The 56,147-nt window shown below is 59.7% G+C and carries 54 protein-coding genes, 2 tRNA genes, 2 rRNA genes and 1 pseudogene (2 of these 59 cut by a window edge); 27 read left to right on the top strand and 32 right to left on the bottom strand.

The window, feature by feature from the left end; genetic code table 11:
• The 6 genes from KJF94_RS21920 to KJF94_RS21895 form a co-directional block, all read left to right on the top strand.
• A 23S ribosomal RNA gene (locus tag KJF94_RS21920) occupies positions 1-825 on the top strand (it extends 2,066 nt beyond the left edge of the window).
• A gap of 154 nt (positions 826-979) precedes the next feature.
• Positions 980-1,095 (top strand): 5S ribosomal RNA (gene rrf, locus KJF94_RS21915).
• A gap of 147 nt (positions 1,096-1,242) precedes the next feature.
• Positions 1,243-1,902: a paraquat-inducible protein A gene (locus KJF94_RS21910; RefSeq protein ID WP_214378727.1), complete on the top strand. Its 660-nt coding sequence runs from the start codon at positions 1,243-1,245 to the stop codon at positions 1,900-1,902.
• Positions 1,889-2,512: a paraquat-inducible protein A gene (locus KJF94_RS21905; RefSeq protein ID WP_214378725.1), complete on the top strand. Its 624-nt coding sequence runs from the start codon at positions 1,889-1,891 to the stop codon at positions 2,510-2,512. The genes KJF94_RS21910 and KJF94_RS21905 overlap by 14 nt, the downstream gene beginning before the upstream one ends.
• A complete protein-coding gene (locus tag KJF94_RS21900) occupies positions 2,505-4,808 on the top strand; it encodes a PqiB family protein (RefSeq protein ID WP_214378723.1) in 2,304 nt (767 codons plus the stop codon). The genes KJF94_RS21905 and KJF94_RS21900 overlap by 8 nt, the downstream gene beginning before the upstream one ends.
• Positions 4,809-5,068: 260 nt before the next feature.
• Positions 5,069-5,986 (top strand): IS110 family transposase, encoded by a 918-nt coding sequence (locus tag KJF94_RS21895; protein WP_214377344.1) that lies wholly within the window; start codon positions 5,069-5,071, stop codon positions 5,984-5,986.
• A gap of 148 nt (positions 5,987-6,134) precedes the next feature.
• On the opposite strand, the gene mksF is transcribed toward KJF94_RS21895, so the two are convergent.
• Genes mksF through mksB form a run of 3 tightly spaced genes read right to left on the bottom strand, consistent with a single transcriptional unit; the run spans position 6,135 to position 10,940 of the window.
• Positions 6,135-8,975 carry an Mks condensin complex protein MksF gene (gene mksF / locus KJF94_RS21890; protein ID WP_214378721.1) on the bottom strand — a complete coding sequence of 947 codons (2,841 nt, stop codon included), beginning with the start codon at positions 8,973-8,975 and terminating at the stop codon, positions 6,135-6,137.
• Positions 8,972-9,673: an Mks condensin complex protein MksE gene (gene mksE, locus KJF94_RS21885; RefSeq protein WP_214378719.1), complete on the bottom strand. Its 702-nt coding sequence runs from the start codon at positions 9,671-9,673 to the stop codon at positions 8,972-8,974. Before mksE ends, mksF begins: the two co-directional genes overlap by 4 nt.
• Positions 9,663-10,940 (bottom strand): Mks condensin complex protein MksB, encoded by a 1,278-nt coding sequence (gene mksB, locus KJF94_RS21880; RefSeq protein WP_214378716.1) that lies wholly within the window; start codon positions 10,938-10,940, stop codon positions 9,663-9,665. The genes mksE and mksB overlap by 11 nt, the downstream gene beginning before the upstream one ends.
• 206 nt (positions 10,941-11,146) lie before the next feature.
• Between mksB and KJF94_RS21875 the strand changes: the two genes are divergently transcribed.
• Together KJF94_RS21875 and rimI are read left to right on the top strand one after the other, a co-directional pair.
• Positions 11,147-11,887 carry an energy transducer TonB gene (locus KJF94_RS21875; RefSeq protein ID WP_214384930.1) on the top strand — a complete coding sequence of 247 codons (741 nt, stop codon included), beginning with the start codon at positions 11,147-11,149 and terminating at the stop codon, positions 11,885-11,887.
• Positions 11,880-12,332, top strand: a complete 453-nt coding sequence (gene rimI / locus KJF94_RS21870) for a ribosomal protein S18-alanine N-acetyltransferase (protein WP_214378714.1) — start codon at positions 11,880-11,882, stop codon at positions 12,330-12,332. The genes KJF94_RS21875 and rimI overlap by 8 nt, the downstream gene beginning before the upstream one ends.
• 124 nt (positions 12,333-12,456) lie before the next feature.
• On the opposite strand, the gene KJF94_RS21865 is transcribed toward rimI, so the two are convergent.
• A complete protein-coding gene (locus KJF94_RS21865) occupies positions 12,457-12,861 on the bottom strand; it encodes a serine kinase/phosphatase (protein ID WP_214378712.1) in 405 nt (134 codons plus the stop codon).
• Positions 12,862-13,030: 169 nt separating this feature from the next.
• Here KJF94_RS21865 and can point away from each other — a divergent pair, with 169 nt between their 5' ends.
• Entirely contained in the window at positions 13,031-13,675 is a 645-nt protein-coding gene (gene can / locus KJF94_RS21860; RefSeq protein ID WP_214378710.1) for a carbonate dehydratase, read from the top strand.
• A gap of 5 nt (positions 13,676-13,680) precedes the next feature.
• On the opposite strand, the gene KJF94_RS21855 is transcribed toward can, so the two are convergent.
• From KJF94_RS21855 to KJF94_RS21845, 3 genes are all read right to left on the bottom strand, one after another.
• Complete coding sequence (locus tag KJF94_RS21855; protein ID WP_214378708.1) at positions 13,681-14,202, bottom strand: SET domain-containing protein-lysine N-methyltransferase; 522 nt, start codon at positions 14,200-14,202, stop codon at positions 13,681-13,683.
• 182 nt (positions 14,203-14,384) lie between these two features.
• Entirely contained in the window at positions 14,385-15,557 is a 1,173-nt protein-coding gene (locus tag KJF94_RS21850) for a hypothetical protein (protein ID WP_214378706.1), read from the bottom strand.
• 109 nt (positions 15,558-15,666) lie between these two features.
• Entirely contained in the window at positions 15,667-17,085 is a 1,419-nt protein-coding gene (locus KJF94_RS21845; RefSeq protein WP_008037184.1) for a short-chain fatty acid transporter, read from the bottom strand.
• A 200-nt stretch (positions 17,086-17,285) separates the two neighbouring features.
• On the opposite strand from KJF94_RS21845, the gene KJF94_RS21840 reads away from it, so the two are divergent.
• The 4 genes and pseudogenes from KJF94_RS21840 (at position 17,286) to KJF94_RS21830 (ending at position 20,703) form a co-directional block, all read left to right on the top strand.
• A complete protein-coding gene (locus tag KJF94_RS21840; protein ID WP_084323502.1) occupies positions 17,286-18,599 on the top strand; it encodes an MFS transporter in 1,314 nt (437 codons plus the stop codon).
• 129 nt (positions 18,600-18,728) lie between these two features.
• A pseudogene (locus KJF94_RS30685) lies at positions 18,729-19,457 on the top strand (PAS domain-containing protein); the annotation flags it as partial.
• Positions 19,437-20,045, top strand: a complete 609-nt coding sequence (locus KJF94_RS30680; protein ID WP_431768164.1) for a methyl-accepting chemotaxis protein — start codon at positions 19,437-19,439, stop codon at positions 20,043-20,045. The pseudogene KJF94_RS30685 and the gene KJF94_RS30680, both read left to right, overlap by 21 nt.
• Before the next feature lie 58 nt (positions 20,046-20,103).
• Positions 20,104-20,703, top strand: coding sequence for a flavin reductase family protein (locus KJF94_RS21830; RefSeq protein ID WP_214378702.1), 600 nt, complete (start codon positions 20,104-20,106; stop codon positions 20,701-20,703).
• Positions 20,704-20,707: 4 nt separating this feature from the next.
• Here KJF94_RS21830 and KJF94_RS21825 read toward each other — a convergent pair whose 3' ends face one another.
• Complete coding sequence (locus KJF94_RS21825) at positions 20,708-21,076, bottom strand: cupin domain-containing protein (protein ID WP_214378700.1); 369 nt, start codon at positions 21,074-21,076, stop codon at positions 20,708-20,710.
• Between the two features lie 76 nt (positions 21,077-21,152).
• Positions 21,153-21,962 carry an AraC family transcriptional regulator gene (locus KJF94_RS21820; RefSeq protein ID WP_214378698.1) on the bottom strand — a complete coding sequence of 270 codons (810 nt, stop codon included), beginning with the start codon at positions 21,960-21,962 and terminating at the stop codon, positions 21,153-21,155.
• 189 nt (positions 21,963-22,151) lie between these two features.
• Between KJF94_RS21820 and KJF94_RS21815 the strand changes: the two genes are divergently transcribed.
• The 5 genes from KJF94_RS21815 to KJF94_RS21795 all read left to right on the top strand — a co-directional run bounded on the left by KJF94_RS21815 (position 22,152) and on the right by KJF94_RS21795 (position 25,088).
• On the top strand, positions 22,152-22,676 hold the full coding sequence (locus KJF94_RS21815) for a DUF2975 domain-containing protein (RefSeq protein ID WP_375379838.1): 525 nt from the start codon (positions 22,152-22,154) through the stop codon (positions 22,674-22,676).
• Positions 22,677-22,684: 8 nt separating this feature from the next.
• A complete protein-coding gene (locus tag KJF94_RS21810) occupies positions 22,685-22,897 on the top strand; it encodes a helix-turn-helix domain-containing protein (RefSeq protein ID WP_214378693.1) in 213 nt (70 codons plus the stop codon).
• A gap of 69 nt (positions 22,898-22,966) precedes the next feature.
• On the top strand, positions 22,967-23,605 hold the full coding sequence (locus tag KJF94_RS21805; RefSeq protein ID WP_214378691.1) for a LysE family translocator: 639 nt from the start codon (positions 22,967-22,969) through the stop codon (positions 23,603-23,605).
• A 10-nt stretch (positions 23,606-23,615) separates the two neighbouring features.
• The gene (ddlA, locus tag KJF94_RS21800) at positions 23,616-24,710 is read left to right on the top strand and encodes a D-alanine--D-alanine ligase (protein ID WP_214378689.1); all 1,095 of its coding nucleotides are present in this window, start codon (positions 23,616-23,618) and stop codon (positions 24,708-24,710) included.
• Between the two features lie 33 nt (positions 24,711-24,743).
• Entirely contained in the window at positions 24,744-25,088 is a 345-nt protein-coding gene (locus KJF94_RS21795) for a gamma-glutamylcyclotransferase family protein (protein ID WP_214378686.1), read from the top strand.
• Positions 25,089-25,294: 206 nt separating this feature from the next.
• Here the strand turns inward: KJF94_RS21795 and ggt are convergent, their stop codons facing one another.
• Positions 25,295-27,127 (bottom strand): gamma-glutamyltransferase, encoded by a 1,833-nt coding sequence (gene ggt / locus KJF94_RS21790; RefSeq protein WP_214378684.1) that lies wholly within the window; start codon positions 27,125-27,127, stop codon positions 25,295-25,297.
• 151 nt (positions 27,128-27,278) lie between these two features.
• Between ggt and KJF94_RS21785 the strand changes: the two genes are divergently transcribed.
• Complete coding sequence (locus KJF94_RS21785; protein WP_214378683.1) at positions 27,279-28,388, top strand: DUF2817 domain-containing protein; 1,110 nt, start codon at positions 27,279-27,281, stop codon at positions 28,386-28,388.
• A gap of 98 nt (positions 28,389-28,486) precedes the next feature.
• Here the strand turns inward: KJF94_RS21785 and KJF94_RS21780 are convergent.
• Both KJF94_RS21780 and KJF94_RS21775 read right to left on the bottom strand, forming a co-directional pair.
• Positions 28,487-28,563: transfer RNA gene (locus KJF94_RS21780), tRNA-Met, on the bottom strand.
• Between the two features lie 116 nt (positions 28,564-28,679).
• The gene (locus KJF94_RS21775) at positions 28,680-30,215 is read right to left on the bottom strand and encodes a methyl-accepting chemotaxis protein (protein ID WP_431768163.1); all 1,536 of its coding nucleotides are present in this window, start codon (positions 30,213-30,215) and stop codon (positions 28,680-28,682) included.
• A gap of 845 nt (positions 30,216-31,060) precedes the next feature.
• Between KJF94_RS21775 and KJF94_RS21770 the strand changes: the two genes are divergently transcribed.
• The gene (locus KJF94_RS21770; RefSeq protein WP_214378681.1) at positions 31,061-32,278 is read left to right on the top strand and encodes an MFS transporter; all 1,218 of its coding nucleotides are present in this window, start codon (positions 31,061-31,063) and stop codon (positions 32,276-32,278) included.
• A 165-nt stretch (positions 32,279-32,443) separates the two neighbouring features.
• On the opposite strand, the gene ychF is transcribed toward KJF94_RS21770, so the two are convergent.
• The 8 genes from ychF to KJF94_RS21730 all read right to left on the bottom strand — a co-directional run bounded on the left by ychF (position 32,444) and on the right by KJF94_RS21730 (position 39,364).
• Positions 32,444-33,544, bottom strand: coding sequence for a redox-regulated ATPase YchF (gene ychF / locus KJF94_RS21765; RefSeq protein ID WP_008011955.1), 1,101 nt, complete (start codon positions 33,542-33,544; stop codon positions 32,444-32,446).
• A 22-nt stretch (positions 33,545-33,566) separates the two neighbouring features.
• The gene (gene pth, locus KJF94_RS21760) at positions 33,567-34,151 is read right to left on the bottom strand and encodes an aminoacyl-tRNA hydrolase (protein ID WP_214378679.1); all 585 of its coding nucleotides are present in this window, start codon (positions 34,149-34,151) and stop codon (positions 33,567-33,569) included.
• A 170-nt stretch (positions 34,152-34,321) separates the two neighbouring features.
• The gene (locus KJF94_RS21755) at positions 34,322-34,924 is read right to left on the bottom strand and encodes a 50S ribosomal protein L25/general stress protein Ctc (protein WP_131059496.1); all 603 of its coding nucleotides are present in this window, start codon (positions 34,922-34,924) and stop codon (positions 34,322-34,324) included.
• Between the two features lie 141 nt (positions 34,925-35,065).
• Positions 35,066-36,007 carry a ribose-phosphate pyrophosphokinase gene (locus KJF94_RS21750; RefSeq protein ID WP_003208392.1) on the bottom strand — a complete coding sequence of 314 codons (942 nt, stop codon included), beginning with the start codon at positions 36,005-36,007 and terminating at the stop codon, positions 35,066-35,068.
• 45 nt (positions 36,008-36,052) lie between these two features.
• Positions 36,053-36,127: transfer RNA gene (locus KJF94_RS21745), tRNA-Gln, on the bottom strand.
• A 36-nt stretch (positions 36,128-36,163) separates the two neighbouring features.
• Positions 36,164-37,015 (bottom strand): 4-(cytidine 5'-diphospho)-2-C-methyl-D-erythritol kinase, encoded by an 852-nt coding sequence (ispE, locus tag KJF94_RS21740; protein WP_214384929.1) that lies wholly within the window; start codon positions 37,013-37,015, stop codon positions 36,164-36,166.
• 2 nt (positions 37,016-37,017) lie between these two features.
• Positions 37,018-37,635 (bottom strand): lipoprotein insertase outer membrane protein LolB, encoded by a 618-nt coding sequence (gene lolB / locus KJF94_RS21735; protein WP_214378677.1) that lies wholly within the window; start codon positions 37,633-37,635, stop codon positions 37,018-37,020.
• A 4-nt stretch (positions 37,636-37,639) separates the two neighbouring features.
• A complete protein-coding gene (locus KJF94_RS21730) occupies positions 37,640-39,364 on the bottom strand; it encodes a tetratricopeptide repeat protein (RefSeq protein WP_214378675.1) in 1,725 nt (574 codons plus the stop codon).
• Positions 39,365-39,637: 273 nt separating this feature from the next.
• On the opposite strand from KJF94_RS21730, the gene hemA reads away from it, so the two are divergent.
• From hemA to KJF94_RS21700, 6 genes are all read left to right on the top strand, one after another.
• Positions 39,638-40,927, top strand: a complete 1,290-nt coding sequence (gene hemA / locus KJF94_RS21725) for a glutamyl-tRNA reductase (RefSeq protein ID WP_084320413.1) — start codon at positions 39,638-39,640, stop codon at positions 40,925-40,927.
• Positions 40,924-42,003 (top strand): peptide chain release factor 1, encoded by a 1,080-nt coding sequence (prfA, locus tag KJF94_RS21720; RefSeq protein WP_214378672.1) that lies wholly within the window; start codon positions 40,924-40,926, stop codon positions 42,001-42,003. Before hemA ends, prfA begins: the two co-directional genes overlap by 4 nt.
• Positions 42,000-42,830: a peptide chain release factor N(5)-glutamine methyltransferase gene (prmC, locus tag KJF94_RS21715; RefSeq protein ID WP_214378670.1), complete on the top strand. Its 831-nt coding sequence runs from the start codon at positions 42,000-42,002 to the stop codon at positions 42,828-42,830. Before prfA ends, prmC begins: the two co-directional genes overlap by 4 nt.
• Positions 42,824-43,579: a molybdopterin-synthase adenylyltransferase MoeB gene (locus tag KJF94_RS21710; protein ID WP_214378668.1), complete on the top strand. Its 756-nt coding sequence runs from the start codon at positions 42,824-42,826 to the stop codon at positions 43,577-43,579. The genes prmC and KJF94_RS21710 overlap by 7 nt, the downstream gene beginning before the upstream one ends.
• Positions 43,572-44,363: a glutamate racemase gene (gene murI / locus KJF94_RS21705; protein WP_214378666.1), complete on the top strand. Its 792-nt coding sequence runs from the start codon at positions 43,572-43,574 to the stop codon at positions 44,361-44,363. Before KJF94_RS21710 ends, murI begins: the two co-directional genes overlap by 8 nt.
• Before the next feature lie 114 nt (positions 44,364-44,477).
• Complete coding sequence (locus tag KJF94_RS21700; protein WP_214378664.1) at positions 44,478-44,996, top strand: acyloxyacyl hydrolase; 519 nt, start codon at positions 44,478-44,480, stop codon at positions 44,994-44,996.
• 105 nt (positions 44,997-45,101) lie between these two features.
• Here the strand turns inward: KJF94_RS21700 and KJF94_RS21695 are convergent, their stop codons facing one another.
• The 12 genes from KJF94_RS21695 to KJF94_RS21640 all read right to left on the bottom strand — a co-directional run bounded on the left by KJF94_RS21695 (position 45,102) and on the right by KJF94_RS21640 (position 55,161).
• Positions 45,102-45,407, bottom strand: a complete 306-nt coding sequence (locus tag KJF94_RS21695) for a YkgJ family cysteine cluster protein (protein WP_150633078.1) — start codon at positions 45,405-45,407, stop codon at positions 45,102-45,104.
• A gap of 53 nt (positions 45,408-45,460) precedes the next feature.
• Complete coding sequence (locus KJF94_RS21690; RefSeq protein WP_214378661.1) at positions 45,461-45,967, bottom strand: DUF2878 domain-containing protein; 507 nt, start codon at positions 45,965-45,967, stop codon at positions 45,461-45,463.
• Positions 45,960-47,231, bottom strand: coding sequence for an SAM-dependent methyltransferase (locus KJF94_RS21685; RefSeq protein ID WP_214378659.1), 1,272 nt, complete (start codon positions 47,229-47,231; stop codon positions 45,960-45,962). The genes KJF94_RS21690 and KJF94_RS21685 overlap by 8 nt, the downstream gene beginning before the upstream one ends.
• A complete protein-coding gene (locus KJF94_RS21680; protein ID WP_214378657.1) occupies positions 47,218-48,033 on the bottom strand; it encodes a DUF1365 domain-containing protein in 816 nt (271 codons plus the stop codon). Before KJF94_RS21680 ends, KJF94_RS21685 begins: the two co-directional genes overlap by 14 nt.
• Positions 48,030-49,277, bottom strand: a complete 1,248-nt coding sequence (locus tag KJF94_RS21675) for an NAD(P)/FAD-dependent oxidoreductase (RefSeq protein WP_214378655.1) — start codon at positions 49,275-49,277, stop codon at positions 48,030-48,032. Before KJF94_RS21675 ends, KJF94_RS21680 begins: the two co-directional genes overlap by 4 nt.
• Positions 49,274-50,056, bottom strand: a complete 783-nt coding sequence (locus tag KJF94_RS21670; protein ID WP_214378653.1) for an SDR family NAD(P)-dependent oxidoreductase — start codon at positions 50,054-50,056, stop codon at positions 49,274-49,276. The genes KJF94_RS21675 and KJF94_RS21670 overlap by 4 nt, the downstream gene beginning before the upstream one ends.
• Positions 50,053-50,475 carry a nuclear transport factor 2 family protein gene (locus KJF94_RS21665; protein ID WP_214378651.1) on the bottom strand — a complete coding sequence of 141 codons (423 nt, stop codon included), beginning with the start codon at positions 50,473-50,475 and terminating at the stop codon, positions 50,053-50,055. The genes KJF94_RS21670 and KJF94_RS21665 overlap by 4 nt, the downstream gene beginning before the upstream one ends.
• Positions 50,468-51,913, bottom strand: a complete 1,446-nt coding sequence (phrB, locus tag KJF94_RS21660) for a deoxyribodipyrimidine photo-lyase (RefSeq protein ID WP_214378649.1) — start codon at positions 51,911-51,913, stop codon at positions 50,468-50,470. The genes KJF94_RS21665 and phrB overlap by 8 nt, the downstream gene beginning before the upstream one ends.
• A 21-nt stretch (positions 51,914-51,934) precedes the next feature.
• A complete protein-coding gene (locus KJF94_RS21655) occupies positions 51,935-52,876 on the bottom strand; it encodes a MerR family transcriptional regulator (RefSeq protein ID WP_214378647.1) in 942 nt (313 codons plus the stop codon).
• Complete coding sequence (locus tag KJF94_RS21650; RefSeq protein ID WP_214378645.1) at positions 52,876-53,835, bottom strand: YbgA family protein; 960 nt, start codon at positions 53,833-53,835, stop codon at positions 52,876-52,878. The genes KJF94_RS21655 and KJF94_RS21650 overlap by 1 nt, the downstream gene beginning before the upstream one ends.
• A gap of 127 nt (positions 53,836-53,962) precedes the next feature.
• Positions 53,963-54,178 (bottom strand): TIGR02450 family Trp-rich protein, encoded by a 216-nt coding sequence (locus KJF94_RS21645; RefSeq protein ID WP_214378644.1) that lies wholly within the window; start codon positions 54,176-54,178, stop codon positions 53,963-53,965.
• The gene (locus KJF94_RS21640; protein ID WP_214378642.1) at positions 54,175-55,161 is read right to left on the bottom strand and encodes an NAD(P)/FAD-dependent oxidoreductase; all 987 of its coding nucleotides are present in this window, start codon (positions 55,159-55,161) and stop codon (positions 54,175-54,177) included. Before KJF94_RS21640 ends, KJF94_RS21645 begins: the two co-directional genes overlap by 4 nt.
• Before the next feature lie 196 nt (positions 55,162-55,357).
• Between KJF94_RS21640 and KJF94_RS21635 the strand changes: the two genes are divergently transcribed.
• On the top strand, positions 55,358-56,147 hold the 5' portion of the coding sequence (locus tag KJF94_RS21635) for a TIGR01777 family oxidoreductase (protein WP_214378640.1). It continues 113 nt past the right edge of the window; 790 of the gene's 903 nt are visible here — the first part of the coding sequence; the start codon lies at positions 55,358-55,360; its stop codon lies off the right edge, out of view.

Below are 56,147 nucleotides of genomic sequence, written 5' to 3'. Positions count from 1 at the left end.
ATAGCTTTGCACTGGACTTTGAATTTGCTTGTGTAGGATAGGTGGGAGGCTTTGAAGCGTGGACGCCAGTTCGCGTGGAGCCAACCTTGAAATACCACCCTGGCAACTTTGAGGTTCTAACTCAGGTCCGTTATCCGGATCGAGGACAGTGTATGGTGGGTAGTTTGACTGGGGCGGTCTCCTCCTAAAGAGTAACGGAGGAGTACGAAGGTGCGCTCAGACCGGTCGGAAATCGGTCGTAGAGTATAAAGGCAAAAGCGCGCTTGACTGCGAGACAGACACGTCGAGCAGGTACGAAAGTAGGTCTTAGTGATCCGGTGGTTCTGTATGGAAGGGCCATCGCTCAACGGATAAAAGGTACTCCGGGGATAACAGGCTGATACCGCCCAAGAGTTCATATCGACGGCGGTGTTTGGCACCTCGATGTCGGCTCATCACATCCTGGGGCTGAAGCCGGTCCCAAGGGTATGGCTGTTCGCCATTTAAAGTGGTACGCGAGCTGGGTTTAGAACGTCGTGAGACAGTTCGGTCCCTATCTGCCGTGGACGTTTGAGATTTGAGAGGGGCTGCTCCTAGTACGAGAGGACCGGAGTGGACGAACCTCTGGTGTTCCGGTTGTCACGCCAGTGGCATTGCCGGGTAGCTATGTTCGGAATAGATAACCGCTGAAAGCATCTAAGCGGGAAACTAGCCTCAAGATGAGATCTCACTGGGACCTTGAGTCCCCTGAAGGGCCGTCGAAGACTACGACGTTGATAGGTTGGGTGTGTAAGCGCTGTGAGGCGTTGAGCTAACCAATACTAATTGCCCGTGAGGCTTGACCATATAACACCCAAGCAATTTGACTACTCGAAAGAGCATCAGATTGCGGTGTGTGAAGACGAAACGAACCGAAAGTTCGAGAAACAAACACACAAACTATCGCATACCCATTCGCTGGAGCGTGAACCGCAAGGTACACGAGCTGGCTACCGAATTTCTTGACGACCATAGAGCATTGGAACCACCTGATCCCATCCCGAACTCAGCAGTGAAACGATGCATCGCCGATGGTAGTGTGGGGTTTCCCCATGTGAGAGTAGGTCATCGTCAAGATTAAATTCCGAAACCCCTATCTGCGTATGCAGGTAGGGGTTTTGTTTTGCCCGGAATAAAGCCCGGATCGGCCCAGCACAAATTTGCACAGTTATTTTCGATTCATGACACTAGAATAGGTCCAACTTTTTCGGAGTCAGAGCCTTTATGCCAGATCCGGTTGACGCCTCCGGGCTGTCAGAATTACCGCTGGACGACTTGGTGGCGTGTCATGAGTGCGACTTGCTGATGCGCAAGCCCGAACTCGCCCATGGCGAGAAAGCCCTGTGTCCGCGCTGCGGCTACGAGCTCTACGCCCATCGGCACAATGTTGTGCAACGCAGTCTCGCCTTGGTCATCGCCGCATTGTTGTTGTACATCCCGGCGAACTTTTTACCCATCATGCAGCTCAATCTACTCGGGCAGTCGTCACAAGACACTGTCTGGACCGGTGTTGTGGGCCTGTTCGATACCGGGATGCAAGGTGTTTCGGTCATCGTGTTTCTGTGCAGCATGGGAATTCCGCTACTCAAGCTACTCTGCCAACTGGCCGTGCTGCTGAGTATTCGTTTTGATATCGGCCGTAGTTACGGTTTGCTGCTCTATCGGATTTATCACCATCTACGAGACTGGGGGATGCTCGAGGTTTACCTCATGGGCGTTCTGGTAGCGATCGTCAAACTGGCAGATATGGCAGCAATCACTGTTGGTCTCGGCCTGGCGTGCTTTATCGGTTTGTTGTTGGTCCAGGTTTGGCTGGAGGTTGTGATGTCGCCTCATCAGATCTGGCAGGCTTTATCAGGAGAGGATGCCCATGCGGGCGATTGATGCAGGCATTCTGATTTGTACCGAATGCCATGAGTTGAACAAGCAGGACGCTGACACCGACGAGCAGGTCTGCACTCGTTGTGGTGCGCTGGTTCACGCGCGCCGCCCGAACAGTGTGATGCGCACGTGGGCGCTGCTGGTTACGGCCGCGCTGCTCTACATCCCGGCCAACGTGCTGCCGATCATGACGGTCAGCTCTCTCGGTCAGGGCGATCCCAGCACCATCATGTCCGGTGTGATCCAGCTGGTTCAGCACGGCATGATTCCCATCGCCGCCGTGGTTTTTATCGCCAGTATTCTGGTACCGACGTTCAAGCTGGTGGGCATTGCCTTGCTGCTGTTTTCAGTACAGCGCCGCCAGCCACTTTCGGCACGTCAACGCATCTGGATGTACCGCTTTATCGAGTTCATCGGCCGCTGGTCGATGCTCGATATTTTTGTGATCGCCATCCTCGTGGCGGTCGTGAATTTTGGACGGCTTGCCAGCGTCGAAGCCAATCTTGGCGCCATCGCTTTCGCCAGTGTGGTGATTCTGACGATGCTGGCTGCAGTAACTTTCGATCCCCGACTGATTTGGGATAACACGGAGTCGGACGACGACTATGACTGATTTGCCTACAGCGAAAACCCGACCGGCCTCGAACTGGTCCGCCATTTGGGTGTTGCCCCTGATCGCCCTGATCATTGGCGGCTGGCTCGGCTGGCGTGCGTACAGCGAAACCGGCATCGAAATTCAGGTGCGTTTCGAAAGTGGTGAAGGCATTCAGGCCAACAAGACTGAAATCGTTTACAAAGGCATGTCGGTCGGCAAGGTAAAAACCCTCACGCTTGACGACGAAGGCGCCTCCAAAGGGGTGATTGCCACCGTCGAGATGAACAAGGACGTGGAGCAATACCTGCGCACCAGCACACGTTTCTGGCTCGTCAAACCGAGCGTGACCCTGGCCGGTATCACGGGGTTGGAGACTCTGGTCTCCGGTAACTATGTCGCGATCAGTCCGGGCGAAGGGGAGCCCACGCGCAAGTTCAAGGCCCTGGCCGAAGAGCCGCCGCTGTCGGATGCACAGCCCGGCCTGCACTTGACCATCAAGGCTGATCGCCTCGGCTCGCTGAACCGAGGTAGTCCGGTGTTCTACAAGCAGATCAAAGTCGGCCAGATCAAAAGCTACCTGTTGTCGGAAGACCAAAGTACCGTTGAGCTCAAGGTGTTCATCGAGCCTACCTACGCCAAGCTGGTGCGCAAACACACACGTTTCTGGAATGCCAGCGGCATCAGCATCGACGCTAACCTGTCAGGCGTGAAAGTGCGCAGCGAATCCCTGGCCAGCATCGTTGCCGGCGGTATCGCCTTCGCCACTCCAGAAAACCGCAAGGACAGCCCGCCCACCGATCCGAGCCTGCCGTTCCGTCTCTACGAAGATTTCGATGCAGCCGCCGCCGGTATTCGGGTCAAGGTCAAACTCAGCGACTTCGAAGGCATGCAGGCTGGCCGGACGCCGGTGATGTACAAAGGCATTCAGGTCGGCACGCTGAAAGCGCTCAAGATCGATCCTGATCTGTCCAGTGCCACCGCGGAATTGACCCTTGATCCGCTGGCTGAGGATTACCTCGTTGATGGCACCCAGTTCTGGGTAGTCAAACCCTCGATCTCCCTCGCGGGCATTACCGGTCTCGAAGCGCTGGTCAAAGGTAACTACATTGCCGTGCGTCCAGGAGACAAGGGGGCCGCACCGCAGCGCGAGTTCGTGGCACGGCCGAAGGCGCCACCGCTCGACTTGCGGGCACCGGGCCTGCACCTGGTGCTGTTCACCGAGAACCTCGGTTCACTGGAAGTCGGCAGTCCGATTCTCTACAAACAGGTCAAGGTCGGTTCGGTCCAGAGCTATCAGTTCTCGCGCAAGAAAAAACAGTTGGTGATCGGTGTCCACATCGAGAAGGAATACGAAGGGCTGGTCAACGCATCGACCCGTTTCTGGAACGCCAGCGGTATTACGCTCACGGGCGGACTGACCGGTGGAATCCAGGTCAAGAGTGAGTCGCTGCAAAGCCTGATGGCCGGCGGTATCGCCTTCGAAACCCCGCAAGCGAAAGCGCCGTTGCAAAAACGCATTCCACGTTTCCGTCTGTTCGCCAGCCATGACGAGGCCAACCAGAAAGGCACCGTGGTCACGATCAAGGTCGATCGCGCCGATGGCTTGCGCAGCGGCACACCGGTGAGATTCAAAGGCCTGGATGTCGGCAAGATCGAAGACGTCGACCTCAGCGATGACCTGCAATCGGTGCTGCTCACCGCGCGGATCACCGAAGTGCCGGAGCGCATTGCCCGGGTAGGCAGTCAGTTCTGGGTGGTCAAACCCGAGCTGGGTCTGATCAAGACCTCGAACCTCGAAACCCTGGTGACTGGCCAGTACATCGAAGTGCAGCCGGCCGCGAAAAATCTCGGCCCGCAGAAGAACTTCGTGGCACTGGCCAGCCCACCGGAAACCGCCAAACAGGAAGCCGGTTTAAGTCTGGTTCTGAGCGCCGCTCGCCGTGGCTCGTTGAAAACCGGTGTGCCGGTGACGTATCGCGAGGTCACCGTGGGTAAGGTGACGGGTTATGAACTGGGCCAGACCGCTGACCGTGTTCTGGTGCACATTCTGATCGAACCGAAGTACGCGCCATTGGTGCGCAGCGGCACACGGTTCTGGAACACCAGCGGTTTCGGTTTCGACTACGGTTTGTTCAAAGGCGCGACGGTGCGCACCGAATCGCTGGAGACGCTGATTCAGGGGGGCATCGCTTTCGCCACCCCGGACGGTGATCGCATGGGCAGTCCGGCACGGCCTGAGCAGACGTTCCCGTTGTTCGACCAGTTTGAAGATGAATGGCTGACCTGGGCGCCGAAAATTTCCCTGGGCAAATAGCAGGTACTTGATTGGGCGTCTGTGAGGACGCCTTCGCGGGCAAGCCCGCTTGTGTCTAGATCTAGGAATAAGCTCTGGGGTGAGAGGGGTGAATGGCAAGCTGTGAGTCCGCGGTGCTTAAAGCACGTGTGGGAGCCAAGCTGCCATTCACCTTTCCACTCTGGCCCATAAGCCCGAACAGTTGGACGAGCAGCCACTCGAAATCACAAGCGTGGGCAAAGCCAGAGCACTCTCACTCCTGAGTGTAAGAGGGTTTTGCCATGATTTCCTGGGTCGGCATCGATATCTCCAAATCAAACCTCGTTGTTTGGGTTCAACCAGACGGTGAAGGTTTTGAGCTTTCAAACACCTCAGAAGGCTGTGTTGAGCTTCTTCAGCGCTTGAGCCAGTACGAGGTTGGCCGAGTTCTGCTGGAGGCCACGGGAGGCTACGAGCGCAAGGTCATGGCCGCATTGCTAGGTGCCAACTTCAATGTCCTCAGGATCAATCCTCGCCGGGCCAGGGCTTTCGCCGTGGCGATGGGCAAAAATGCCAAGACCGATCTGATCGATGCAGCTGTGTTGGCCGATTTCGCCGAGGTCTTGAAGATGGACGGCGACAAGGTCATTTCGCCTGAGCGTGAAGCGTTGCGCGAGCTGGTTCAGCAACGCGAGCACTTCGTACAGCAACGGGACGACAATAAGCGCCGGCTTCAGCAGGCTCAGCTACCCGCTGTTGTGGCGGCAATCAAAGGCCATATTCATTACCTGCAAGTTCAGATCAAGCAGCTCGATAAAACCATCCACCAGAGCATGCACGACCTGGACGCAGAAAAAACCGAGCGGCTCATCTCTGTTAAAGGTATCGGCACGGTCGCCACTGCCAGTTTGCTGGTTTACCTGCCCGAGTTAGGCAAGCTCGACCGTCGCCAGGTCGCCGCACTGGCAGGAATTGCACCCTGCAACGATGACAGCGGCAATCACAGCGGGAAACGCCAAATCTATGGAGGAAGAGCCCGTGTGAGGCGTGCGCTTTACATGTCCTGCTGGGTAGTGATCCGCTATCAAGCTGACTTTAAAGCACGCTATGACGCTCTTCGGGCGCGAGGCAAGAGCGCGAAGGTCGCGCTCATCGCCTGCATGCGAATATTACTGATCAGACTGAATGCCATGCTGAGAGACGGCACCGAATGGCGCTGACGAATGGCAGGGTGAAGACAGTTGCTCCCACATTTGATCGCGGGCTTGCTCGCGAAGAGGCCCTAAAGTTCACTAAAAATCCCCCACCATAAAAAAGGCCGCGATCCATTTGGATCGCGGCCTTTTTATTGCCTTCGATTAACGCAAATCAGACCGCATCCAGCTCGGGCTCGTCCGCTTCAACGTTAACAGCAGCCTTCACCTCATCGTGACGACGGATGTACTTCCAGTCCGCCTCATCAATGTAGATCCCGTTCGGCCCACTACCGCCTTCCAGGTCGATGGCGACACTGGCGCAGACCTGCGGTTTCACACTCGCCAGAATCGGCACGAAGCCCAGTTGCAAACTGGTTTCCAGCAGCGCTGCCTGGTTCTTCTCATCGATGTCCGCTGCCTCGTCGAGGTAGTACGGCAGACGTACGCGGCCGGCCTGGTCGCGGTCCATCAAGTGCAGCAACAAGTACATGTTGGTCAGCGCCTTGATGGTCATCGTGGTGCCGTTGGACGCGGCGCCGTCGATGTCGGTATGGATAACGGGCTGACCGTTGACCTTGGTGATCTCGAACGCCAGTTCGAACAAGTCCTTGAGACCGAGTTGGTTGTGGTTCGCCGCCACCAGACGCGCCAGGTATTCCTTGGCTTCTTCGTTCTTGTTGTCCTGATCGGCACTTTGGCTCAGGTCGAACACGGAGAGGGTTTCGCCTTCTTCGTACTGGCCGGCGCTGTGGATGATCTGGTCGATGTGCTTGAGCGCTTCCTTGTTCGGCGCCAGCACGATACGGAAGCTCTGCAGGTTGGAGACCTGGCGCTTGTTGATCTCGCGGTTGAACAGTGCCAGTTGGTGCTCGAGGCTGTCGTAGTCGCTACGAATGTTGCGCAGGGTCCGTGCGATGTCGGTGACCGCCGCACGGCGTGCCTTGCCGAGGGTCAGGGCTTCGTCGGTGCGGTGTGCATACGCGTTGATCAGCAGTTGCAGGCGACGCTCCATATCGTCTTCGCTGTCGAACTTGGCGACACCTTTGAGGCGCACCTGAGCGTACAACGCGTCGATCTGGCCATCACTGCGCAACAAGCCCTGCCAGCTGTCCTGATAGTCGTTGAGCAGTGGCAACAGGTTGTCCATGGAGTCGTCGATCGGGTCCATGAACGGCGTGCCGAATGGCAGGTCTGCCGGCAGCAGCTGACGGCGGCGCAGGGCGTCGTCGAGGGTGCGTTGCTTGGCTTCCATGTCGCCGATCTGCCGGCCGACCAGTTGCAGTTTGGCCGACAATTGCTGGACGCGTTCGGTGAAGGCGTCGCTGGAGCGCTTCAGTTCTTCCTGAGCAGCTTCCATTTGCGCCAACTGCTCGAGCTTGTCGTCTTCCTCGGCGCTCAGGGTTTGCGCGCGACGGAAATCTTCCAGGGCTTTCTGCGCATCCAGCACTTGCTGGTACAACGCTTCGGTCTGGGTTTTGCTCGCGGCGCGGTCGGCTGCCACGGCTTGTTGGGTTTTCAGTTGCTTGAGTTCTTTTTCCAGCCGCTCTTTCTGATCGCGCAACGCCGCGCGGTCAGCCAAGGCCTGCAACGCTGGAGGTTCGATGTGCGAGATGTCGATGGACAGCCCTGGCACTTCGAAGTGTTCGCCTTTGAAGCCGTCGAGGATCAGCTCCATGGATTTGACCCACTGGCCGTCCTCGTCCAGCGTGATGCCATGTTCGCCCAACGGGAGGCTGAACAGCGCGCTGTTGAACAGGCGCATCAGGCGCTCGACGTCCTGTTGCGAGAACTCTTCACGCAGGCGGGCGTAGCTGTTGTTGTCGGCGTGATCGAGTTGCTGTTTCACCGACTTCAGGCGTTTTTCCAGATCCCGCAGACGTTCTTCCAGATCTTCGGCAGAGAACTGCCGCGACTGCGCCAATGCGCCGGCCAATTCATCGTGTGCGTCCTTGGCCGCCAGCAGTTGCTGCTCGAGCACCCTGACGTCATCGACCAGCGCGAAGCGATTCTTCAGCGCCGAGAGCTCGCCGAGCCAGCGCTGGATGCCGGTGATTTCCCGCTCCAGGCGCATCAGTTCCTGAGTGCCGCCGCGCTGATCGTTTTGCAGCGCGTCCTGCTCGTTGCGGTAATGCTCGGCCTGAATCGTCAGCTCTTCCTTGCGCGCACTGGCGTAGTCCGACCACGTGCCGAGCAGTGAGTCGAGCAGCGGCGAGATGCGGTGCAGTTTGCCGCGCAGGATGTTGCGCTGGGTCACGCCTGCTGCGAGCGCTTCAACCAACGGGCCGGCGGTGACCAGCGAGTTGTAGTCCTGCTCCATGCGTCGTACATCGCGGAACGCTTCTTCGCACGCGGCGATGTAATCGACGCTACCGGAACGCAGGCTGTGTTCGAACGCATCGAGAAACAGCTGCTTGAGCTTGGCCGCAGTGATTTCGCGCATGTGCAGCAGGTTGATGAACAACGCGCGGAAAGTCTTCAGGCTCTGCTCGCTGGTGGAACGCAGCGGGATCAGCGTCAGGTCCAGCGGGATCGAGGTGTGACCGCCGACCAGCAAACGGCGCAGTTCGTCCGGCTTGAGTTCGTAGGCTTTCAGGCCTTCGCGTTCAAGGTTGGTGAACAGTTCTTTCTGGCGCAGGCAGGTGTCGTTTTTCTGGTAATGCGCCAAATCCAGTTTGCCGGCGTAGGCAAAGAACTGGTGACCGAAACCACCGCCCGGGCCGCGACCGACCACACCGATCACGTGCGGACCGTGGGGCAGCGAGACTTCCACGAGGATGTAGCTGGTGTCCGAGGCGAAGTAGAAACGCCGGGACTGTTCGAGGCTGTACTTGCCGAAACTCATGTCCGACATGCGCGCCAGAATCGGGAATTGCAGCGCGTTGATCGACGCGGATTTACCGAGGTTGTTCGCGCCGTAAACCGACAGCGGTTCTTCCAGCGGGAACAGGCCGAGGCTGTAACCGGCAGTGTTCAAAAGGGCAAAGCGGCGAATGCCGTAGCGTTCCTTGCTCATGCGTCGGTCTCCTGTTCTTCGGCAATGGCGCGGGCCATGACGTCTTCTTCGCTTTCTTCTTCGAAGTCACTGAGGTCCAGCGGATCGTCGGTTTCCAACAGTTTTTCGTCACTGTCGTCATCGATCAACACCGGCACCGGCAGCGGCAACACGCTGTGCAGGCTGGCCGCCAGATCACGGTCCTGCTGAACCGACAGGCAAACATCGAGGAAACGGTGCATCGGCGGCAGGAAACGGTAGACGCCGTTTTCTTCGCTGGCGAAACCGAGCTGAGTCATGCGACGCATGATTTTTTCTTCGAGCTCTTCGACGGTCTGTACTTCGGCCTGGATGAACAGGTCGCGGTACTTTTCCAGCAGCGACGGCAATTCATCGCGGCCGAGGCTGCCACCGTCGAGCACGGCAATCGGGTCACGGCCCTGATCCGCCAGATGCTCGACGAGGATGAAGGTGAACAGCGCCAGACGTTGCGCAGTCTTGTTCACCGCTGCTGCGGCGAGGTCCGGAACGAAGTAGTAGAAACCCCGGGTGTCGCAGACCAGTTCAAAGCCCAGCGCCTTGAACAGCGTTCGGTACTGGTCCTGGAAGTTCGACAGTTGTGCGTACAGCTCCGGATCGCGGCGGCTGACGTGGTAACCCTTGAACAGCTCGCGAAAGATCGGCGCCAGTTGGGACAGTTCGGATAGATCAAGATGCATGTGGGGTGCTCGCAGAATCCTCGGCGGCGGTATCGCGGGCCGAGAGCAGGGCGAAGGAGCGCAGGCTGACCTGATGCTCGTGAGTGTGGTAATCGCGGCGTTCCAGACGCTCGCGTTTGAAGCGTTTCTCCCGCGACAGGCGCGAGAACCAATAAAGCAATTCGTCCGTGGCGCCGTCCGGTTCCTGTTCCAGCAACCAGGTCATCAGGTCCGGCATCGGCAGGGCGTCTTCGCAGCGTTCGAGCATTTCCCGAACGGTGCGTGGCGCGCGCGGTGCTTCGCCTTTCTGGGTCTTGTGGGCCTTGGGGAAGCGTGCCGGTTTCGGCTCGAAACGGGCCAGCGCGTAAACATAGGCTTCGACCTGACTGGCGCTGCCGAGGAAGGTGCTTTGCGGCCGGGTGAACATCGGCATCGCCGCTTGCGGCACCGCATCGATGCCTTTGCGACGGATGGCCGACAAGGCCAGCGCCGCGCCACGGGTCACGGCGTTGTGACGACGGGCTTCTTCACGCAGCGGCAGCAGCAATTCGCGGGCATGACGCAAGGTCAGCTGGGCGCTGGTCTGCATTTCGAGAATGCGCGCGTGGGTGCGCAGCAGCATGTCGTCGTCGACCAGATGGCCGAGGCGCTGCTGCTCGGTGAGCATCTTCAGCAGCACGTTTTCGACCTTGCGCACACCTTGCTCGAAGGCGCCGTCGGCGTTCACCAACTGAATCATCGGCTCGACGTATTCATCCCAGGTCGCCAGCACCTCGGCGTAACGCTGACGGAGCGGAATCTGTCGGTCGCTGGTCTTGGCGCGTTCGGCGACGGCCACCAGGGCCTGTTCGTCGTTGGCGAGCTTCTTCAGCACATCGCGCACGCGCATGTCGAGCAAGCGCAACTGACGCGCCAGGTCGTGGCCGTCGCGGATGTCGAAAGCATCCTGGATGTAACCGGCCAGCCGCTCGAGGTGGCGCAAGTAGGCTTCGATTTCCAGGCACAGGCCCAGACGGTGCTCACGGCGCAGGTAGGCGAGAAAGTCGTGGATCTGCGCGTTGAGCTCGAAACGGTTCGGGCTTTTCGCCACGGGAACCAGAATGTCGAGGCGGATCCACACGTCCAGCAGGCTGGTGATGTCCTGCGGCGTACTGTCGAGTTGCTGGGCGGCCAGTTGCGTGCGCAGTTCGTTGAGGCTCAGTGTGCCTTGGTCGAAGTGCTCGCACAGTGGCTCCAGAAGTGCCCAGTGTTCAGCGAGGGCGCGCAAGACGCGCTTGGGTTCGATCATCGGAATGGCCGGCTGGTTGGCGATTAAAAGCCGCGATTGTACTGCATCAGGGGCGATGCGATTCACTCTCGGGACGGGCTGTCGCTTTTCTATCGATCAAGCGTGGGCGATCTTGAGCGAAGGGCGGTAGAATCAGCGCACTTTAGTTATCCACAAGTGGCCGACCTTTGCTTATCGAGTCCCGTCGTCGCGCTTATTTGACCGCCATGCAGGTGGTCAACTGGCTGCCGCGCACCGAATTGCCCTTTGCCGCGCCTTCGCGGCCCGAGCTGCTGGAGATGCCCGAACCGTTGGTCGTCGCCCCGGTGGCGCTGGCTCCCGTGGTCGATGCGCCGGTGGAGCCTGTGGTCAAACCGGCCGAGCGGGTGAAGATCGAGGTGCCCCGGCCATCGTTGGCCAGCACGCGCACCAACGCCAAGGTCGAAGAAGAGGAGGCGCCGGTCGCGGTCAAGGCGCCGGTCGTGCCGCCTCCGCGATTCGCCCTGCAATTGTTGCGCGCCGGTCGCTGCCTGCTATTGGTGGAGTTACCCACAGGCGAAACCTTCCAGACCCGCGATCCCGCGTATCTGCTGCTCAAGGACATGCTGCGCGCCGCCGGCCTGCCGGACAGCCCGCAGATCGTCGGTGAGCCGGTGCGCTGGCCGCTGTTGGCTCGCGGTACCATGGATCAAGGCCCGGAAGCGGCTCGCGACTTCGTGCAAGGTTTTCTCTCGGCTCGCCTGGAAGACGCGCCGTGCGTCTGCGTGTGGTTGATCGGCCTGCCGGCGGTGCGTTTCGCCGGTGAGGCGAACGCCGAATCCTTCAACCGTGAACTCCAGGTCGACGGCCTGGGCACGGTCTGGGCCCTGCCGGGTCTGGAATTATTAATGGAAGAGCCACAGCGTAAGGCTGATGTCTGGCAAGCCATGCGTCGGCTAATGGCGCGCTGGAAAGAATCGAATGAGTGACGCTGTATCGTTTCGCCCGATGACCGAGGCGGACCTGGACGCTGTGCTGAAAATCGAATACGCGGCGTACAGCCATCCGTGGACCCGCGGGATTTTTCTCGATGGGCTGGGCAAGTACCAGATCTGGCTGATGTTTGAAGGTTCGCAGCAGGTCGGGCACGGCGTGGTGCAGATCATTCTCGATGAAGCGCACCTGCTGAACATTACCGTCAAGCCGGAAAATCAGGGCCGTGGCCTGGGTTTGACGTTGCTGGAGCACCTGATGTCGATTGCTTACAAGGCTGAGGCGCGGGAATGTTTTCTGGAAGTGCGCGACAGCAATCGGTCGGCGTTCCGGTTGTATGAGCGGTATGGGTTTAACGAGATTGGCCGGCGTCGGGATTATTATCCGGCCGTAGGTGGGCGCGAAGATGCGGTGGTCATGGCCTGCACCCTCGTTGACTGACGCATAACCATTGTGGCGAGGGAGCTTGCTCCCGCTGGGCCGCGAAGCGGACCTGATCGTGAGCAGGTCATAGTCTTTGCGACTGCTTCGCAGCCGAACGGGAGCGAGCTCCCTCGTCACAGAATCACCGATTCCCATCCATCGGATCCCGCTGCGCCATTTCCTCTTCATCCAGACCGTTGCCTCCGCCGATGTCGTCTTCATCGACAATGCTCAATTCCCAATCGGCCTGGCCACCTTCACCCGCCTCATGGGCATCTCGCGCACCGTCTTCACGGATCAATGTCTCCGGACTCATGTCGTCGTCGGTGGATTCATGGTCAGCGGTCGAGGCGCCAGTCATGCCTGCTTCACGCACGCGCCCCCGCGGCATGAGTCGCTCGCGCTCGTTGTCGGTCAGTTCATCGCCGATTTTGGCGTTGGGTTCTTCCTCATCAAAATCCAGTTCATGCATCGAGCCCATGCGGTCTTCGTTGTCGTCGATGGGCTCGGGTTGCACCGCATCGTACGGACGTCGTGAATCAGTCATGGCAATTCCTCATACTGTGGGCCTTACTAGGGTGGACCCACTGGGCTCCTCAGAATTCCACCGGCATGGAGTGGCAGGTACTATGTATCAGCGGCAATCTGTATCTGGCGCGTGACCCCGACGGACGGTTGTCTGTCAAAGCAGCGCATCATTCTCGAGGCTTCATTGCATGAACGACTTACAAGATCTGATTGATAACAACGAGCGCTGGGCTGACGCGATCACCAAAGAAGATCCTGACTTCTTCGCCAAACTGGCCCGCCAGCAAACGCCGGAATTCCTCTGGATCGGCTGCTCCGACGCCCGCGTACCCGCGAACGAGATCGTTGGCATGCTGCCCGGCGACCTCTTCGTGCATCGCAACGTGGCCAACGTGGTGTTGCACACCGACCTCAACTGCCTGTCGGTGATTCAGTACGCGGTTGACGTGCTCAAGGTCAAACACATCCTCGTCACCGGCCACTATGGCTGCGGTGGCGTGCGCGCGTCGATGCAGGACCGTCAACTGGGCCTGATCGACGGCTGGTTGCGCTCGATTCGCGATCTCTACTACGAAAAACGCGAAGAACTGGCCCTGTTGCCGACGGAAGAAGAGCGGGTCGACCGCCTCTGCGAACTCAATGTGATCCAGCAAGTGGCCAACGTCGGGCACACCACCATTGTGCAAAATGCCTGGCATCGTGGGCAGAAGCTGTCGATTCACGGCTGCATCTACGGCATCAAGGATGGCCGGTGGAAGAGCCTGAACGCCAGCATCAGCGGTTTCGAACAGTTACCGCCTCAGTACCGTTTGCGCCCGGTCGAGGCGCAATAAAACCCTCAGCCCGGGCTTCGTCGGCGGCGGTTCTGTAAAAACAGCTGGCCATTGGCATTCGGCAACTCGTCGTAGCCGGTGATCCAGCCCCGGCAGCCAGGACAACCGCAGCGGCAGGCGAACTGCCGCTGCAGTTTGTCTTCCGTCGCGGCGAGATCAATCATCAGTCGATCGCCCTTTTTGATGTCTTTCAGCGCCCATAACCACAGCTCGCTCATGTCGAGAAAGGCATTGGGGTCGCAGGCATGGTTGATCAGGCCGCAGAAGCGCGGATCGTAGACATGAATGCCCGGCGCCAATTGTCGGGTATGTCGGCAGCGGTAGGGCAGCAGATGCCCGGAAAACCGGCACATCCGGCTCAGGCGAGGGAATTCGCGCAGGGCTGCGACAGCTATTGCCTTCCCTTGAGCGGTGTAGATGGTTTGAAAGTTGTCCGTGGACGGGAATCCAAGACGAAGGGGCAATTCTGCAAAGGGGTAGATGCCATTGGAGGGCGGTTGGATTCCTTGATCGGCGCAGGTTCTCATAACAATCCTTGTCGGCGGGGCGCTGCGACTTCCGACAGCTGACGTCCTGTCAGCCCTGCAGCACTTGGGGTGCGCCTCAAGACTCTCGCAAAAAAAACCACTGGTCTACTGTCACAACTGACAGAGGAAAAGCGCGCGTTCCTACGTCAGCCAAGGCTCACGCAGGAACGCTGTTCAGCAGGTTACAAATGCGGAGCAGGCACCGCGGTCGCAGGTGCCGGGACCTTGAGCTGTTTGAGTTGAGCCTTGATCGGTGTCGTCGCGCACTTGGCCGTGGCTTGCGCGGGCGTCAGGTTGCGGATCGAGGTGTAAAACAGCTCGCAGGTTTTATCTGTCTGGGCCACCTGCCAGGTTTGGGTGCAACTTTTCAGTTCAACGTCTGGATTGCTGTCCGGGTCGCGGCCCATGGCGGCCTGCCAGCACGCGGCACTCAAGTCCTGGCCCATGACTTTCAGGCCCGCCGCGTCGGCCTGGGCCTGGGGATCTTTACCGGTATAGCTTTCGGGATCGGCGGCGTACCAGATGTAGCTCGGGTGGTTGGAACCCAGCACTGGCACTTTCACCCCTTCCTTCGGGCTGATGGTGGCCAGGCCCAGCACGTTTACGGTCGGTCCGTATTGCTGCTTGATCCAGTTGCGCACTGGCGCACCGAAAGCGACCATCGGCAGCGCGGCACCGCTGGCGTTCTGGCTGACTTCCTTGACCATGGTGGTCTGGTAGTCCTTGAAGTAGTCGTAGACGCCTTCCAGATCCTTGCCAGCATTGGATGGCGCGGCAATCGGCGCGATGTCGATGATGGTCTGGAAAGCCGGCGTCTGATCGGCAGGGATCCCGTTCACCGTCAGCAGCGTGGCCCAACGATCGGTTGTCTTGGACTCCAGGTAGTCCTGCGCCTGGGTCAGGGAGTAATCCGGCGGGAAGTGCAGCAACTCGACGCTTCTACGGTTCTCCAGCGCCATGCCCAGCGGCAGGAACAAATACCAGCTATACGCCCACTTGCCATCGGCATTCAGCTTGCTGGCGCCGGTGTAGGCCAGATCGCCTGCATCGAGCAGCGCCGCCAACGGCTTTTCATAGCCTCTGGGCACCCCGGTGATGGCGGCATAGAGCTGATCATTATCGGTTTTGACCTGCACCTTCGCATCGCTGTAACCATCGCGTTGCACGCTTTGCGTCAGGTAATGCTCGACGGTTTGCTCCAGCGTCCAGTTGCGAAAGCAGATCACGTTGCAGTTGTTGGGGTAGGCAAACAGCCGCGTGACGCGCTCGGTGCTGCCCAGCTTCAGATCGGCATCGGCGTGGGCAACAGCACTCAGGGTGAGGGCGGCGAGGGTGAGTCCTGCGAGTTTGAACATGCTCAGATCCTTTTCAGCGTGTGGGACCCCGAAACGGGCGAAGACATACTGAAACAGAAGGGACTGAACGAGAAGTGGGGGCCGATAGAAATATCGGCCCCTTTTTACATTACGGCATCACCGGCGCCGTATACGTCAGCGTCGTCCCCAGCGCCCACAACAGAAACAGCACCAGCGGCGTGTGCACCAGCAGTTGCACGAACGAAAAACCGATCAAGTCCCGCGCCTTCAACCCCAGCACGCCCAGCAATGGCAGCATGTAGAACGGGTTGATCAGGTTCGGCAGGGCTTCGGCGGCGTTGTAGATCTGCACGGCCCAGCCCAGGTGGTAGTTCAGGTCGGTGGCCACTTGCATCACGTACGGCGCTTCGATAATCCACTTGCCGCCGCCCGACGGAATGAAGAAACCGAGGATCGCCGAGTACACGCCCATCAGCAGCGCGTAGGTGTCGTGGGAGGCGATTTGTACGAAAAAGGTCGAGATGTGGTGAGCCAGGGTTTGCGCGTCAGTGCCTTTGACCGTGGTCATCAGTGCGGCGATCGAGCCGTACAACGGGAACTGGATCAGTACGCCGGTGGTGGTCGGCACCGCGCGGGACACCGCATCGAGGAAGCTGCGCGGGCGCCAGTGCAGCAGGGCACCGAGCATGATGAACAGGAAGTTGTAGGTGTTCAGCCCGGAAATCGCACTGATCGCCGGTTTGGTCGAGAACTCGTGGAACAGCCACCCGGCCGCCAGCAGCACCAGCAGAATCGTCAGCAGCGGGCTGTGTTCCAGCCATTCGCCGGGACGAGTGCGCGGTTGCAGTGGCGGCAGGTTGAAGCTCGGATCGATGCCGCAGGCTTTGGCATCACGGGCCGAGTTCGGGCCGGGTGCGGTGGCGTAGGCAATGATCAGCGAGATCACGATCAGCGCCAGCAACATCACGCCGGACTGCCAGAGAAAGATGGTTTGTGTGAAAGGAATCACCCCGGTGATCGACAGAATCGACGGCGGCAGGCTGGCCGGGTTGGCCTGCAATTGCGCAGCGGACGACGACAGGCCCAAGGCCCATACGGCGCCAAGGCCCAGATACGCGGCTGCGCCAGCCGCGCGGTAATCCATTTTCAGATCGACGCGGCGGGCGAGGGCACGCACCAGCAAGCCGCCGAATACCAGCGACAGGCCCCAGTTCAGCAGTGACGCGACCATGGAAATCAGCGCCACCCACGCTACGGCGGAACGGCCATTTTTCGGGATTCGCGCCAGGCGGTCGATCAGCTTTACAGCGGGGGGCGAACTGGCGACCACATAGCCGCCGATCACCACGAACGCCATCTGCATGGTGAACGGGATCAGGCTCCAGAACCCGTCACCGAACGCCATGGCAGCGTCGGTGGGTTTGGCGCCCATGAACAGGGTGGCGACGGCGACGATAATCACCGCCAACGCGGCGAATACCCAGGAATCGGGAAACCAGCGTTCGGCAAAACTGGAACAGCGCAGGGCAAAGCGGGCAGAGCGGGTATCTTCGATATCAGCGGCCACGGGAGTACCTCGATTTTTATGTTTGTTGTGGTCTTCAAGGCCGCAGAGGCCCGTCTGGACAGGTGCCAACAGTAAATCAATCGGTCACGTTTTGTGACGAAGTTTTACCAAGCTGAGACTTTGGTCTAACGGGTTGTCCGCTGGCGTGTTTGCGTAGACCATGGGCGCCTTGGTTTTTTGCCTACGCCAGAGTTCTTTTGATGACTGCCCATAATGATTCGCGCCCGGCACCGTTCAGCCGCTCGGACTACAAGACCCTTGGCCTTGCGGCCCTCGGCGGTGCGCTGGAAATCTACGATTTCATCATTTTCGTGTTTTTCGCCCTGACCCTCAGCCAGCTGTTCTTTCCGCCGGAAATGCCCGAATGGCTGCGCCTGCTGCAAAGCTTCGGGATTTTCGTGACCGGTTATCTGGCGCGGCCGTTGGGCGGCATCCTGATGGCGCATTTCGCCGACCGGCTGGGGCGCAAGAAAGTCTTCAGCCTGAGCATTTTGATGATGGCGCTGCCGTGCCTGCTGATCGGCATCATGCCGACCTACGCCCAGATCGGCTATTTCGCGCCACTGCTGCTGTTGGCCCTGCGGATTCTGCAAGGCGCGGCGGTGGGTGGTGAAGTGCCGAGCGCCTGGGTCTTCGTCGCCGAGCACGCACCGGTCGCGCACCGTGGTTATGCGCTCGGTTTCCTGCAAGCGGGACTGACCTTTGGTTACTTGATCGGCGCCCTGACGGCGACCTTTCTGGCGCAGGCGTTCACCCCGGCGGAAATCCTCGATTACGCGTGGCGTTACCCGTTCCTGCTGGGTGGCGTATTTGGCGTGATCGGCGTCTGGCTTCGCCGCTGGCTCAGCGAAACCCCGGTGTTCATGGCGATGCAGGCCAAGCGCGATGCCGCCGTCGAACTGCCTTTGCGCACAGTCTTGCGTGAACATCGCCTGGCCATTTTGCCGGCGATGATTCTTACCTGCGTGCTGACATCGGCGGTGGTGGTGTTCGTGGTCATTACCCCGACCATGATGCAGAAAACCTTCGGCATGACCGCCAGCCACACCTTCGCCCTGAGTGCGTTGGGCATCGTGTTCCTGAACATCGGCTGCGTGCTCGCCGGGTTGCTGGTCGACCGCATCGGCGCCTGGCGCACGGTGATGTTGTATAGCCTGCTGTTGCCGCTGGGCATTGGCGTGCTCTATACCAGCCTGATCAGCGGCGGCAGCTGGATCGGTCTGGCGTACGCGATTGCGGGCCTCGGTTGCGGTGTGGTCGGCGCGGTGCCTTCGGTCATGGTCAGTCTGTTCCCGGCGCGGATTCGCGTTTCGGGGATTTCCTTCACGTACAACATTGCCTACGCCGCGTGGGCGAGTATCACGCCGCTGTTGCTGATCGGCCTGATGCCGTGGAGTCCGTGGATCTGCGTGATCTTCTGCGCCGTGATGGGGGCGGTGGGTGTGAGCAGCGCACTGTATTTCGGTGCGCGCATGCCCAGAACAGGCAGTTGCCCGGCGGCTGGCGCCATCTGATTGAAGGTGGCGCGGCGCATATGACAACTATTTTTGTAGGACAAGCCTGAAACACTCTTCAGAAAATATCCCCAAGGCCGATGGCTAGGCTGCATACCGCTTTCTATCCCTGCCCATCGGTGCTTTCCCATGTTCAACAAACGCTTGAAGCAAGAGTTGTCGGCTCTTCGCGAAGAACTCTCCAGCCTTCAGCAAGTGAAGGAAAGTCTGGAAAGCGAGATGCTGGTCCTGACCCTTGATCCCGATGGGCGGATTCAGTCGGCCAACCAGAATTTCATCAGCGAAATGCTCTACAAGAGCCACGACCTGATCGATCGTCCGATCGAAGACATCGTGCCGCCCCACGTGAAGACCGATGAGTTCCACCAACGTTTCAAGGCTGCGCTGACCCGTGGCGAGCACTTCGCCGGGGCGGTGCGCCTGTTGCGTGGCGATGGTCAGGAAGCCTGGTTGCGTTCGATCGTACAGCCGGTGCGTTCCTCGGACGGGCGGATCAAGCAGTTTTCGATTTTTTCAAGTGACCTGACCCGCACCATCGAGGCGTCCCGTGAGCACGAGAACCTGATCGGTGCGCTGGTGCGCTCGACGGCGTTGATCGAGTTCGACCTCAGTGGCAACGTGCTGACCGCCAACGACCGCTTCCTCAGCGGCATGGGTTACAGCCTGGCGCAGATCAAGGGCAAACATCACCGTATCTTCTGCGAACCTAATGATTACAACAGCGCCGAATATCAGGATTTCTGGCGTCGGTTGAACGCTGGCGAATATGTGGCCGGCCGCTTCAAACGCGTGGATAACCACGGTCGTACAGTGTGGCTGGAAGCGTCCTACAACCCGGTGGTCGATGCCAACAACAAGCTGTACAAAGTGGTGAAATTCGCCACGGTTATTACCGATCAGGTCAATCAGGAACAGGCCGTCGCCGAAGCCGCCAACATTGCCTACGGCACCTCGCAGCAGACCGACCAAAGCGCCCAGCGCGGTACGGCCGTGGTGACTCAAGCAGTGAACGTGATGCGCGATCTGGCCAAACACATGCAAACGGCCGGCGAAGGCATCGAAGCGCTGAACGAGCAATCGCTGGTGATCGGCACCATCGTCAAAACCATCAGCGGCATCGCCGAACAGACCAACCTGCTGGCGCTCAATGCCGCCATCGAAGCGGCCCGGGCCGGTGAGCAGGGGCGTGGTTTCGCGGTAGTGGCGGACGAGGTCCGGCAGCTGGCTTCGCGCACCAGTCAGGCCACCGATGAAATTGTGTTGGTGGTGCGTCAGAACCAGGACATGGCGCGTAACGCCGTATCCCTGATGACCGACGGTAAACTTCAGGCCGAACAAGGCCTGGCGCTGGCGGCAGAGGCGGGTACAGTGATTGTCGAGATTCAGGACGGCGCACAGAAAGTGGTGAATGCGGTCGGGCAGTTCGCCAATCAACTATCGAGTTGATACCTGCCAACCGGGCGGAAATCGCTACAATCGGCTCTTTTCCCAGGAGCAGATGCCCATGAGCGCTTCCCACCGCCGCCCGGTTCCCTTGTCCAAGGCTTATCGTCTGCTCAATCATGGGCCGACCGTGCTGGTCAGCGCGGCCCATGATGGGCAGCGCAACATCATGGCGGCAGCCTGGGCCATGCCCCTGGATTTCGAACCGCCGAAAATTGCCGTGGTGCTGGACAAGTCCACCTGGACCCGGCAACTGCTGGAGGCGTCGGGCACGTTCGTGCTGAATGTACCTTGCGCCGCCCAGGCCGATATCGTGCAAACCGTTGGCTCGACGTCCGGACTGGAGTTGACTCAGGGCCAGGGCCGGGACAAATTCCAGACCTATGATTTGCAGACCTTCAGCGGCGAGCGGGTCGATGCGCCGATGCTCGAAGGTTGTGTGGCCTGGCTGGAGTGCCGACTGCTGCCGGAGCCCGGCAATCACCAACAGTACGATCTGTTCCTGGCCGAAGTGATCGCCGCTCAGGCGGACGAGCGCGTGTTCAGCGACGGTCGCTGGCACTTCGAGGGGCACGATGCGTTGCGCACCTTGCACCACGTGGCAGGCGGGCATTTCCTGAAAATCGGCGATCCGGTGGACGGCAAAACCTTACAGCTTTAAGACTTCACACCCAAACGTCATTCTCAGCCGTGCGTTCGCCGCCATTGCTGCCGGTGTTCAACACGCCCCGGGGTTCGATCAGCAGGAGTTTCACCTCCTGCCCGGCGAACGGTTTGTGCTCGACCCCCTTGGGCACCACATACATTTCGCCGGCGTTCACCAGCACGTGGCCATCGCGAAAATCGATGCGCAACTGGCCTTCGAGAACGATGAAGGCTTCGTCGGTATCAAGGTGGTCATGCCAGATGAAATCCCCCAGCAGCTTCACCACCTTGAACTGGTAGTCGTTCATTTCGGCGATGACCCGCGGTGTCCAGTGCGCGCCGATCCGGGAGATTTTTTCGGCGAAGTTCAGGCTTTCGTAGGCGTTCATGGAACAGCTCTCGTGGTTGATCGTGAAACCACGATAGCCAGCGCAGCAGCGTGCTTCTTGTACGATTGTGCGTGGCTCAGCGGCGGTGCATTTTCATCCAGCGCGCTGGCGACAAACCGTAGGTTTTGCTGAACTGGCGGGTCATGTGGCTCTGATCGGTGAAGCCGGCGATCAGCGCGGCGCTGACCAGCGACTGGCCCTGAATCAGCAGCGAACGAACCAGGTCAAGACGGCGCATGGTCAAGTAACGGTAAGGGCTGGTGCCGAACAACAGGCGAAAATCCCGCGACAGGCTCCAGCGATCCCGGCCGCTGTGGTGCGCCAGTTCTTCCAGCGTCACGGTGCGATCCAGTGCGCTGTGCATGTATTCCCGCGCGCGCTCCGCAGCCCTGTAGTCGAAGCTTGCAGGCCTGGCAGTGACTCCGCCAGCGCTGTTCAAGGCTTGCGCCAGATCGAACAGCGCGTCCTGCTCTTCCAGCGGTTCGAGGGGGCAGTCGAGGCTGCGCAACAGGACTTCGGTGGCGGCGAACAGGCGTGGATCGGTCGACAAGCCGTTCTTGATGAAGGGCAGCGGCTGACCGCCGAGCATTTGCTGAATCAGTGCCGGTTCGATGTACATCATCCGGTACTGGAAGCCGGTCTCGGTCCCGGCTTCGCCATCGTGGATTTCGTCCGGGTGCAGCACCATCGTCCCGCCGGGCAGGCTGTGGCGCCAGCCGCCGCGGTACTGAAAACGCTGCACGCCGGCGAGGGTGTGACCGATGGCGTAGGTGTCGTGGCGGTGCAGGTCGTAGCCATGGCCGGCAAAGAACGCCTCGAACCGCTGTAGCCCGCCAATATCGGGCGCGCGGTGGAACCAGTCGTGGTGAATGACTTTTTTACTCATTCCGGAGGTGCCCGATTTTGTCTTGAGCCTGAAGCTGGAACAGTAACGTAGTCTTTGGATACGTTTCTATATGTGTATTACAGTAATAAATTATTGTTTTGCGATAATTAATGGTCTAAGTTTTACCGACATTCATTCGTGTGAGGTAGTGCCGTGACTTCCAATCGTCTCGCTCAATTGAGCCAACGCATGGCTGCTGTGACTCTTTTTCTTATCGTCGCAATGCTGGCGATCAACATTGTGCTCTGGCTCTTTCCTTTCCTGGCGGCGAAGGATGGATGGGGGCTCGGTTTTGCGCTTACCGATCGCCAGCTCTCACAGATCACCGATCAAGCAATGTTGTTCCCATGGTGGCAAACACTGGGCGGCATGCTGTTGTCGAGCGTACCGTTATTGGCCCTGGCATACGGGTTGGGGCACTTGCGTCGACTGTTCCAGAACTATTCGCGAGGTGAATATTTTTCCAGTGAGGCGGCGATTCATTTAGGTCTGGTCGGCAGGGCTGTCGCGCTCTGGGTGCTGCTCGATTTTCTGTGCGAGCCACTGCTCAGTCTCTGGGTGACGATGAATGCGCCGATCGGTGAACGACTGCTTACCATCAGTATCACGGCGCCAACCTTTGTCGCGTTATTCCTGGCAGCGTGTATTTCGATCATCGCGCGTATTCTCAGGCAGGCCAGTGAAGTGGACTCCGAGTACCGCACCTTCGTTTGAGATTTTTTATGTCGATTGTTATTCAGCTGGATGTGATGCTCGCCTTACGTAAGGTCAAATCCAAAGACCTCGCCGCTGCCATTGGCATTACCGAAGCGAATTTGTCGCTGTTGAAGCAGGGCAAGGTCAAGGGGTTGCGATTGGCAACTCTGGACGCGATTTGCAAACATTTGAATTGTCAGCCGGGTGACCTGTTGATCCATGTGCCTGAGGTCGAGTAAAAATAAACGCTTGGTAGTGCCTACCTCGTGCACTACGTCCGATTCATCAACGTCACGGCGGTTTACGTAATGGAACAATCACACCTGAGCTACGCCGCTCCTTTGTTGTCGCTGGCGCTATTGTGGGCGGTTGCGGTGGTGACGCCGGGGCCGAACTTCTTCAACATCGCGCAACTGGCCGCCAGTCAATCCAAGCGCCACGGCGTGGTGGCCGCACTGGGCGTGGCCACTGGCACTGTGCTCTGGGGGCTGGCGGGCGGGCTGGGTATCAAGTCGCTGTTCAGCGCGGCGCCGACGCTTTACCTGGGCTTCAAGATTGCCGGTGGCTGTTACCTGATCTATCTGGGCTTGAAGCAGTTCAGGCGTAAACCGCCCGTTGTTGCGGGCAGCGGCTCGATTGACGGAGCGGGGCGCACGTTATGGTCGGTGTATGGCCAGGGTTTTCTGGGCAACATGACCAACCCCAAATCCGCATTGTTCGTCGCGACCATCTTCGCGACGGCCATGCCCGCGTCCGTGCCGCCGATGTTGCTGGCGTTGGCCGTGCTGACCATGGCGACCTTGTCCTTCAGTTGGTACAGCGGCGTTGCGCTGCTGTTTTCCAGTCGTCGAATGGCAAAGGCTTACGACCGTTCGCGTAGATGGCTGGATCGCTTTGCCGGCAGTTGTTACTTGCTGTTCGGTGCGCATCTGGTGGCCAATCGTTGAGGAATCCTGAATGAGCAAACTGCGGGTAGGCATTATTTTTGGCGGCCGTTCGGCTGAACACGAAGTGTCGTTGCAATCGGCGAAAAATATCGTCGACGCGCTGGACCGGTCACGCTTCGAACCGGTACTGATCGGCATCGACAAGCAGGGCCACTGGCACCTCAACGACCCGTCGAACTTCCTGCTCAACCAGGAAAACCCGGCGCTGATCGCCCTCAACCAGTCCAACCGCGAACTCGCCGTGGTGCCGGGCAAGGCCAGTCAGCAATTGGTGGAAACCTCGAGTCAGGAACTGCTGGGCCACGTCGATGTGATCTTCCCGATCGTCCACGGCACCCTGGGTGAGGACGGTTGCCTGCAAGGGTTGCTGCGCATGGCCGATCTGCCGTTTGTCGGCTCCGATGTGCTCGGGTCGGCGGTGTGCATGGACAAGGACATCAGCAAACGCCTGCTCCGTGATGCCGGATTGGCGGTCACGCCGTTCGTGACCCTGACCCGCGCCACAGTGAGGCGCACCGGGTTCACCGAGGTCCAGGGCAAGCTCGGCCTGCCGCTGTTCGTCAAACCGGCGAACCAGGGCTCTTCGGTGGGCGTGAGCAAGGTCAACGACGAAGCCGAGTACACGGCAGCAGTCGAACTGGCTTTGGGTTTCGATGAGAAAGTGCTGGTCGAATCCGCCGTTAGCGGCCGCGAGATCGAATGTGCAGTGCTCGGCAACGAAGACGCCATCGCCAGCGGCTGTGGCGAAATCGTCGTACGCAGCGGGTTTTACTCCTATGACAGCAAATACATCGACGCACAGGCTGCTGAAGTGGTGGTTCCGGCTGACATCAGCAGCGAAGCCAGCGAACGCATTCGTGCCCTGGCCGTCGAGGCGTTTCAGGTGTTGGGCTGTTCCGGTCTGGCGCGGGTCGATGTGTTCCTGACCGACAGCGGCGAAGTGCTGATCAACGAGATCAACTCGCTCCCTGGTTTCACCCGCATCAGCATGTACCCCAAACTTTGGCAGGCCACCGGCATGACCTACAGCGAACTGGTCAGCCGTCTGATCGAGCTGGCACTGGAAAAGCACAAGGCGCGGCAGGCGCTGAAGATTTCTCGCTAGCCTGTGCGCGACTATTCAATCAAGGATTCAGGAATGAGCGATTCAACGGTGTGTCTGTTTTCCTACGGCACCTTGCAGGACAAAGCCGTGCAACTGGCCAACTTCGGGCGTGAGCTGACCGGCAGTGCCGATGCGATGTTGGGTTACGAGCAGGCCTGGGTGGAAATTACCGATCCCGAGGTATTGGCCACCAGCGGCAAGACGCATCATCCAATCCTTCGTCCGGGCGACGAGAACAGCGCGCCGATTCCGGGGATGGTGTTTCAGATCACGGTCGAGGAGTTGGCGGCTGCGGATAGTTATGAAGTGTCGGATTACAAGCGCGTCAGTGTGGTGCTGGAATCAGGGATTGAAGCGTGGGTGTATGTGAGCGTGTAGTTGCGTGGTGCGGGATGAAGATCAAGTCTCGCTGACAGCTGTCTTGATGGGCCGGGCCTGACAGGTATCGGGAAATCGGTCTTCAAACTCTATCGTGGAAGCAGTCATTTGCGGGTAGGAAAAGGCTTCGCAAGCTGGACGATCAGGATGGGTTTTCCATAAAAAAGGCCTACCTCCCGGTAAGCCTTTTCCGTACCGCGCAGGACTCAATCCCCCAACGCTTCCCCCTCGCGCCGCGGATCCGCCCCACCTGCCAACGATGCTTTCCCCTGCGCATCCTTGACCCGGACAATCGCCTGAGTGCCGCTGGTCATGTCGATCTCGCTCACGCTGTGTCCTTTTTCCTTCAACGCTTGAATCAGCTGCGCACTGAACTGCCCCTGTTCCAGCTCGGTCGGGCCGTTGCGGCTGCCGAAGTTGGGGAGGTTGATGGCGGTTTGCGGGTCGAGGTTCCAGTCGAGCAGGCCGACGGTGGATTTGGCGACGTATTCAATGATCTGCGAGCCGCCGGGGGAGCCGAGGGTGGCGAGAAATTCGCCGCTCTGGCGGTCGAAGATCAGGGTGGGCGCCATGGACGAGCGCGGGCGTTTGCCAGGCTCGACGCGGTTGGCGACTTTTTGTCCGTTTTCTTCGGGGATGAACGAGAAGTCGGTCATCTGGTTGTTGAGCAGAAAGCCCTGAACCATCAGGTGCGAGCCGAATGCGGATTCGACCGTGGTGGTCATCGACACCGCACCGCCCAGGTCATCGACCGCCACCACTTGCGAGGTGGAAATGCGCAGCGGCGAACGGTCCGGCGCATAGGCGACCTGAATGCCCGGCGGCGTGCCGGGTTTGGCCGTGCCCATGCTGCGATCGCCGATCAGGGCGGCGCGGCTGGCCAGATAAGTCGGGTCAACCAGGCCTTTGACCGGGACGGGTACGAAGTCGCTGTCGGCGACGTACTGTGCACGGTCGGCGTAAGCGAGACGCTCGGCTTCGGAGATCAGGTGCACGGCTTCAGGGGCCGGTTCGAGGCCTGCGGGTTGGGTGCTTTTGACTGGCGTCAGTGGCGCCAGGGCATAACGCGGATCACGAGTCTCGAGCGCCTGCAAGGTGCCTAGGATCTGCGCCACGGCGATTCCGCCCGACGACGGCGGCGGCATGCCGCAGACCTGCCAGCGTTTGTAATCGGTGCACAGTGGCGCGCGTTCCTTGGCGGAATAGCCATTGAGATCGCTCAGCGACAGGCTGCCGGGGTTGGCGTGACCCTGAACCTTGGCGACGATTTCCTGCGCGATGGGGCCTTTGTACAGCGCATCCGGACCTTCCTTGGCGATACGTTTGAACGCGGCGGCCAGCGCCGGGTTTTTCAGTGGGGTGCCGACAGCTTTCGGGCTGCCATCGGTGTTCCGGAAATACGCCATCATGTCTGGCGAGCGCTGCATGGACGAATCCGACGCGATCAATTGATGCAGGCGTGGCGAGATGGGAAAGCCTTGCTCCGCGAGCCTGATTGCTGGCTCGAACAACTGCGCCCATGGCAGGCGCCCGTGTTTCTGATGGGCCAGTTCCAGCGCCCGCAACACGCCTGGTGTGCCCACGGAACGACCGCCAATCTGCGCCTGAGTGAACGGCATCGGTTTGCCGTCGGCTTGCAGGAATAGCTTCTCGGTGGCGCCGGCCGGCGCGGTTTCACGACCGTCGTAAGTGCGCACGGTTTTGCCATCCCAGAGCACGATAAACGCACCACCGCCGATACCTGAGGATTGCGGCTCGACCAGCGTCAGCACCGCTTGCATTGCAATAGCGGCATCAATCGCCGAACCGCCCTGGCGCAGCATCTCCCGCCCGGCGTCTGCCGCGAGCGGATTCGCTGCAGCGGCCATATGCTTGGAGGCGTGCCGGGTCTGCAGGTCGGTGCGATAGCCCGAGGTGGTTTCCGGTGCGAGCGGCAATGTCGACGCGGGCGGAGCGTTGCACGCTGCAAGGGTCAACGCGCTGGCAATCAGCGAAAGGGCTGACAGGCGATAGCGATTCCAGTGAAAGGCTGTGAACACGCGCGGTACTCCGTCCGTGGGAAAGGTCAGGGGACTTTATCGGCCGACAGCCAGTGACGCAAACATGGGACGTTATTGTCCTTCATCCATTGACGAATTTTCTGTAGGGTCAAGGGCAGCAGACGAGTCAGAAGATCAACAAGAGGCAGACATGCAGACCGACTTCCCCTCACAGCCAAGCTATGGCGCTCAGCGTGAACAGTTTCTGGCTGCAGCGAATGCGGCTGGCGCGACATTGACCGAGTATCCGCACCCGCTCAAAGGACCGTTCGGTGAGCCTCTGAGCACCGATGTGGCGGTGCTCGGTGATCCGGGCTCCAAGCGCTTGCTGATCGCGCTGAGTGGCACTCATGGGGTCGAAGGCTTCTATGGCTCGGGCTGTCAGATCAAGTGGATGCAGGAGTTGGGCAAGCGTTCATTGCCGGCCGATGTCGCGGTGGTGTTTGTCCATCTGATCAATCCCTGGGGCACGGCGTGGCTGCGGCGGGTTAACGAAGACAACATCGACCTCAATCGCAATCACCTGAACTTCGAACATCCACTGCCGGACAATCAGGCCTACACCGCGCTGCATGAAATCTATGCCTGCACTGAGCTGACAGGTCCCGAGCGTGATCGCGCCGATGCGCTGCTTGATCAGCAGATCCACAAACACGGCTGGCCGGCGGTGATGTCGATTGTCGAGGGTGGCCAGCACAGTCATCCCGACGGTCTGTTTTACGGCGGACGGGCGCCGAGCTGGTCGAATCGCACGTTGCACCGGATCCTTCAAAAACATGTCGCTCATGCCGATGCCGCGATGTGCTTTGACTTGCACACTGGCGCCGGGGAATACGGCCATCCGATGCTGCTGACCATCACCGAGTCCGCTTATCCGGCATTGCCGGATGCGCAGGCTATCTACGGGCCGTGGCTCTACACGCTGCTGACCGGCGCTAACACGCTGAGCGAAACCGGGGTGGCGGCGACGGCCACCGGTTACACCTCGCAGGCGCTGGTCGATGCGCTGCCGCAGGTACGACTGATGCCCTTCGTGATCGAGTGCGGGACTTATCCGGGGGCCGAAGTTCATCGTCATTTGCGCGACGACCATTGGCTGCATCTGCACGGCGATCCGAGTGATGCGGTAGGGCGTGAAATCAAACTGAATCTGCTGGAGCAGTTCTATCCCGCCGACAGCGACTGGCAGGCGATGGTCTGGCTGCGTACGTGGCAGATATGGGAGCGGGGGTTGTCCGCGTTGGCGGTGATGCGTTCCTGACGCTTGTTTTTGTTGCCCGAAGTCACCTCTGTGGTTCGGGCCACTTTTCTCGAGGCATAAAAAAACGGCCTACCTTTCGGTAAGCCGTTTTTAGTACTTGGTGGCTACACAGGGACTTGAACCCCGGACCCCAGCATTATGAATGCTATGCTCTAACCAACTGAGCTATGTAGCCAAGTGGCGCGCATTATTCACCGGTAATGCAGATGCGTCAAGCATAAATCTAAAATATTTCTCTACGCTTTCAACCGCTTATCCACCTGAGCCGAAAAATCGGACCGGGGGAGGGCGTCAACCGAGCTGGAATCTCCCGGTATTGTCACTCAAAGCCTTGCTGCCCTGGCTCAAGGTGTCCGCAGCCTGATTCACCGCCCGTGCGCCTTCGAGCAAGCGCACGGCGGCCTGGTCGACTTGCTGGATGTTGCCGCTGACTTCGTCGGCAGTGGTCGCTTGCTCGTCGACCGCCGTGGCGATCTGCGCCAGGGTGTCGGTGACACTCTGCACGGCGCTGGCGATTTCCCCCAATCGCTCACCGAGGCCGGTGACCGCTTGCGCATCGGATTGCGCCTGGCCGCAGGCGGCTTCCATCAGGTTCACGGCTTCATTCACCGTGTTACGCAAACTGTCGACGGTGCCGGCGATCTGCGCGGTGGACGATTGGGTGCGCTGCGACAGGCTGCGCACTTCATCGGCTACCACTGCAAAGCCACGACCCTGTTCACCGGCACGAGCGGCTTCGATGGCGGCGTTGAGCGCCAACAGGTTGGTTTGCTCGGCGACCCCGCGAATGGTGTCGACCACCAACTGAATCTGCTGCCCTTGTTCGCTGACCCGCCCGAGTGCCGCCGCCGTGTCGTTCAAACGCTGATTGAGCTGTTGAATGCTCGCGGTGGTGCGTTGGCTGTCGCGGCTGCTGTCGGCAGCAATGCGCTGGGTGTGCTGGGCGCTGCCGGAAGCCTGTTCGCAACTCTGGGCAACGCCTTGGGAAGTGGCGGCCAATTGCGTTGCCGCCGCCGCGATCTGACTGATCTGCAATTGCTGCGCTTCGACCTCGCCCAACGCACCGCTGGAATGATGGTTGAGCGTGCGCACCGCGTTACTCAGTTGCAGGGTTTCGTGATCGACCCCCAACAGGCTGTTGCGCAGTTGCACCACGGCGACGTTAAGCGCGGTGCTGATCGCCGCCAGTTCGTCGCGACCTACAACCGGCACCTGCAGGCTCAGATTGCCGTCGCGCAAGGCTTCGGCCAGCAGCGTGATGCCACTGGCGCTGCGACGGATCGAGGCCTGCAAGCAGATAAACAGGTACAACGCGGCCAGCAGCAGGCAACCAAAGATCGTTGCCACCACAATGAACTGGCGGATCGCCGAGCTGTGGTAGTAATCCAGACGCTGATCCAGCGAGACCAACGACTGCTGGCGCAACGAAGCGAGGTCGGTGAGCAGGCTGTCCAGGCTGCGTTCGAACTCCTCGGGTTTGAGTTTGATGCTGCCGCCAAACACGCCGTCATCGAGGACTTTCAACTCGGCATCGAGGTGCTTGAGGCTGTCATGGTATTGCCCGGCCCAGGCCTGCAAGGCGCTGGGCAGACGTGCTTCCAGCAGCGTGGCGGTTTTCACCAGCTGCTCACGGGCGTCGCCGATGCGGCTGCGCAGGTCGCGCAATTGCAGACGGCTTTGCAGGGTGAACTGACCGGACACCACCGACGCCTGGCCGACGCTGGCCAGACGGCCTACGCGCTCGATCAGGTCCGGCGCGTGTTGCGTGGAGATCTGCGTCAGCAGGTAGGTTTCCAGCCACGGTGCGAGCGTCAGGCGATTGTCCATGGCGATCTGTTCGCGCAGGGCTTGCAGAGCGCTCAAGGCATTGGTGAAACGGTCGTAACCGTCCGGCCACCACCCGACGCTGCTCAGGCTTTTCGAGTCGAGGCCATTGAGCGCGGTTTGCAGGGCTTGATAGCGGGCCAGGGTTTCGCCCTCGGCGCCTTCGGTTTGCAACGCGTTGCCGAGGTCCGTGGTGGCCTGGGCGACCGCGGGCTGAACTGCATCGAACGCAGCCATCGCAGCGAGAGTGGCCGGCGTCGGTTGGCGATTGGTTTCGGTGGCACGCCAACGTGCGGCGCGGTCACGCTGGGCGGCGAGCAGGTTGTCCAGCGCATCCAGCGCGAGCAGTTGCCGGACCCCGGCACGCTCGCCGGAAATCAGGTTCAGTTTGGCGCGATAGTCCTGGCCGATCATCAGCAGGCTGCCCGCGAGCGGCAGGATAAACAGCAGAAACAACAGCTGAAACTTGCGGGCGAAGCCGAAACGCCCCAGCAACCCGATCCCCGGAGATAAAAAAGCCTGCATGCCCCATGACTCCTCTGGACACCACGCACCAATCGCGTGCGTCGAGGTCGTTGCGACCGCGACTCGTGCCCCTTTTAAAGGCCTCGAAAGTTCACCCTCGTCAACTCTGTAGGCCGACTCTGTAGCGAAACTTCCCATTCTCGGTCCCCTTTGTAAGGGGCCGCGTTGAAGGGGATTAGCAAGGCAAGATTCAGACCATGGCGTTGCGCTATTACGTTAATTTTTGAAGTCGTTAGCAGGCTAAGGGGATGGCGCTGCTGCACTGAAAAATGGCACATTGACGCACCTGCCCGTGTGCACCCATCTGCTGTACGGAAATTCCCATGGCTATCAGCAATGCCCAGACCGGCGCGACGCCGGCATCCGCGACGTCACAAAGCAGCCCTCTGGTCATGCGCATCATCGGCGCCGTGGCGCTGGCGCATTTGATCAACGACCTGATTCAGTCGGTGCTGCCTTCGATCTATCCGATGCTCAAGGCCAACTATGGCCTGACCTTCACCCAGGTCGGCCTGATCACCCTGACCTTCCAGCTGACCGCCTCGCTGTTGCAGCCGTGGGTCGGTTACCACACCGATCGCCATCCCAAACCCTGGCTCCTTCCGGCCGGGACGGTGTGCACATTGATCGGCATTTTGATGATGTCGGTGGTCGGCACCTTTCCATTGATTTTGCTGGCGGCGGGGTTGATCGGCATCGGCTCGTCGACCTTTCACCCGGAAGCGTCTCGCGTGGCGCGGCTGGCCTCGGGCGGGCGATTTGGTCTGGCGCAATCGACTTTCCAGGTCGGCGGTAACGCGGGCTCCGCTTTCGGTCCGTTGCTGGCGGCGGCGATCATCATTCCGTTCGGTCAGGGCCATGTGGCGTGGTTCGGCTTGTTCGCGGTGTTTGCGCTGTTCGTGCTCTACCGGATCAGCCGCTGGTACGCCAATCACCTAAGCCTGTTCAAACTCAAGCAAGGCCAGGCAGCGACGCATGGCTTGTCGAAGGGCCGGGTCATCAGTGCGCTGGTGGTGCTCGGGTTGCTGGTGTTCTCCAAGTACTTCTACATGGCCAGTTTCACCAGCTACTTCACCTTCTACCTGATCGAGAAATTCGACCTGTCGGTGGCCAGTTCGCAGCTGCATTTGTTCCTGTTTCTGGGGGCGGTGGCGGCGGGGACGTTCTTCGGTGGGCCGATCGGCGACAAGATCGGGCGTAAGGCGGTGATCTGGTTTTCGATCCTGGGCGTGGCGCCGTTCACGCTGATCCTGCCGCATGTTGATCTGTTCTGGACCAGCATTCTCAGCGTGGTGATCGGTTTCATCCTGGCCTCTGCGTTCTCGGCCATCGTGGTGTATGCGCAGGAATTGGTACCGGGGAATGTCGGGATGATTGCGGGGGTGTTCTTTGGGCTGATGTTTGGTTTCGGCGGCATTGGCGCCGCTTTGCTGGGGTATCTGGCGGATGTGCACGGTATTGAGTACGTGTACTTCCTGTGTTCGTTCTTGCCGTTGTTGGGTGTGTTGGCGATCTTCTTGCCAAGAACCAAAAAGGCCTGAACACGGCCCCCCTGTAGGAGCGAGGCTTGCCCGCGAAGGCGTCATCACGGACGCTAAAAGCTTCGCGGGCAAGCCTCGCTCCTACAGGATACGGGGGCATCAGGCACAAAAAAGCCGCGTATCAAACGCGGCTTTTTCTTGGGCGGGTGCTTCGTTCTGAAAAACTTAGACGTTGAAGCGGAAGTGCATCACGTCGCCGTCTTTAACGATGTAGTCCTTGCCTTCCAGACGCCATTTGCCGGCCTCTTTGGTGCCGGCTTCGCCCTTGTACTGGATGAAGTCGTCATAGGCGATGACTTCGGCGCGGATGAAGCCTTTTTCGAAGTCGGTGTGGATCACGCCAGCAGCTTGTGGTGCGGTGGCACCGACGCGGACGGTCCAGGCGCGGACTTCTTCGACACCGGCGGTGAAGTAGGTCTGCAGGTGCAGCATTTCGTAGCCGGCGCGGATCACGCGGTTCAGGCCAGGCTCTTCGAGGCCCAGGGCTTCGAGGAACATGTCTTTCTCTTCACCGTCTTCCAGCTCGGCGATTTCGGCTTCGATCTTGTTGCAGACCGGAACCACCATCGCGCCTTCTTCTTCAGCGATGGCCTTGACGATGTCCAGCAGCGGGTTGTTCTCAAAACCGTCTTCAGCGACGTTGGCGATGTACATGACCGGCTTGGTGGTCAGCAGGTGGAAGCCACGGATCACCGCTTTGTCGTCGGCACCCATGTTCTTCATCAGGGTACGAGCAGGCTTGCCGAGGGTGAAGTGAGCGATCAATTGCTCCAGCAGGCCCTTCTGGACAACGGCGTCCTTGTCACCACCCTTGGCGTTGCGGGCGACTTTCTGCAGTTGCTTCTCGCAGCTGTCGAGGTCGGCGAAGATCAGTTCCAGGTCGATGATTTCGATGTCACGTTTCGGGTCGACGCTGTTGGAGACGTGAATCACGTTCTCGTCTTCGAAGCAGCGGACCACGTGGGCGATGGCATCGGTTTCACGGATGTTGGCGAGGAATTTGTTGCCCAGGCCTTCACCTTTCGAGGCGCCGGCAACGAGGCCCGCGATGTCGACGAATTCCATGGTGGTCGGCAGGATGCGCTTTGGATTGACGATGGCCGCCAACGCTTCCAGACGTGGATCCGGCATCGGCACGATACCGGTGTTCGGTTCGATGGTGCAGAAGGGGAAGTTCTCGGCCGCAATCCCGGATTTGGTCAGGGCGTTGAAGAGGGTGGACTTGCCGACGTTAGGCAGGCCGACGATGCCGCAATTGAATCCCATGGTGTTTTCCCCGAGGAGTGAGTCAGGCCTTCTGGCTGTGCAGGTTTTTCATCGCGCGGTTCCATTCCCCGGCGAGGATATCCGGCAGCACGCCGAGGGCAAAGTCGATGCTGGCATCGAGTTTTTCCTGTTCGGCGCGTGGCGCACGACCCAGGACGAAATTTGAAACCATACTGGCTACGCCTGGGTGGCCAATGCCAAGCCGCAAGCGGTAGAAGGTATTCTGATTGCCCAGTTGCGCGATGATGTCGCGCAACCCGTTGTGACCGCCGTGGCCGCCGCCCTGTTTGAGTTTGGCAACGCCCGGAGGCAGGTCGAGTTCGTCATGCGCCACCAGGATTTCTTCGGGCTTTATGCGGAAGAAACCGGCGAGAGCCGAGACGGCCTGGCCGCTGCGGTTCATGTACGTGGTGGGAATCAGCAGACGAACATCCTGACCCTGATGCGAATAGCGCCCGGTCAGGCCGAAATATTTGCGATCCGCCACAAGGTTCACGCCTTGTGCGTTCGCGATACGCTCAACAAAAAGGGCCCCTGCGTTATGCCGGGTCTGTTCGTATTCAGCGCCTGGATTTCCCAGGCCAACGATCAGTTTGATGGCAGTCACGATAGGGGCCCTTCCTTGGAGTGGTGGATAACATCGCCGCAATCTGGGTGTGCGGCGAAAGTGGACGACAAGTGCTCATTTACCATTATGTAAACTCCGCGTTCTCGCCCGCTTTCTCGCTACGTTCCAGTCCGCGATGTTACCGGGTCACTCCGGCATCACAGAGTGAATTACTCTGCTGCGCCTTCTTCGGTAGCTTCTGGAGCAACACGTGGAGCGTGGACGTTGGCAACAGCCTTGTCATCGCCGTGTGCCAGAGCAACAAACTCAACGCCTTTAGGGGCTTTGAGGTCGGACAGGTGAATGATCGAACCGATTTCGGCGTTAGCCAGGTCGACTTCGATGAATTCAGGCAGGTCTTTTGGCAAGCAGGTCACTTCGATTTCCGAAACAACGTGCGAAACTTCGCCGCCTTTCTTGATCGGAGCTTCTTCACCAACGAAGTGTACAGGCACGATAGCGGTCAGTTTCTGGCCAGCTACAACGCGTACGAAGTCAGCGTGCAGGACGTGGCCTTTGGCCGGGTGACGCTGCAGGGCTTTGATGATTACGTTTTGCTTGGTGCCGCCAACGTTCAGCTCGATGATGTGGCTGTAAGCCGCTTCGTTTTCGAGCAGTTTGGCAACTTCTTTAGCCAGCATGCTGATGGATTCAGGGGCTTTTTCGCCACCGTAAACTACAGCTGGTACCAGGCTTGCGAGACGACGCAGGCGGCGGCTCGCACCTTTCCCCAGGTCGGAACGCACTTCAGCATTCAGAGTAAAATCGTTCATGTTGTATCTCCAAAATAACCACATTCGCCCCAGCGTTTGCGACCAGCGCTAAAGGCGATATGGGCAAAAAAGCCCCGCCCCGACAGGAATGCCGGGGCGGGGCGCTTTTCGACAACGAGATGTTCGAGAAGGGCAGGGCCCTTAACGGAACATCGCGCTGATCGATTCTTCATTGCTGATGCGGCGGACCGCTTCGGCAACTACCGGCGCGATATCCAGTTGACGGATACGCGAGCAGGCTTGAGCAGCAGCGGACAACGGGATGGTGTTGGTCACCACCAGTTCGTCCAGCATGGAATTTTCAATGTTTTCGATCGCCCGACCGGACAGCACAGGGTGTGTGCAGTAGGCGAAAACCTTGGCAGCGCCATGCTCTTTCAAAGCCTTTGCCGCGTGGCACAGAGTGCCGGCGGTATCGACCATGTCATCAACCAGAATACAGGTACGCCCTTCGACATCACCGATGATATGCATCACTTCAGAGTGATTGGCTTTCTCACGGCGTTTGTCGATGATCCCGAGATCCACGCCCAGGGATTTGGCAACAGCACGTGCACGCACGACGCCGCCAATGTCCGGGGATACGATCATCAGGTTTTCGAAGCGCTGATCTTCAATGTCATCCACCAGAACCGGGGAGCCGTAGATGTTATCTACCGGAATATCGAAGAAGCCCTGAATCTGGTCAGCATGCAGATCAACCGTGAGAACACGGTCGATGCCGACTACGGTAAGCATGTCAGCAACGACTTTCGCGCTGATAGCCACACGTGCGGAACGCGGACGGCGATCCTGACGGGCATAACCAAAGTAAGGAATAACAGCAGTGATACGAGTAGCCGAGGAGCGGCGGAAGGCATCAGCCATCACTACCAGTTCCATCAGGTTATCGTTGGTCGGAGCGCAAGTCGGCTGAATAATGAAGACATCTTTACCGCGGACGTTTTCATTGATCTCGGCAGTAATTTCGCCGTCGGAGAACTTACCGACAGAGATGTCACCGAGAGGGATATGCAGCTGACGTACGACACGCCGAGCCAGATCGGGGTTAGCATTCCCCGTAAAGACCATCATCTTGGACACGCGCAGTACCTAGAGGCTGAGGGTAACCTGGATGAGTATAGAAAATGGCAGGGGCGGCTGGATTCGAACCAACGCATGGCAGGATCAAAACCTGCTGCCTTACCGCTTGGCGACGCCCCTGTATCTGTTGCAACGATTACCCAGTAATCGGTTCCTTTAGAGCAGACTTTGCAGCTTGCGATGCAACATCGAAACGTTGCTTCCTTTTGCTACAAACCCTGTAAGGGTCTCTGTAAGAAGGGCCGAGACTTTATCAGCTTCAGCTTTGCTTGGGAAGCCCCCAAACACACAACTTCCAGTTCCGGTGAGTTTTGCTTCGGTAAAATTACCTAACAAATTCAATGCGTTACGTACATCTGGATAACGCCTTGCTACCACCGGTAAGCAGTCATTTCGACTGTTTCCCTTGGGAACGGGGCGCACTTTAATGGGAGAAGAGTTACGTGTCAACAACGGATCTGAAAAAATTTCTGCTGTACTTACAGATACTTGCGGCACAAGCACGAGATACCACGGTTCTTCGGGGTCTACAGGGGTAAGTTTCTCCCCCACGCCCTCGGCGAAAGCCGCGTGGCCACGCACGAAAACCGGGACGTCGGCCCCAAGCGTCAGGCCCAGCACGGCCAGCCGATCCTCATTCCAGCCCAGTTGCCAGAGATGATTCAGGCCGAGCAAAGTCGTCGCGGCATTTGAACTGCCACCACCGATGCCACCGCCCATGGGCAGAATTTTTTCGATCCAGATGTCGATGCCGAGCGAGCAACCGGATTGCTCCTGAAGTTTTTTCGCCGCGCGAACAATCAGATTGCTGTCGTGGGGAACGCCGTCGAATTCAGTGTGCAGTCGGATCACGCCGTCGTCGCGCACAGCGAAGGTGATTTCATCGCCGTAGTCGAGAAACTGAAAAATCGTCTGCAGCTCGTGGTAACCGTCTTCACGGCGGCCGAGGATGTGCAGCATCAGATTGAGTTTCGCCGGGGAGGGCAGCGTCAAACGTGGGGCCGTCATGTTCATTGCCCCAGTTTGCGAGGTTGCCATTCCTTGATCACCAGCGTGACGTCAAGGTCGGCGCCATGCAGTTTGATCCGCTCGGGCAGCCAGAAGCCGTTTTGCTCGGCATAACTCAAGTATTCGACCTGCCAGCCATCCTGATCCAGATTGGCCAGACGGCTGTCGGCATCCAGTGTCAGGCGACTTTTGCTGTCCGGCGCCGGGAGCCCGCGGACCCACCAGGCCAGGTGCGACACAGGCAGCTTCCAGCCGAGCTGTTCTTCAAGCAGCACTTCCGGCGTCGGCGCTTCATAGCGCCCCTGATTGGCGACTTCCAGCGAAACCTTTCCGGGGTGTCCGGTCAGACGTGCGGCGCCGCGACCCAGAGGGCCCGAAAGGCGAATATCGTAATACGACTGGCGCTGCAGCCAGAACAGCGTGCCGCTGCCCGAGTCTTTTGGCGCGCGGATGCCGATCTTGCCGTTGATCTGCCAGCCATCGAGGCTGGTCAGTTGCTCTTTGTGAGCGCGCCATAGACCGGCGTCGCCCTGACCCTGAACCGATTCGCGGGCACCGAAGCCCGCGCAACCGGCGAGCAGGGCGATAAAACTGAAAACGATGAAGTGGCGCAAAAACATGATTTTAAAGAGTCTCTGATCCGGTCAGGCGCTTGATGGTGCCGCGCAGGATTGGGCTGTCGGGTTGTCCCTTGAGGAACTTGCCCCAGATTTGCTTGGCTTCCCGTTGCTTGCCATTGGCCCACAGGACTTCACCCAGGTGAGCCGCGACTTCCTGATCGGGGAAGCGATCCAGTGCCTGGCGCAGATATCGCTCGGCTTCATCAAGATTGCCCAGACGGAAATTCACCCAGCCGAGGCTGTCGAGTACCGCCGGGTCTTCCGGGGTGATCTGGTGCGCCTGTTCGATCAGGGCCTTGGCTTCCGCGTAACGCGTCGTGCGGTCGGACAGGGTGTAACCGAGGGCGTTCAGCGCCATCGCGTTGTCCGGGTCGCGCTTGATGATCAGGCGCAGGTCTTTTTCCATCTGCGCAAGGTCATTGCGTTTTTCCGCCTGCATGGCGCGGGTGTATAGCAGATTCAGATCGTCCGGGTATTGCTGCAAGGCTTTGTGTAAAACATTCCAGGCCTTGTCCCCCTGTTTATTGGCGGACAGCGTTTCGGCTTCGATCAGATACAGCTGAATCGCATAATCGGGTTGCTCATCGCGCTCGCTCGCCAGACGGCTTTGCGCTTCGGCGGTCTTGCCGTTGTTCATCAGGATATCGGCCTGACGCAATTGCGCTGGCAGGTAATCGTTGCCCGGGCCGACCTGGGCGTATTCGATCAGTGCACCCTGGGGATCGTTGCGCTCTTCAGCGATGCGACCGAGGTTCAGATGGGCCGAGTCGACATGGCTTTCCCGGGCGATCAGGTCTTCGAGGTAGCCCTTGGCCTCGTCCCAGGCCTTGGCTTCCAGGCACACCAGCGCCAGGGAATATCGCAGTTCGTCGTCTTCCGGGTACTGCTGAACCAGGCTCGAGAACTCGGCTTTGGCGTCGTCCATGCGGTCCTGTTCGACCAGCATGCGGGCGTAAGTCAGGCGCAGGCGTTTGTCGTCCGGGTACTTCTTGATGCTTTTTTGCAGCAGCGGCAACGCTTCATCGCCACGATCAAGGGTTTGCAGCAAGCGTGCGCGCAGCAGAATCGGGGCGATTTCACCGTCGTCCGGCGGGTTGTCTTCCAATAAGGCCAGTGCGCCTTTGCTGTCGCCGTCCTGTTGCATCAACAAGGCCTTGCCGAAAAGCAGCTGGCTGTTGTGCGGATGGCGCTGCAATAAACGGTCAAAACTTTTCATCAGGCCGTTGCGGGTTTCCTGATCGGTATCGGCCGCGGACAGGGCAAGGAAGTCGAAATGCGTGTCGCCTTTGCCTTGCAGGACTTTCTCCATGTAAACCATGGAGTCGTCATAGCGCCCGGCGCGAGCCAGTTGTACGGCGGCGGCCCGTTGCGCCTCGAGGTCGTCCGGGGCGTTTTTCGCCCAGATCAGCGCGGTGTCCAGGGCGGCCTGGTCGGCGCCCAGGTACTCGGCGATGCGAAACGCCCGCTCGGAGATGCCCGGATCCTGGGTATTGATGGCCTGGGTCACGTAGTTGTCCAGCGCAATGTCGAAACGATTGCGTTGGCCAGCCAGTTCGGCGCTCAACAGACTGAAGACGGTTTCTTCACTGAATGAGCTGTAAACCTTGGGCTTTTCAGGGGCCGGAGTGCTGTCTTCGACCGGCGGCGTACCGTCCGACGAGACGGGTGCCATGGCCTGGCAGCCGCTGAGGAAGACAAAAGCGAGGAGCAACGCGGAAGATCTATTCATATAGGAAGAGGACGACTAACCTGCGGTCGGATCATCATGACACAAGCCTTCGGCCAAACATAACCATGTAGGAGCGAGCTTGCTCGCGATGGACGTGAACGATAACGCGTGCTGTCTGAATAAACGCATCATCCTCACGTTTTTCGCGAGCAAGCTCGCTCCTACAGAAAGCCTTTATAAGCGCAAGCTACCAGGACAATAGTCAGCGGTAGTTGTTCTGGCTCTGTCGAAGTAGGACAATTGCCGGCTTCACGTCACCATCAGCGACTTTGAATGGCCTTCCTTGCACTCGGTATTAACCACAAGACTGCTTCAGTAGACGTCCGCGAGCGCGTGGCCTTTACCCCTGAGCAGCTGGTTGAGGCCTTGCAGCAGCTCTGCCGACTCACCGACAGCCGCGAAGCTGCGATCCTCTCCACCTGCAATCGCAGTGAACTCTATATAGAACAGGATCACCTTTCGGCTGACATCGTGCTGCGCTGGCTGGCCGATTATCACCATTTGAGCCTCGACGAGCTGCGCGCGAGCGCTTATGTGCACGAAGATGATGCGGCAGTTCGTCACATGATGCGGGTCGCCTCCGGGCTCGATTCGCTGGTGTTGGGCGAACCGCAGATTCTCGGCCAGATGAAATCGTGCTACGCCGTGGCCCGCGAGGCTGGCACCATCGGTCCGCTGCTCGGGCGTCTGTTTCAGGCGACGTTCAATGCGGCCAAGCAAGTGCGTACCGACACCGCCATCGGCGAAAACCCGGTGTCCGTGGCGTTTGCCGCGGTCAGCCTGGCGAAACAGATTTTCAGTGACTTGCAACGCAGCCAGGCCTTGCTGATCGGCGCCGGCGAGACCATCACCCTGGTCGCCCGCCATCTGCATGAGCTGGGTGTGAAGCGCATTGTCGTCGCCAACCGCACCCTGGAACGCGCGAGCATTCTGGCCGAGCAGTTTGGTGCCCATGCCGTGTTGCTCTCGGACATCCCGGCCGAACTGGTGCGCAGCGACATCGTCATCAGCTCCACCGCCAGCCAGTTGCCGATCCTCGGTAAAGGCGCGGTGGAAAGTGCCTTGAAGCTGCGCAAGCACAAGCCGATCTTCATGGTGGACATCGCCGTACCGCGCGATATCGAGCCTGAAGTCGGCGAGTTGGACGACGTTTACCTTTATAGCGTCGACGATCTCCACGAAGTGGTCGCCGAAAACCTCAAGAGCCGTCAGGGCGCTGCGCAAGCGGCGGAAGAGATGGTGTCGGTTGGCGCGGAAGACTTCATGATCCGCCTGCGCGAACTGGCGGCGGTGGATGTGCTCAAGGCCTATCGCCAACAAAGCGAGCGCATGCGTGACGAAGAATTGCAGAAGGCCCAGCGGATGCTGGCCAACGGCAGCAGCGCCGAAGACGTGCTGGTGCAATTGGCACGTGGCTTGACCAACAAACTCCTGCACGCACCGAGCGTGCAGTTGAAAAAGCTCTCTGCCGAAGGTCGCCTCGACGCACTGGCCATGGCCCAGGAACTCTTTGCCCTCGGTGAGGGCTCATCGGATAGCTTTTCGGATAAAAAACCGCAATGAAAGCGTCACTGCTCAATAAGCTGGACATCCTCCGGGACCGTTTCGAGGAATTGACCGCCTTGCTTGGCGATGGCGAGGTCATTTCCGATCAGAACAAATTCCGCGCCTATTCCAAGGAGTACGCGGAAGTCGAGCCGATTGTCGACACCTATAAACAGTTGCTCAAGGTGCAAAGCGACCTCGAAGGCGCCCAGGCCCTGCTCAAGGACAGCGACCCGGACATGCGCGAAATGGCCGTGGAAGAAGTTCGCGAAGCCAAGGAGCAACTGATCGAGATTGAAGCCAGCCTGCAACGGCTTTTGCTGCCCAAGGACCCGAACGACGGGCGTAACGTATTCCTCGAAATTCGTGCCGGCACCGGCGGTGACGAGGCGGCGATTTTCTCCGGCGACCTGTTCCGCATGTATTCGCGTTACGCAGAGCGGCGTGGCTGGCGGGTGGAAATTCTCTCGGAGAACATCGGCGAGCACGGCGGCTATAAAGAAGTCATCGCGCGGGTTGAAGGCGACAACGTCTACGGCAAGCTGAAATTCGAATCCGGTGCGCACCGCGTGCAACGGGTTCCGGCCACTGAATCCCAGGGGCGCATCCACACATCCGCCTGCACCGTGGCAGTGTTGCCCGAGCCAGACGAACAGGAAACGATCGAGATCAACCCGGCGGATCTGCGGGTCGACACCTATCGTTCCTCCGGCGCCGGTGGTCAGCACGTCAACAAGACCGACTCGGCGATCCGCATCACGCACTTGCCGTCCGGTATCGTCGTCGAGTGCCAGGAAGAACGTTCCCAGCACAAAAACCGCGCCCGGGCGATGTCCTGGCTGTCGGCCAAACTCAACGATCAGCAGACCAGCGCCGCCGCCAATGCCATCGCCAGCGAGCGTAAATTGCTGGTGGGTTCGGGGGATCGTTCGGAGCGGATCCGTACCTACAACTTTGCCCAGGGCCGGGTCACCGATCACCGGGTCAATCTGACGCTGTATTCCCTCGACGAAATCCTCGCGGGTGGTGTCGATGCGGTGATCGAGCCGTTGCTGGCCGAATATCAGGCTGACCAACTGGCGGCCATCGAATGACGATCATTGCCAGTCTGTTGCGCGCCGCTGATTTACCCGACTCGCCGACGGCGCGTCTGGATGCTGAATTACTGTTGGCCGCGGCATTGGGCAAGTCCCGCAGTTTTTTGCACACCTGGCCGGAGCGCATCGTTCCGAGCGACGCCGCGCTGAAGTTCGCCGAGTACCTGCAACGCCGTCGTGGCGGTGAGCCGGTGGCGTACATCCTGGGCCAGCAAGGTTTCTGGAAGCTTGATCTGGAAGTCGCGCCGCACACGCTGATCCCGCGCCCGGACACCGAATTGCTGGTAGAGGCCGCGCTGGAATTGTTGCCCGCCACGCCCGCCAAGGTCCTCGATCTCGGCACCGGCAGCGGCGCTATCGCCTTGGCCCTGGCCAGTGAACGTCCGGCGTGGAGCGTCACTGCCGTGGATCGCGTGCTTGAAGCCGTGGCCCTGGCCGAGCGCAATCGTCAGCGCCTGCACCTGAACAATGCCACCGTGCTGAGCAGCCATTGGTTCAGCGCGCTGGAAGGTCAGCGTTTTCAGCTGATCATCAGCAATCCACCTTACATCGCTTCGACCGATCCGCATCTGGTGGAAGGCGATGTGCGTTTCGAACCGTCCAGTGCGCTGGTAGCCGGTATCGATGGGCTCGACGATTTGCGCCTGATCGTCGCCCAGGCACCGGATTACCTGGAAGCGGGCGGCTGGTTGATGCTCGAACACGGTTATGATCAAGCCGAAGCCGTGCGCGATCTGCTGCATACCCGCGGCTTTGAAGAAGTCCACAGCCGCACCGATCTGGGCGGCCACCAACGGATCAGCCTGGGGCGCCTGCCGTGCTGAATGATCAGGAATTGTTGCGCTACAGTCGGCAGATTCTGTTGCAGCACGTCGACATCGACGGTCAATTGCGACTGAAAGAAAGCCGCGTGTTGATCGTCGGTCTTGGCGGTCTCGGTTCACCGGTTGCGCTTTACCTCGCCGCGGCTGGCGTTGGTGAGTTGCATCTGGCGGACTTCGACACCGTCGACCTGACCAACCTGCAACGCCAGATCGTTCACGACACCGACAGCGTCGGCCTGACCAAGGTCGATTCAGCGATCCGCCGCCTGAGCGCAATCAACCCCGAGATCACGTTAGTCGCCCATCGCACTGCGCTGGACGAAGATTCTTTGGCGGCAGCGGTTGCCACCGTGGATCTGGTGCTGGACTGCTCCGACAATTTTTCCACCCGCGAAGCGGTCAACGCCGCGTGCGTGGCCGCGGGCAAGCCTTTGGTCAGCGGCGCGGCGATTCGCCTCGAAGGGCAATTGTCGGTGTTCGACCCGCGTCGCCCGGAAAGTCCGTGCTACCACTGCTTATATGGGCACGGCAGCGAAGCCGAACTGACGTGCAGTGAAGCGGGCGTCGTCGGTCCGTTGGTTGGGTTGGTCGGTAGCCTCCAGGCGCTGGAAGCGATGAAGCTGCTGGTGGGTTTCGGCGAGCCTCTGGTGGGACGGTTGTTGTTGATTGATGCCTTGGGTTCGCGTTTTCGCGAGCTGCGGGTCAAGCGTGATCCGGGCTGCAGCGTCTGTGGGCCGAAACATGCGTGAAGCGCCGATTGGCGTGTTCGACTCCGGTGTCGGCGGGCTCTCGGTGCTGGCTGAGATCCAGCGATTGCTGCCCAACGAAACGCTGCTGTACCTCGCCGATTGCGGAAATATTCCCTACGGAGAGAAAACGCCGGAATTCATCCAGCAGCGTTGCAGCGTGATGGCCGATTTCTTTCAGCAGCAGGGCGCCAAGGCCCTGGTGCTGGCCTGCAACACGGCGACTGTCGCCGGTGTTGCGGACTTGCGACGCGATTACCCTGAGTGGCCTATCGTCGGCATGGAACCCGCCGTCAAACCCGCCGCTGCCGCCACCCGCAGTGGCGTGGTCGGCGTACTCGCCACCACCGGCACCTTGCAGAGTGCCAAATTCGCCGCGCTACTCGACCGCTTCGCCACTGATGTACGGGTGATCACTCAGCCGTGCCCGGGGCTGGTGGAGTTGATTGAAAACGGCGATCTGCGCAGTCCCGCCCTGCGTGAGTTGCTTGCCAGGTATGTCGGGCCGCTGCTCGCCGCCGGCTGCGACACGATAATTCTTGGCTGCACGCATTATCCCTTCCTAAAGCCGTTGCTTAAGCAGATGATCCCTGAAGACATCAGCTTGATTGATACCGGCGCTGCTGTAGCGCGACAACTTCAGCGCTTGTTGGCCGAGCGTGAATTGCTCGCCGAGGGGCCTGCACGTACTGCGCAATTCTGGACGAGTGCCGATCCGGAGCATTTCAGAAATATCTTGCCGATCTTGTGGAATACCGCTGGCGTTGTGCAAAGCTTCAAAGGGTAAACAAAATCCTGGGGCAAACGAATAGTTGGGGTGAACTTCTGATTAATCGTCGACTTCTATAGCGGTAAGCAACAAAAAAAACCTTACGAAATCGTTCGGAAAAGGATGTTTCTAATGAAGCGACTATTCTGCTTGGCCGCGATTGCGGCCGCACTGATGGGGCATAGTTTTACCGCACAGGCGGCAGGCGTGGAGTTCGCGGTCGGCCAGACCAGCGAGTCGACCATGACCTATCGACTGGGCATGCAATTCGATTGGGACAAGAGCTGGCTGCAGAGTGATGTCGGTCGCCTGACCGGTTACTGGAGTGGCGCCTACACCTACTGGGACGGCGACGAGGCCTCCAGCAACCACAGCCTGTCGTTCTCGCCGGTGTTTGTTTATGAGTTTGCCGGTCAGAACGTCAAACCCTATGTAGAACTCGGGGTGGGCGTGGCGTTGTTCGCCAATACCGAAGTCGAAAACAATCAACTTGGCAGTGCCTTTCAGTTCGAAGACCGGTTCGGCTTCGGCCTGCGTTTTGCGGGCGGGCATGAAGTCGGGATTCGCGCGACGCACTATTCCAATGCGGGGCTCAGCAGTCCGAACAATGGTGTAGAAAGTTACGCGCTGCACTACACGATGCCGTTGTAACGTCAAAAGCTTCGCGGGCAAACCTCGTTCCTACAGGTGCACCGTTCTACCTGTAGGAGCGAGGTTTGCCCGCGAAGGCGTCAGACCAGACAACACATCTCTAAACTAACGATACGCCGTGGTAATCCCCTGGCGTTCTTCGATGCACTCCGGTGCGCCCATCTCGAATTCCCGGCAAATCAGCGGGCGTTTCTCGTAGATCGTGCACATCATGCTGTTGCGATCCAGCGCGGCACACCAGCCGTCGTCCAGACGCAGCATGACTTCCCCACCCCAATCATCGGTATCGATAAATCGTTCGGGCACACCCGTGTCGGTGATCAGCATGACTTCGAGCTGGCAGCAGCAGGCTGCGCAGGTCGAGCAGGTGACCGCCGGCTCGGCGATTTGTGTGTGGGGTATGGTCTTCATGGCGCGCAGTGTAAGTCAGTCGGCCGGCGCTGTGTGAAAGGCCTGACGGACGCTCAACCGTAGGTGTCGGACGCCGCCAACCGCTGGGCCATGAAATGCAACGTAGGAAGCAGCAGCGCCCAGAGTAATCCGATGCCGATCAGGGTCGGTGCCTGGCCGTAAGGGAATTGCACCCCGGCCAGTTGTCCTCCCGCGTAATACGACAACGGTCCACCCACGGCGCCCAGCAGGCTGCCCAGCCACCAGGGCGTTGCGGTCCATTGCAGGCAATGGCGCAATGTCGTTGCCAGCAGCGCCCATAACAGCATCAGCCATAGAGGAATCAGCGGCACGACATCGTTGAACTCGAACACCCCCAGCCAGTGCAATGAACTGTCGACGGTCGTGCCCAGCACCACCACGCTGAGAATCAGCCGGCCTTCGTCCGCCCAACGACTTATCCACAGCAGATGAATCACCAAAGCGCCCAGCGCCACCAACAACCACAAACTGTTGCCGCCGATCACGCAGGCAAGCCAGCCGAGCTGGAACAGCGCAGCGTTGGCCAGGCGTTCAAGCATCGAAGCGGCCGAGCAGAGGCGCGGTCATTGCCGACGGTTTGGCCAGCAGCAACTGCGCCGTGCCGATGGTGCGCTCCAGGAAGCCACCTTCGCAGTAGCACAGGTAAAACTCCCACAGCCGGAGGAAATAATCGTCGTAGCCCAATTCGCTCAAGCGACCTTGGGCACGGCGAAAGTTCTCATGCCACAGGCGCAAGGTTCGCGCGTAGTGCAGGCCGAAATCCTCCATGTGCAGCAAGTTCATGTCGGTGTCGCGGCTGACGATCTCGAGCATTTTCTGCACGCAGGGCAGGGCGCCGCCGGGGAAGATGTAGCGCTGAATGAAATCGACGCTGCCCTTGGCCTGCTCGTAGCGCTGCTCGCGGATGGTGATCGCCTGCAACAGCATCAAGCCATTGCTCTTGAGCAAGTGCGCACACTGCTTGAAGTAGGTCGGCAGAAAGCGATGGCCCACGGCTTCGATCATCTCGATCGACACCAGTTTGTCGTACTGCCCGGTGAGGTCGCGGTAATCCTTGAGCAACAACGTGACCTGGTCTTGCAGACCCAAGGCGTCGATCCGTTGCGCGGTAAAGGCGTACTGCTCTTTGGACAGCGTGGTGGTGGTGACTTTGCAGCCATAATGCTGCGCCGCGTACAGCGCCATGCTGCCCCACCCGGTGCCGATTTCCAGCAGGTGATCGCTGGGTTTGAGGTCGAGCTTCTGGCAGATCCGTTCCAGTTTGTTCAACTGCGCCTGTTCCAGGCTGTCCTCGGGACTCAGGAATTGTGCTGCCGAATACATCATGGTCGGGTCGAGAAACTGTTCGAACAGATCGTTGCCGAGGTCGTAGTGCGCGGCGATGTTTTTTTGCGAACCCTTGCGTGTGTTGCGGTTGAGCCAGTGCAACCCTTGAACGAACGGCCGACCGAGTTTCGCCAGGCCGCCTTCCAGCGCATCCAGCACTTCAAGGTTACTGACGAACACGCGAACCACCGCCGTCAGGTCCGGCGAACTCCAGTAACCGTGGATAAACGCCTCACCTGCGCCGATCGAACCGTTGCTCGCCACCAGTCCCCACGCCGCAGCGTCGAGGATGTGAATCTCCCCCAGCAAATGACTGCCAGCGGTGCCGAAGACATGCCGCTCGCCGTCCTCGACGACCACCAGTTGCCCGTGCTTGAGGTGCGCCAGTTGCCGCAGCACACCGCGACGCAGCAACGTCCCGGTCAGACCGTTGGTGCTGAACAGCGTGGCTTTGGCCGAGACACTAGAGGATTTCATGGTGGCGATCCTTGGGCGGAACGGTGGCGGTTTGAAAGCTGCCATCGGCAGCTTGATGAGCAAATATCGGCGCGCGTTTGAGCAGCAGGCGCAGGGCTTGCCAATAAATCGCCAGACAGGTTTTCGCGGTCATCCACGGAAAGCGCCGCAAGTAACGGTGCAGGCTGGCGCGACTCAGGGCCTCGCGTTTCAGGTTGAGCGTGGCGTCGAACAGCTTCAGTTCGCCCTGCCAGTCGGCCATGTGCACGCCAAGCTTTTTCGCGACCGGGCTGAAGCTCATGCGGTGTTCGAGATCGCGGGGGAGAAACGGCGACACATGAAACGCCTTGGCCACGGCGAAATGCTGATGGAAGTCGCGCAGGTCCTCCGGCGTCCTGGCCGGCAACACGTAGTGATAACGCTCGCGCCACGGGGTATTGGTGACTTCGGCAAGAATCGCCGCCAGTTGACCGTCGGCTTCGTAACAATAGAAAAAACTCACCGGGTTGAACGCCAGGCCCCAACTGCGAGGCTGGGTCAGCAGGCAGACCGAGCCTTGTGGTGCATGACCAATGGCCTGGCGAACCTGCTCGCGCACCGCGTCGATCAGGCGCATGCCGTTGCCGGTGAAGGCTTTGAGGTAGTCGCTTTCGCGAAACGAAAACGGCGAGAAACGGCGATTGCCCGAGAGTGGCGATAGCCCGAGTACCGCGTCCTGTTCGTCGAGATCGAGGTACAGCAGGCCGATCCGGTAGCGGAATTCATGGCGCCTTGGGGCAAACCGCCGATGGGCGATCCAGCCGCTGTAGAGGGCGCTGTTCACAGCACTTCCCCGAACGAGCGGGCCACGCGCAACGCGCTGACCACGCCATCTTCATGGAAACCGTTGGCCCAGTAGGCGCCGCAATAAAAGCTGTGTTGCGCGCCGTTCAATTCTTCCCAGCGCGCCTGCGCGGCCACTGCCGCCAGGCTGTATTGCGGATGGGCGTAGGTGAATCGGCCGAGCACCATGGACGGGCTGATGCCGGCGCTCTGGTTGAGGCTGACGCAGAACGTGGTGTCGCTCTGGATGCCTTGCAGGATATTCATGTCGTAGGTCACGGCGGCCAGCGTATGGCCGGCGCCGCCGAGGCGGTAATTCCAGCTGGCCCAGGCGAGTGCGCGCGACGGCAGCAGGCGTGTGTCGGTGTGCAGCACCACTTCGTTGTCGGCGTAGGGCAGGGCGCCGAGGATCGACCGTTCGGCATCGCTCGGTGTGGCCAGCAGTTTCAGTGCCTGATCGCTGTGGCAGGCGAACACCACTTTGTCGAAGTGTTCGCTGCCGGCGCTGCTGTGGATCACAACGCCATCGGCATCGCGCTCGACGCGTATCACCGGACAGTTGAGGCGGATCTTCTGGTTAAAGGTTGCAGTCAACGGTGCGATGTAAGCACTCGAACCGCCCTCGATCACCCGCCATTGCGGGCGATTGTTGACCGACAGCAAACCGTGATTGTTGAAAAACCGCACAAAGAATTGCAGCGGAAAATTCAGCATCTCGGCCATCGGCATCGACCAGATCGCCGCGCCCATCGGCACGATGTAATGCAGGATGAACCGCTCGCCGTAACCACCGGCATTGAGGTATTCATCGAGCGTGGTGTGCGCCGCGATCCGGCCTTCGGACAGGTCGGACTGAGCGCGTTTGTTGAAACGCAGAATGTCCCGCAGCATGCCCCAGAACCCCGGCGACAGCAGATTGCGGCGCTGGGCGAACAGGCTGTTGAGGTTGTTGCCGTTGTACTCGAGGCCACTGTCCGGGTCGGTGACCGAGAAACTCATCTCTGTCGCTTTGAAACCGACGCCGATCTGGCCCAGCAGGCGAATGAAATTCGGGTAGGTCCAGTCGTTGAACACAATGAACCCGGTGTCCACGGCATGGTGCTCGCCATCGACTTTCACGTCCACGGTGTGGGTATGACCGCCGACCCGGTCGCCGGCCTCGAACAGGGTGATCTCGTGGCTGCGATTCAGCAGGTAAGCGCTGGTCAGGCCCGAGATGCCGCTGCCGATGATGGCGATGTTCACGGCACGTCCTTGATCGGCGGACTGCTGCGCACCATACGTTTGCCGATGGCGAGCTTCACCCGGTTGGGCATTTTCGACAGCGGCCAGAGCGCCGCCATGAACAGCGCCGGGAACGCGATCTCCAGTGGCCGATGCTTCAGTTTGGTGAAGATGTGTCGCGCTGCTTTGCCCACCGGCCAACTGAGCGGCATCGGGAAATCGTTCTTCGCCGTCAGCGGTGTGTCGACAAACCCCGGGCTGACCACGGTGACTTCGATGCCTTCGGGCGCGAGGTCAATGCGCAACGATTCGAACAGATAACGCAGCCCGGCCTTCGAGGCACCATACGCCTCGGCGCGTGGCAGCGGCAAGTAAGTCACCGAACTGGCGACGCCCACCAGATGCGGTGCGAGGCCTTTGCGCAACAGCGGCAGCGCCGCTTCGATGCAGTAACTGCTGGCCAGCAGATTGGTGCGCACCACGTGCTCGACGAGCGACGAATCGAACTGCTGAACGTCGACGTATTCGCAGGTGCCGGCATTGAGAATCACCGTATCCAGCGAGCCCCAGTCATGGGCGATTTGCTCGCCGATTTCGCGCACGGTCTGGCTGTTGGTCAGGTCTCCCGCGACCACCAGCACTTGCCCGGGATAGCGTTGCGACAAGACTTTCAGCGGCGCCAGCGAGCGCGAACTGACCGCCAGGTGGGCACCGGTTTTCAGAATTTCCTCGGCCAGCGCGGCGCCAATGCCGCTGCTGGCTCCGGTCAGCCAATATCGTCGTGGAGGTGTAAGGCTCATCCCATTCTCCTTTTCAGCCAGGCGATTGCCCGGCCCAATACGGGTACATGTTCGTAGAGCAGTGCCCCGGCATCGAAGTAATCCCGGTGGCGATAAACCTTGTCACGCCAGCGCAGGTGCGAGCAGCCATCCACCCGAATCAAGCCCCCGCCGGCAAGGCGCGGATGGCGGTAGCTCATGACCCAGCGCAGATAACCTTCGCCTTCGCCGATCTGGTCGAAGCCGTGAAAATCGAAACGCAGTTCGCTGACGTTGGCGTAGAGCTCACTGAAATAGCTGTGCAATTGCCCGATGCCCTGTACGTCGTGCAGCGGATCGGTGAAGTGCACGTCGGCGGCGTACAGCTCATTCAGGCGCTGCAGGTTGTCTTTGTTGAGTTCGCCAAACTGCCGGGCGAAGCGCCGCAGAAAATCACTCATAGCTCCCTCCGGCATCTTGTCGCGATGGCAGGTTTTTGAACGCGGCCAACGCGCGCGCGCGACTCGTACTTAGATTGACGATTGGCGACGGATAACCTGCCACCCCGAACAAACCGCCAAGGTTCGCCGGGTTGTGCAGGTCTTTCTTGTTCAGCCCGGCCAGCTCCGGCAGCCAGTGCTTGATGAACAGGCCTTCGCTGTCGAATTTTTCCGATTGGCTGAGCGGGTTGAAAATCCGGAAGTAGGGCGCCGAGTCGGTGCCGGTGGACGAACTCCACTGCCAGCCGCCGTTGTTCGCCGCGAGGTCGCCATCGATCAGGTGCCGCATGAAAAAACGTTCGCCTTCACGCCAGTCGATCAGCAGGTTCTTGGTGAGGAACATCGCCACCACCATGCGCAAACGGTTGTGCATCCAGCCGGTTTCGAGCAGTTGGCGCATCGCCGCGTCGATGATCGGCAGGCCGGTGCGCGCTTCTTGCCAGGCCGCCAGTTCGTCGGGGGCGTCGCGCCAGGCCAGGGCTTCGGTTTCCGGGCGGAAGGCGCGGTGGCGAGAGACGCGTGGGTAGCCCACCAGAATGTGTTTGTAGAACTCGCGCCAGAGCAATTCGTTGATCCAGGTGACGGCGCCGACTTTGCCGCTTTCGAACTCGCCTTGGTTGCTTTGCAGGGCGGCGTGCAAGCATTGGCGCGGGGAAATGACGCCGGCCGCGAGGTAGGCCGAGAGCTGGCTGGTGCCGGGTTTGGCCGGGAAGTCGCGCTCACTTTTGTAGTAGTCGATCTGCGCATCGGCGAAGGTGTCGAGACGGCGTCGGGCTTCGATTTCACCGGCGGGCCAGAGTGCGCGCAAGGTCTCGCTCGGCGTGTCGAAGCCTGCAACGCTTGAAGGGATTTCATCGCTGTCGACGGTCAGCCGCGATTGAGCCATGGGCGCGCTCACCAGGCTCGGCAGTGAGCTGTGCAGGCGGTCGTAGCACACTTTGCGGAACTGACTGAAGACCTGGAAGTACGTGCCGGTCTTGGTCAGCACGGTGCCGGGCTTGAACAGCAACTGATCGAGGTAGCTATAAAAGTCGATGCCTTGGGTTTTCAGTGCGTCGGCCACCGCCGCATCACGCCGGCTTTCGTGAATGCCGTACTCCTCGTTGACGTGCACCGCGTCGATCTTCAACTGCTGGCACAGATCGAGCAGAACCTTCGGCGCTTCATCCCAGCGAGCGGCGGTGCGGATCAGCAACGGGATGTTCAACTCGCCGAGTGCGCGGCTCAGTTCACGGAGGTTGCGCAGCCAGAAATCCACTTTGCACGGCGCGTCGTCATGCTCGCGCCATTGTTCCGGGCTCAACAGGTACACCGCCACGCTCGGTCCCCGGGAAGCGGCGGCCGAGAGGGCGGTGTTGTCATGTAGGCGCAAGTCGCTGCGCAGCCAGATCAATTGCATGGTGGTGTCCGTACGATTCTTTTAAATAAGCCCGCGCTGAACCAGGTCCTGATGCGCCGATAACGGATCTTCGGCCAGGAACAAGTCAGCAATCTCTGTAGTTTTTACGGACAACTCGGCGTGGTGGATGCACACCGTTGGTCCGGCAATCATTTTTGGGCAACTGACGCCGTTGAAAAGTTTCGGCAGCTGCGCAAGGTTCATGGCTTTGCTGGAATACAGCAGTACGCCGCGAGCTTGCAGGTGATCGACCGCCAGTGCGAGCTCGCCCGACGGCAACGGCCAGTCGAACACTTCCACCGGGCAATCGGCGCTGCTGATCAACCACGCGGTGAGCCACAGATGGGGTTCCAGCGGCAGGTCGGAGTGATTGATCAACAGCAGCGGAGCGGTGCGCAACTGACGGTTGTTATGGTAGATGCGCGCGCCGAATTTGCTGCGTAACCAGGAGTGAAAAAACACGCGCTCCATCTGCGCGCCAAACTGGCCCTGCCAGCGTTGTTCAAGTTCGGCGAGCAACGGCATCAGCAGTTGTTCGCACAAGGTCCGTGGCGGGTACAACGCGATCGCCTGGTTGACGGTGTCATCGAGGGTGCGTTCGTTGAGTTGAGTGACCGCTTGCAGCAGCGTGTTGCACAGCACCTGCCAATCGTTTTCGACTGATTCGCTAAAGGCTTGCGGGGTGTCGAGCAGTTGCTTGACCTGGCTGACGGCCACGCCGCGATTGAGCCAGGTGAGGATCGTCAGGATGCGTTGCACGTGTTCGGCGCTGAACAGCCGATGCCCTTTCGGCGTGCGTTGCGGCACGATCAAACCGTAACGCCGTTCCCAGGCACGCAAGGTCACGGCGTTGACGCCGGTCTGCCGGGCCACTTCACGAATCGGCAGCCAGCCTTCATCGAGGGCTTTTTTGAAGTCGGCGCCGAGGTCTTCGCGGGCACTGGTGTCGAGTGGGGTTTTCATCAGATCGCGTTTCGCAGGCTAAGGTTTTCCGGATGCGGTTGCAGGTAAACCTGTTGCGCAATGTACGGGTCCGGGTGTTGGCGAAAATGATGTTTGAGCAACGTGAGCGGCACCACCAGCGGCACGATGCCGTGGCGATACTGGCCGATGACGTGCTGCACTTCCTGTTTGTCGTCAGCGCTGATGACTTGCTTGAGGTAACCACTGATGTGTTGCAGAACATTGGTGTGAGTGCGGCGCGTGGCGCACTTCTTCAAGGCCGCCATCAGTTCGCTGAAATAGCGTGGGCCGAGTTCTTGCGGATCGATCTGGCCCATGTTGCCCAGCAGATTGCCCAGGGTTTTGTACTGCACCGGGTTATGGGCCATCAGCAGGTATTTGTAGCGCGAATGAAATTCCGTCAGTGCGCGGCGAGTCAGGCCCGCTTGCAACAACTGTTGCCAGGCGCTGTAGGCGAAGACGCGGGTGAGGAAGTTTTCCCGCAGCACCGGGTCGTTGAGCCGGCCGTCTTCTTCCACCGGCAGGTCCGGGTACAGCGCGCAGAAAGCCTGGGCATAGATGCCTCGGCCACCCCCATCCACCGGCGCACCGTTGGCGTGGTAGACCTTGACCCGATCCAGTCCGCACGATGGCGATTTCTGCATGAAGATGTAGCCGCAGATATCGTCCAGCTCGGCGGCCATCTGCCGGGCGTAATCGGCCAGCGGCCGGGTGACATTCAGTTCGGGGTGAACAGTGCCGAGGGCTTCCGGGTGTTCAGCGTCGCCGACCAGCCGGATAGGCTGGCGAGGAATGCCCAGGCCGATGGCGACTTCCGGGCACACCGGGAGGAAATCGAAATACTCAGTGAGGGTGCGGCTGCACAGCCGCGATTCCTTGTGCCCGCCATTGAAACGCACCTCGGCGCCCATCAGGCAGGCACTGATGGCGATTTTCGGTTTCGCGCTGGCGTGGGGCATCGGAGCACCTCGAATCTAAACCTGTACAGAATTCAATTTCTGTACAACATGACTCCATCATAGATTCAAAGGTGTACAAGTCAAATTATTTGTATAGGTTTTTCGCCGCATCGCTCTCCTACAGGATCTAGTTCCAGCCCGAGATCCAGGTGTCGCGGTTTTTCAAGGTTTGCCAACTCAGGCGTTGGTTGCGCTGGGTCAGTACCGCCTGCAATTCGACGTCCAGCACCGTGCCTTCCTCGTCGCGGAACAGCTCGGTGACCAGAAAATGTTTTTCGCGGTTTTGCGGGTGGGCTGCTGTCCATTTCGACAGCAGCAATTTGCTCGGATTGATGCGGTTCATTGCAAGTGTTCATGCAGGCGGCGGGCGGCTTCCTGTCCGCTGAGCCATGCACCTTCGACGCGGCCCGACAGGCACCAGTCGCCACACGCGTAAAGGCCCAGGTCGGCATCGGCCAGGGTGCCCCATTCATGGCTGCTGGCGGGGCGGGCGTAGAGCCAGCGGTGGGCGAGGCTGAACGTGGGCGCCGGCATCGCGCTGTGGAGCAGTTCGGCGAACGCGCCATGCAATTGCTCGATCACGGCTTCTTTGGGCAGGTCGATGTGTTGCCGGCTCCAGGCACTCGTTGCGTGCAGCACCCAGGTGTCCATCGTGTTGTCACGCCCCGGTTTGCTGCGGTTGCGCGCCAGCCAGTCGAGCGGGCTGTCCTGCACGAAGCAGCCTTCCATGGGGGTGTCCAGCGGTGTATCGAAGGCCAGTGCGACCGCCCAGGTCGGGTCCATTTTTACCCCGGCAGCGGCGCCGGCGAGCTTCGGCGCGGAGGCCAGCAGGGCAGTCGCCTGAGGCGCGGGCGTGGCGACGATGACGTGACTGAATGGGCCATGGGTGAAACCCTCGGCGTCCTGCAGATGCCAGTGCTCTTCACCCCGATAGACCTCGGTGATGCGGCAGGCGAACTGCACTTGCGAATCGCCGATCAGGCCGCGAGTGATGGCGCTCATGCGCGGCGTGCCGACCCAGCGCGTCTGTTCGTCCGGCGACAGATTGAGCTGGCCGCCGTGGAAGGTGTAGAGCAGCGGCGTCCACTCGGCGACCCAGCCGTTGGCTTGCCAGCGTTGGACTTCCGTGACGAAGCGGCGATCGCGGGCAGTGAAATATTGCGCGCCCATGTCCAGAGCCCCCGCGTCGCTGCGCTTGCTCGACATGCGTCCGCCACTGCCGCGGCTTTTATCGAAAAGTTGAACGACATGCCCGGCCTCCGCAAGGGCCTGGGCGGCTGAGAGTCCGGCGATGCCGGTGCCGATGATTGCGATGGGTACAGTCATAGGGGCCTCGTTTACCTTTCTGTACAGACTACGCCGTGGATGAAACCTGTACAATATTGTTTTTCGGTATAACTTTTAGCGTTCTCGTTCTGACAGCTTGGCCTATTGTTATCAACAGAGCCTGCCCGATATCAAAGATCCCTGCTTATAAAAATAGACTAGTGATCAGGGTAAAACGCCACGCGAGGAAGAAGTCATGCACATATTGCTGACCGGCGGTACTGGTTTGATAGGACGTCAACTCTGCCGACACTGGTTGAGCCAGGGACATCGTCTGACGGTATGGAGTCGGACACCTGAAAAAGTCGCAAAAATCTGCGGTGCAGAAGTTCGTGGTATCGCGCGGCTGGAAGACCTCGGACAAGAACCGGTGGACGCGATTATCAACCTGGCGGGTGCCCCGATTGCCGACCGACCCTGGACGACCAAGCGCAAAGCCTTGCTCTGGAGCAGTCGCATTACCCTGACCGAAACCCTGCTGGCCTGGTTCGAAACCCGCGAACAGAAACCGCAGGTGTTGATCTCCGGCTCCGCCGTGGGCTGGTACGGCGACGGTGGCGAGCGGGAATTGACTGAAGAATCTCCACCCGTCATCGACGATTTCGCCAGTCAGTTGTGCATTGCCTGGGAAGAAACCGCACAACGTGCCGAGGCCTTGGGCATTCGCGTGATCCTGATTCGCACGGGGTTGGTGTTGTCCGCCGAGGGCGGCTTTTTGTCGCGGCTGTTGTTGCCTTTCAAACTGGCGCTGGGCGGGCCTCTTGGCGATGGTCGGCAGTGGATGCCGTGGATCCATATCAAGGATCAAATCGCCGTGATTGATTTTCTTCTGCATCAGAAAGACGCCAGCGGTCCTTATAATGCCTGCGCACCCAAACCGGTGCGCAATCGTGAGTTTGCCAGCACGCTGGGCGCCGTGCTGCATCGCCCGGCATTCATGCCCATGCCGGCCCTGGCGTTGAAGGTGTGTCTGGGCGAGTTGTCAT

This window comes from Pseudomonas hormoni (genome assembly GCF_018502625.1).
In the GTDB taxonomy this organism is placed as follows: domain Bacteria; phylum Pseudomonadota; class Gammaproteobacteria; order Pseudomonadales; family Pseudomonadaceae; genus Aquipseudomonas; species Aquipseudomonas hormoni.
This window is presented reverse-complemented; position numbering and strand designations above follow the sequence as displayed.

Coding starts and splice junctions, on each gene's coding strand:
- KJF94_RS21770 (WP_214378681.1), top strand. CDS start 31,061: ATGGCTATCAGCAATGCCCAGACCGGCGCGACGCCGGCATCCGCGACG.
- KJF94_RS21815 (WP_375379838.1), top strand. CDS start 22,152: ATGGCTGCTGTGACTCTTTTTCTTATCGTCGCAATGCTGGCGATCAAC.
- hemA (WP_084320413.1), top strand. CDS start 39,638: ATGGCCTTCCTTGCACTCGGTATTAACCACAAGACTGCTTCAGTAGAC.
- KJF94_RS21775 (WP_431768163.1), bottom strand. CDS start 30,215: ATGGACAATCGCCTGACGCTCGCACCGTGGCTGGAAACCTACCTGCTG.
- KJF94_RS21825 (WP_214378700.1), bottom strand. CDS start 21,076: ATGAACGCCTACGAAAGCCTGAACTTCGCCGAAAAAATCTCCCGGATC.
- KJF94_RS21755 (WP_131059496.1), bottom strand. CDS start 34,924: ATGAACGATTTTACTCTGAATGCTGAAGTGCGTTCCGACCTGGGGAAA.
- KJF94_RS21810 (WP_214378693.1), top strand. CDS start 22,685: ATGTCGATTGTTATTCAGCTGGATGTGATGCTCGCCTTACGTAAGGTC.
- ispE (WP_214384929.1), bottom strand. CDS start 37,015: ATGACGGCCCCACGTTTGACGCTGCCCTCCCCGGCGAAACTCAATCTG.
- can (WP_214378710.1), top strand. CDS start 13,031: ATGAACGACTTACAAGATCTGATTGATAACAACGAGCGCTGGGCTGAC.
- KJF94_RS21900 (WP_214378723.1), top strand. CDS start 2,505: ATGACTGATTTGCCTACAGCGAAAACCCGACCGGCCTCGAACTGGTCC.
- prmC (WP_214378670.1), top strand. CDS start 42,000: ATGACGATCATTGCCAGTCTGTTGCGCGCCGCTGATTTACCCGACTCG.
- mksF (WP_214378721.1), bottom strand. CDS start 8,975: ATGAGCAAGGAACGCTACGGCATTCGCCGCTTTGCCCTTTTGAACACT.
- KJF94_RS21670 (WP_214378653.1), bottom strand. CDS start 50,056: ATGAGCCTTACACCTCCACGACGATATTGGCTGACCGGAGCCAGCAGC.
- KJF94_RS21655 (WP_214378647.1), bottom strand. CDS start 52,876: ATGAAAACCCCACTCGACACCAGTGCCCGCGAAGACCTCGGCGCCGAC.
- KJF94_RS21645 (WP_214378644.1), bottom strand. CDS start 54,178: ATGAACCGCATCAATCCGAGCAAATTGCTGCTGTCGAAATGGACAGCA.
- phrB (WP_214378649.1), bottom strand. CDS start 51,913: ATGCAATTGATCTGGCTGCGCAGCGACTTGCGCCTACATGACAACACC.
- KJF94_RS21820 (WP_214378698.1), bottom strand. CDS start 21,962: ATGAGTAAAAAAGTCATTCACCACGACTGGTTCCACCGCGCGCCCGAT.
- KJF94_RS21785 (WP_214378683.1), top strand. CDS start 27,279: ATGCAGACCGACTTCCCCTCACAGCCAAGCTATGGCGCTCAGCGTGAA.
- KJF94_RS21650 (WP_214378645.1), bottom strand. CDS start 53,835: ATGCCCCACGCCAGCGCGAAACCGAAAATCGCCATCAGTGCCTGCCTG.
- mksB (WP_214378716.1), bottom strand. CDS start 10,940: ATGATCGAACCCAAGCGCGTCTTGCGCGCCCTCGCTGAACACTGGGCA.
- murI (WP_214378666.1), top strand. CDS start 43,572: ATGCGTGAAGCGCCGATTGGCGTGTTCGACTCCGGTGTCGGCGGGCTC.
- KJF94_RS21910 (WP_214378727.1), top strand. CDS start 1,243: ATGCCAGATCCGGTTGACGCCTCCGGGCTGTCAGAATTACCGCTGGAC.
- KJF94_RS21795 (WP_214378686.1), top strand. CDS start 24,744: ATGAGCGATTCAACGGTGTGTCTGTTTTCCTACGGCACCTTGCAGGAC.
- KJF94_RS21840 (WP_084323502.1), top strand. CDS start 17,286: ATGACTGCCCATAATGATTCGCGCCCGGCACCGTTCAGCCGCTCGGAC.
- KJF94_RS21855 (WP_214378708.1), bottom strand. CDS start 14,202: ATGAGAACCTGCGCCGATCAAGGAATCCAACCGCCCTCCAATGGCATC.
- ychF (WP_008011955.1), bottom strand. CDS start 33,544: ATGGGATTCAATTGCGGCATCGTCGGCCTGCCTAACGTCGGCAAGTCC.
- KJF94_RS21875 (WP_214384930.1), top strand. CDS start 11,147: ATGCAGGTGGTCAACTGGCTGCCGCGCACCGAATTGCCCTTTGCCGCG.
- KJF94_RS21665 (WP_214378651.1), bottom strand. CDS start 50,475: ATGAGTGATTTTCTGCGGCGCTTCGCCCGGCAGTTTGGCGAACTCAAC.
- KJF94_RS21830 (WP_214378702.1), top strand. CDS start 20,104: ATGAGCGCTTCCCACCGCCGCCCGGTTCCCTTGTCCAAGGCTTATCGT.
- KJF94_RS21690 (WP_214378661.1), bottom strand. CDS start 45,967: ATGCTTGAACGCCTGGCCAACGCTGCGCTGTTCCAGCTCGGCTGGCTT.
- KJF94_RS21640 (WP_214378642.1), bottom strand. CDS start 55,161: ATGACTGTACCCATCGCAATCATCGGCACCGGCATCGCCGGACTCTCA.
- lolB (WP_214378677.1), bottom strand. CDS start 37,635: ATGTTTTTGCGCCACTTCATCGTTTTCAGTTTTATCGCCCTGCTCGCC.
- KJF94_RS21805 (WP_214378691.1), top strand. CDS start 22,967: ATGGAACAATCACACCTGAGCTACGCCGCTCCTTTGTTGTCGCTGGCG.
- KJF94_RS21700 (WP_214378664.1), top strand. CDS start 44,478: ATGAAGCGACTATTCTGCTTGGCCGCGATTGCGGCCGCACTGATGGGG.
- KJF94_RS21905 (WP_214378725.1), top strand. CDS start 1,889: ATGCGGGCGATTGATGCAGGCATTCTGATTTGTACCGAATGCCATGAG.
- ddlA (WP_214378689.1), top strand. CDS start 23,616: ATGAGCAAACTGCGGGTAGGCATTATTTTTGGCGGCCGTTCGGCTGAA.
- prfA (WP_214378672.1), top strand. CDS start 40,924: ATGAAAGCGTCACTGCTCAATAAGCTGGACATCCTCCGGGACCGTTTC.
- mksE (WP_214378719.1), bottom strand. CDS start 9,673: ATGCATCTTGATCTATCCGAACTGTCCCAACTGGCGCCGATCTTTCGC.
- KJF94_RS21865 (WP_214378712.1), bottom strand. CDS start 12,861: ATGACTGATTCACGACGTCCGTACGATGCGGTGCAACCCGAGCCCATC.
- KJF94_RS21850 (WP_214378706.1), bottom strand. CDS start 15,557: ATGTTCAAACTCGCAGGACTCACCCTCGCCGCCCTCACCCTGAGTGCT.
- KJF94_RS21685 (WP_214378659.1), bottom strand. CDS start 47,231: ATGAAATCCTCTAGTGTCTCGGCCAAAGCCACGCTGTTCAGCACCAAC.
- KJF94_RS21895 (WP_214377344.1), top strand. CDS start 5,069: ATGATTTCCTGGGTCGGCATCGATATCTCCAAATCAAACCTCGTTGTT.
- rimI (WP_214378714.1), top strand. CDS start 11,880: ATGAGTGACGCTGTATCGTTTCGCCCGATGACCGAGGCGGACCTGGAC.
- KJF94_RS21730 (WP_214378675.1), bottom strand. CDS start 39,364: ATGAATAGATCTTCCGCGTTGCTCCTCGCTTTTGTCTTCCTCAGCGGC.
- KJF94_RS21695 (WP_150633078.1), bottom strand. CDS start 45,407: ATGAAGACCATACCCCACACACAAATCGCCGAGCCGGCGGTCACCTGC.